The organism is Actinocorallia longicatena, assembly GCF_039534125.1.
GTDB lineage: Bacteria > Actinomycetota > Actinomycetes > Streptosporangiales > Streptosporangiaceae > Actinocorallia > Actinocorallia longicatena.
In genome coordinates, this window is record NZ_BAAAUV010000008.1 from 274,774 (window position 1) to 330,145 (window position 55,372).

The window sequence follows — 55,372 nt, forward strand, 5'->3', positions numbered from 1 at the left end:
GCTCGAGACCGTCGCGCGGCCGATGTGGTTGTCCGGGATGAGGAACGAGTCCGTGACGGCGCTCAGCACGCCGATCTGGTGCCGGACCCGGGTGAGGTCGGGGCGCGTGGGCGGCTCGATCTCGCAGATCACTTCGAAGGCCATGCGATCAATCTAGACGCCCCGAGGGCATCCACTTGGTCCGCATTTGAGGCGCTTCTGCCTACTGTGGCCAGCGAAGGGGGAGGACACCATGGACATCTCACAGATTCTCAACCTCGCCAAGGACCCGCAGATCCAGCAGATGCTGAAATCGGTGATGGGCGGCCTGAGCGGCGGCCAGGGAGGGCAGGGCGGGCAGGGCGGAGGCATCCAGGACCTGCTCGGGAAGCTCACCGGGGGAGGCCTCCAGAGCCAGGTCGACTCCTGGGTCGGCAAGGGGGAGAACCAGCCCGTCACCGCCCAGCAGGTCGAGTCCGCGCTGGGCACCGACACCCTGAACAAGGTGGCGCAGGACTCCGGCATGTCGCCCCAGCAGGCGGCCAGCGACCTGGCCCAGACGCTGCCCACCGTGGTCGACAAGGCCACCCCGTCCGGTTCCGCGGACGATCTCGGGAAGGTCCTCGCGGGCCTCTTCCGCTGACGGCCGTGTCCGTGGCCCGGCCCGCTCGGCGGGCCGGGCCACGCGCGTACACGGTCGCCGCCCGTGCACGGTCGCCGCCCGTTCCCGGCCCGCACGGCGGTGACCGGATCGGTCCGGTGCCGGGCCTGAACGTGCCTGGTGGGAAGGGGCACGCGGGCCGAGGATCGAGGGCATGAGAGCACACCTCGTCATCGACATGCAGGAGTCGTTCCGCCGGCTGCCGTCCTGGCCGCGGACCTCGGAACCGAGGATCGTCGAGAAGGTGAACGAGCTCGTCGCCGGGGCCCGGCGACGCGGCGATCTGGTCGTGTGGGTGCTGCACGCCGACGAGGAGCCCGGCCCGTTCGATCCGCGGAGCGGCTTCGTCCGCCTCCTGGACGGCCTGGACCCCCACGACGGCGAGCCCGTCCTCACCAAGACCGCGCACAACGCCTTCACCACGACCGGCCTCCACCGGCTGCTCACCTCCCGGGGCGTCCGGGAGGTGACCGTCTCGGGGATCAGGACCGAGCAGTGCTGCGAGACGACCGCCAGGCTCGCCTCCGACCTCGGCTTCGACGTCCTGTTCGTCAGCGAGGCGACCGCGACCCATCCGCTGCCCGGCCTCACGACCGCGCAGATCATCGAGCGGACCGAGGCCGTCCTGGCCGGGCGGTTCGCCGACATCGTCACCATCAAGGGGGCGCTATCCTGACCGGATCGTGAGGATCGTCTTCCTGCTGATCCCGGGCTTGGAGCTGCTGGACCTGGCCGGTCCCGCGCAGGTGTTCGGGACCGCCGCCGCGTTCGGCCACGACTACACGCTGGACTACGTCGGCGAGCGGGAGGACGTCCCCTCGGCCCAGGGCGTCACGCTGCGGGCCGTCACCCGATGGCCGGACCTGACGCCCCGCGACCTGATCGTGGTCCCGGGCTGGAACACCGTCCAGGGCGCCGGGCGCCACCCCCTGCTCGCCGCCACCGCGCGCCGGCTCGCCGCCCACCACGCCGCGGGCGGCACCGTCGCGAGCGTCTGCGCGGGCGCGGACGCCCTCGGCGCCTCCGGCCTCCTGGACGGCCGCCGCTTCACCACCCACCACGAGCTCCAGGATCTGCTGGCGGCCCGCTACCCCCGCGCCACCATCGTCAGGGACGTGCTCTACGTGACCGACGACCGCGTGATCACCTCGGCGGGCATCGCCAGCGGCATCGACCTGGCCCTGCACCTGGTGGCCGCCGACCACGGCCCGGCGGAGGCCGCCAAGGTCGCCCGTGACCTCGTCGTCTACGCCCGCCGCAACGGCGACGCCGCCCAGGCGGGCGCGATGCTCCGGCACCGGTCCCATCTCAGCGACGCCGTCCACCGGGTCCAGGACCGCATCGACGCGGACTTCGCCGCACCGCTGCCGCTGGCCGGGCTCGCCGCGGCGGCCGGTATCAGCGAACGCACCCTCACCCGCAGGTTCACCGCCGCGACCGGCCTCACCCCGCTGCGTTACCAGCAGCTCCTGCGCCTCGAACGCGCCGAGCACCTGATCTCCCAGGGGGAGACCTCCGAGGCGGCGGCGCGGTCCGTCGGATTCCAGGACGCCCGGATGCTCCGCCGGCTGCGCGGCCGCTGAGAACGCCGCCAGGCCCGGACCATGGAGTGGTCCGGGCCTGGCGGGGAGAACCGTGCACACGGGGCCTGGAGGGGGCCCCTTTGAGGATGGGGCTAGAAGCTCTCGACGGCGCGGCGTGCCTCGGGGTCGAGAACACCCCAGTTGATGAGTTCCTCGGTCAGTTCGGCCGGGGACTTGTCGTAGATCACGGCCAGCGAACGGAGGTCCTCCTGACGGATCGACAGGACCTTTCCGTTGTAGTCGCCCCGCTGGGACTGGATCGTCGCGGCGTAGCGGGCGAGGGGCCCGGCCTTGTCCTTCGGAAGCTGAGCGAGCCGCTCCAGGTCGATGACGAGCTTCGGCGTCGGGCCCAGGGGGCTCGGCGCGGCGCCGCCGGGGAGCAACTCGTTGACGGGCACACCGTAGAACTCGGCGAGCTCGTTCAGCTTCTGAACGGTGACGGCGCGGTCGCCCCGCTCGTACGAACCAACGACGACGGCCTTCCAACGGCCACGTGACTTCTCCTCCACACCGTGTAGGGACAGTCCCTGCTGGGTGCGGATGGCGCGAAGTCTCGCGCCCAGAGCCTTTGCGTATTCAGACGGCATCTTTGCGGCCCCCAGGCTCACTCTCGTCGGACGTTGTCGCTCAGGAGTCCGCACGGCTTGGGAAGCCGACCGACCACCCTGAGTATGGTTACGGACAGTGACGGTAAAACGGAGACGGCCAAAGGTCAAGCTGTTCGGAAAAATCAGGTCGAATCTGTCACCGATGCCTGACCCAGTGCGAGGGTCCCGAGGCCCGCCCCACAGGGCGTCCGCGCGTTATCCACAGATCTTCGCCGTGGCGTCATGTGACCCCTCTCACCTGCTGTTATGGAAGGAGCACTCGGGACAGGACACAAGATGGGGCTGCTACCGTAAAGGGGACACCACGTCCTTTAAGTCCCGTCCTGTGAGGCGGGGAAGGAGGTTGGCGCAGTGACCGCTGCCCAAAACCACGACGAGCCCTACAAGGCCGTCCTCGAGGCCCCTGAGATCAGGCGGGCCCTGACGCGCATCGCGCACGAGATCCTGGAGCGGACCAAGGGCGGCTCCGACGTCGTCCTGCTGGGCATCCAGACCCGCGGCGTGACCCTGGCGAAGCTCCTGAAGGCCCGCCTCGAAGAGGTCGAGGGCCTGAAGGTCCCCACCGGCTCCCTCGACGTCACGATGTACCGCGACGACCTGAGGATGAAGCCCGCCCGCGCGATCGGCAAGACCGATCTCCCGGCCGGCGGCATCGACGACAGGACCGTGGTCCTCGTCGACGACGTGCTCTTCTCCGGCCGCACGATCCGCGCCGCGCTCGACGCGCTCAACGACCTCGGCCGCCCGCGCTCGGTGCAGCTCGCCGTCCTGGTCGACCGGGGCCACCGCGAGCTGCCGATCCGCGCCGACTACGTAGGAAAGAACCTCCCCACCTCGCAGAAGGAGACCGTCAAGGTGCTCCTGGCCGACGTGGACGGACGTGACGCGGTCCTCCTCGGGCCGAAGGGGGAAAAGAAGTAATGAAGCGCCATCTGATCTCCGCCGCCGACCTGAACCGCGAGGACGCCCTGCTCGTCCTCGACACGGCGGAGGAGCTGGCCCAGGTCGCGGGCCGCAGCGTCAAGAAGCTCCCGACCCTGCGCGGCCGCACCGTGGTCAACCTCTTCTTCGAGGACTCCACCCGCACCCGCATCTCCTTCGAGGCCGCCGCGAAGCGGCTCAGCGCCGACGTGATCAACTTCAGCGCGAAGGGCTCCAGCGTCTCCAAGGGCGAGTCCCTCAAGGACACCGCGCTGACCCTCGAGGCGATGGGCGCCGACGCGGTCGTCATCCGCCACCCCGCCTCCGGCGCTCCCTACCGGCTCGCCGACTGGATCAACGGCAACGTCGTCAACGCCGGCGACGGCACCCACGAGCACCCCACCCAGGCCCTTCTCGACGCCTTCACCATGCGCCGTCACCTCGGCGACCTCGAGGGCCGCAAGATCACTCTGGTCGGCGACGTCCTCCACAGCCGGGTGGCACGATCCAACGTGCTCCTGCTGTCCACGCTGGGCGCCGAGGTCACCCTGGTGGCCCCGCCTACCCTGCTCCCGGTGTCGGTCGGCACCTGGCCCTGCCAGGTCTCCTACGACCTCGACGCGACCCTCCCCAAGAGCGACGCGATCATGATGCTCCGGGTCCAGCGCGAGCGCATGAACGCCGCCTACTTCCCCACCGTCCGCGAGTACTCCCGCCGGTACGGCCTGTCCACCGAGCGGTTCGCCCAGCTCCCCGAGCACGCGATCGTGATGCACCCCGGCCCGATGAACCGCGGTGTCGAGATCGCCGCGGAGGTCGCCGACAGCCCGCGCAGCACGATCGTCGAGCAGGTCGGCAACGGCGTGTCCGTCCGCATGGCCGTGCTGTACCTGCTGCTCGGCGGTTCCGAGCCCGCCATCGGCACCGACCTTCCGGCGTAGAGAGCACTGAGGAGAGATCACGTGAGCACCTACATCATCAGGAACGCCTCGATCCTCGGCGGCGCGACCGCCGACATCCTCGTGCGCGACGGTGAGATCGCCGAGATCGGCCAGGACCTCTCGGCCGCCGCCGCCGAGATCATCGACGCCACCGGCCTCGTGGCCCTGCCCGGCCTGGTCGACCTGCACACCCATCTGCGCGAGCCCGGCCGCGAGGACAACGAGACCGTCCTGTCCGGCACCCGGGCCGCCGCCAGGGGCGGCTACACCGCCGTCCACGCGATGGCCAACACCACCCCGGTCGCCGACACCGCGGGCGTCGTCGAGCAGGTCTGGCGGCTCGGCCGCGAGCACGGCTACTGCGACGTCCAGCCGATCGGCGCCGTCACCGAGGGCATCGAGGGAAAGAAGCTCGCCGAGCTCGGCGCGATGGCCGACTCCGCCGCGCGCGTCCGGGTCTTCTCCGACGACGGCCACTGCGTCGACGACGCGGTGATCATGCGCCGGGCCCTGGAGTACGTGAAGGCCTTCGACGGCGTCGTCGCCCAGCACGCCCAGGAACCGCGTCTCACCGAGGGCGCCCAGATGAACGAGGGCGAGGTCAGCGACCGCCTCGGCATGCGCGGCTGGCCCGCGGTGGCCGAGGAGGCGATCATCGCGCGCGACTGCCTGCTGGCCGCGCACGTCGGCTCCCGCCTGCACGTCTGCCACGTCTCGACCGCGGGCTCTGTCGAGATCGTCCGGCAGGCCAAGTCCAAGGGCTGGAACGTCACCGCCGAGGTCACCCCGCACCACCTGTTCCTCACCGACTCCTGCGCCGAGCACAGCCCGACCGGCGCCTACGACCCGATCTACAAGGTCAACCCGCCGCTGCGCACCCAGGCCGACGTCGACGCCTGCCGTGCGGGCCTGGCCGACGGCACCATCGACGTCGTCGCCACCGACCACGCGCCGCACGCCCTCGAGGACAAAGAGACCGAGTGGGCCGACGCCGCCATGGGCATGGTCGGCCTGGAGACGGCCCTGAGCGTCGTCCAGGCCGCGATGGTCGACACCGGCCTGCTCACCTGGGCCGAGGTCGCCGACCGCATGTCGGTCAAGCCCGCCGAGATCGGCCGCCTGGCCGGCCACGGCCGCCCCCTCGAGGCCGGCTCCCCGGCCAACATCACCCTCTACGACCCCGACTTCAGGGCGAAGGTCGACGCGACGACCTTCGCCTCCAAGAGCCGCAACACCCCCTACGCCGGTCTCGAACTGCCCGGACGGGTCGTCGCCACGTTCCTGCGCGGCCGCCCCACGGTGCTGGAAGGAAAGCTCGTATGACTGATGCCATGCTCGTCCTGGAAGACGGACGGGTGTTCCACGGCGTCGCGTTCGGCGCGGAGGGCGAGACCTTCGGCGAGGTCGTCTTCAACACCGGCATGACCGGCTACCAGGAGACCCTCACCGACCCGTCGTACCACCGGCAGATCGTCGCCATGACCGCCCCTCACATCGGCAACACCGGAGTGAACGACCTCGACCCCGAGTCGTTCCGGATCCAGGTCGCCGGATACGTCGTCCGCCAGCCCGCCCGGGTCGCCTCCAACTGGCGCGCCCAGCGCTCCCTCGACGCCGAGCTGAAGGCGCACGGCGTCGTCGGCATCGCGATGCCCGGCACCCGGGCCCTCACCCGGCACCTGCGCGACCGCGGCGCCATGCGCGCCGGGGTCTCCTCGGTCGAGACCGATCCGCAGGCCCTGCTCCAGCGGGTCCTGGCCAGCCCCGGCATGGCGGGGGCCGACCTCGCCGCCGAGGTCGCCACCAAGGAGGCCTACGTCGTGCCGTCGCGGACGGGGGAGACCCGCTTCCGGGTCGCCGCCGTCGACCTCGGCATCAAGGCGATGACCCCGTTCCGGATGGCCGAGCGCGGCTGCGAGGTGACCGTGCTGCCGGCCACCGCCACCGCGGAGGACATCCTCGCCCTCGACCCCGACGGCGTGTTCTTCTCCAACGGGCCCGGCGACCCCTCCACCGCGGACGCCCAGGTGCACGCGCTGCGGGGCGTGCTCGCCGCCGGCAGGCCGTTCTTCGGCATCTGCTTCGGCAACCAGATCTTCGGGCGCGCGCTCGGCCTCGGCACCTACAAGCTGAGGTTCGGGCACCGCGGCGTCAACCAGCCGGTCCAGGACCGCCGCACCGGCCGTGTCGAGATCTCCGCCCACAACCACGGGTTCGCCGTCGACGCCCCGCTGGACGGCCCGTTCGAGACCCCCTTCGGACGCGCCGAGGTCTCCCACGTGAACCTCAACGACGGCTGCGTCGAGGGACTGCGCCTGCTCGACCGCCCCGGCTTCAGCGTCCAGTACCACCCCGAGGCCGCCGCGGGCCCGCACGACTCCACCCTCCTGTTCGACCAGTTCTGCGCCATGATGCAGGCCGCCCAGGCCGCGTCCGCCGCCGAACCCGGGACCTCCGCTCCGAACGCCGCCGAGCAGGGCGCGCCCGCCACCCCCGAGGAAGGTGCCTGATGCCGCGCCGTGAAGACCTGAAGTCGGTTCTGATCATCGGGTCGGGGCCGATCGTCATCGGCCAGGCCTGCGAGTTCGACTACTCGGGCACCCAGGCCTGCCGGGTGCTCAAGGCCGAGGGCCTGCGGGTCATCCTGGTCAACTCCAACCCCGCGACGATCATGACGGACCCGGAGTTCGCCGATGCCACGTACGTCGAGCCGATCAACGCCGAGACTGTCGAGAAGATCATCGCCAAGGAGCGTCCCGACGCGCTCCTGCCGACCCTGGGCGGGCAGACCGCGCTGAACTGCGCCGTCGCCCTGCACGAGGCCGGGGTGCTGGAGAAGTACAACGTCGAGCTGATCGGCGCCGACTTCGACGCCATCCAGCGCGGCGAGAACCGCGAGATCTTCAAGGGGATCGTCGAGTCGCTGGGCGCCGAGTGCGCCAGGTCGGTCATCTGCCACACGATGGACGAGGTCCTGGCCGGCGCCGCCGAGCTCGGCTACCCGGTCGTGGTCCGGCCCTCCTTCACGATGGGCGGCCTGGGCTCCGGTTTCGCCTACGACGAGGCCGACCTGCACCGGATCGCGGGCGCGGGCCTGGCGGCGTCCCCGACCAGCGAGGTGCTCCTCGAGGAGTCGATCACCGGCTGGAAGGAGTACGAGCTGGAGCTGATGCGCGACCGCAACGACAACGTGGTCGTCATCTGCTCGATCGAGAACCTCGACCCGATGGGCGTGCACACCGGCGACTCCATCACCGTCGCCCCGGCGATGACGCTCACCGACCGCGAGTACCAGCACATGCGGGACGTCGCGATCGCCGTCATCCGCAAGGTCGGCGTCGACACCGGCGGCTGCAACATCCAGTTCGCGATCCACCCGTCGACCGGGCGCATGATCGTGATCGAGATGAACCCGCGCGTCTCGCGTTCGTCCGCGCTGGCCTCGAAGGCGACCGGCTTCCCGATCGCCAAGATCGCCGCCCGGCTGGCGGTCGGCTACACCCTGGACGAGATCCCGAACGACATCACCAAGGTCACCCCGGCCTCGTTCGAGCCGACCCTCGACTACGTGGTCGTCAAGGTGCCCCGGTTCGCGTTCGAGAAGTTCCCCGGCGCCGACCCCACGCTGACGACGCACATGAAGTCCGTGGGCGAGGCGATGGCGATCGGCCGGTCCTTCCCCGAGGCCCTGCAGAAGGCGCTGCGCTCCCTGGAGCAGAAGGGCGCGTCCTTCTCCTGGTCGGACGTCCCGCCGCCGCTGGAGGAGCTGCTGGAGTCCATCGCCACCCCGCACGACGGCCGCCTGCACGAGGTGCAGCAGGCCCTGCTGGCGGGCGCGACGATCGGGCAGGTCTACCAGGCCACCGGCATCGACCCGTGGTTCCTCGACCAGATCGTCGCGATCAACGAGGTCGCCGCCGACATCCGCCTGTCGGACGACGCGCTGACCGCCGCGAAGCTCGAGAACGCCAAGCGCCACGGCTTCTCCGACGTCCAGATCGGCCAGCTCCGCAGCCTCAGCGAGGAAGTGGTCCGCGAACTGCGCCACGCCCTCGGGGTGCGGCCGGTCTACCTGACCGTCGACACCTGCGCGGCCGAGTTCGCCGCCCAGACCCCGTACCTGTACTCCTCCTACGACGAGGAGAGCGAGGTCCCGATCGGCACCCGGCCCAAGGTGATCATCCTGGGCTCGGGGCCGAACCGGATCGGCCAGGGCGTCGAGTTCGACTACTCCTGCGTCCACGCCTCGTTCACGCTGTCCGAGGCGGGCTACGAGACCGTCATGGTCAACTGCAACCCCGAGACGGTCTCGACCGACTACGACACCTCCGACCGGCTCTACTTCGAGCCGCTCACCCTGGAGGACGTCCTGGAGGTCGTGCACGCCGAGCAGCAGACGGGCGTCGTGGCGGGCGTCATCGTCCAGCTCGGCGGCCAGACCCCGCTGGGCTTGGCGCAGAAGCTCAAGGACGCGGGCGTGCCGATCGTGGGCACCTCGCCGGAGAGCATCCACCTCGCGGAGGACCGCGGTGCGTTCGGCCGGGTCCTGGCCGCGGGGAACCTGCCCGCGCCCAAGCACGGCACCGCCACCTCCGCCGAGGAGGCCGTCGCGATCGCCAACGAGATCGGCTACCCGGTCCTCGTGCGGCCCTCGTACGTGCTCGGCGGCCGCGGCATGGAGATCGTCTACGACGACGCCACGCTGACCGGCTACATGGCCACCGCCACCGAGGTCTCCGCGGACCGGCCGGTTCTGGTCGACCGCTTCCTCGACGAGGCCATCGAGATCGACGTCGACGCCCTCTACGACGGCGCCGACCTCTACCTCGGCGGCGTCATGGAGCACATCGAGGAGGCCGGGATCCACTCCGGCGACTCCGCCTGCGCGCTTCCGCCGATCACGCTGGGCCGCGAGAACATCGAGCGGATCCGCGAGTCCACGCTGAAGCTCGCCCAGGGCATCGGCGTGCGCGGCCTCATGAACGTCCAGTACGCGCTGTCGGCGGGCGTCCTGTACGTGCTGGAGGCCAACCCGCGCGCCTCGCGCACCGTCCCGTTCGTGTCCAAGGCGACGGCCGTGCCGCTCGCCAAGGCCGCCGCCCGGGTCATGATGGGCGCCACCGTCGCCCAGCTGCGCGCCGAGGGCATCCTGCCCCCGACCGGCGACGGCGGCACCCTGCCGCTCGACGCGCCGATCGCGGTCAAGGAGGCGGTGCTGCCGTTCAACCGGTTCCGCAACGCCGAGGGCCAGGGCGTCGACACCATCCTCGGGCCCGAGATGCGCTCCACCGGCGAGGTCATGGGCATCGACGAGGTCTTCGGCACGGCGTACGCCAAGTCGCAGGCCGCGGCCTACGGTTCGCTCCCGACCAAGGGCCGGGTGTTCGTTTCCGTGGCCAACCGGGACAAGCGCACCATGATCTTCCCGGTCAAGCGGCTCGCGGATCTGGGTTTTGAGATTCTTGCCACCGAGGGCACCGCGGAGGTGCTGCGCCGCAACGGCGTCCATGCCAAGATCGTGCGCAAGCACAGCGAGGGCACCGGGCCCGGCGGCGAACCGACGGTCGTCCGGCGCGTCCTCGACGGCGAAGTGGACCTCATCGTCAATACTCCGTTCGGCAGCCCCGGTCAGTCCGGGCCCCGGGTGGACGGCTACGAGATCCGCACCGCGGCCGTCGTGCGCGGCATCCCGTGCGTGACGACCGTGCAGGGCCTCGCCGCCGCCGTGCAGGGCATCGAGGCCGTGACCCGCGGAGACGTGGGAGTGCGCTCCCTCCAGGAGCACGCGTCGCGGCTGCGGAACGCCTGGGCCGAGTAAGCCGGGATCAGCAAGCAGAGGAAAGAGAGGCCGCCATCTCCGCCGAGGGACCAGTGCAGTCGCCGGGCACCGTGCTCACGGTCCGGCAGGTGGCGGCCTACCACGCGATGACGCTCGTCGCCCCCGCGGTGGCCGAGCGCTTCCGGCCGGGCCAGTTCCTGGCCATCGCGGTGGGCGGTGAGCACACCTCGCTCCTCGCCCGCCGCTGCTTCCCGATCTACGAGGTGAAGTCGGACTACGGCGGCACCGTCGAGCTCGTCTTCGAGGCGACCGACCCGGGCACGAACTGGCTGGCCTCACGGCGCTCGCGCGACGCGGTCGACGTCATCGGCCCGCTCGGCCGCCCCTTCCCGCTCCCGCGCGACCCGGCGAGCTGCCTGCTGGTCGGCGGCGCGCAGGGCGCCAGCGGCCTGTTCTCCCTCGCCGACGCGCTGCGCAGGCGCGACTGCCAGACCCACTTCGTGCTCGCGGCGCCGCACGGCGCCCAGATCTTCGGCGCCCGGTCCGCCCAGCGCATCGGCGACAGCGCCACGGTGATCACCCGTGACGGCTCCCTGGGCACCGCGGGCAGCGTCCCCGACCTGCTCCCGCGCATCATCGACGAGTCGCGCGCCGACGTGATCTACGCCGCGGGGCCGACCGCCCTGATGAGCGCGGTCTCCTCCGTCGCCGCCGCCCACGGGATCCCCTGCCAGGTCAGCGTCGCCGAGCTGCTGGCCTCCACCTCGGCCTGCGGGATCGGCACCTGCCAGTCCTGCGTCCTGCCGGTCATCGGCGACGACGGCATCACCCGCATGGCCCGCGCCTGCACCGAGGGGCCGGTCCTGCGCGGCGAGCGCGTCCGCTGGTCCGACCTCGGCACGATCCCGCTGGACGCCATGGGCGGGCCCCGGGCCCCCTCCTCGGCCATCACGGCCCCCTGAAACCCGATCCTGGAGGAGTGTCGTGGAGCTGAGGACGAAGATCGGGGCACTGGAGCTGCCCAACCCCGTCGTGAGCGCCGCGGGCTGCGGCGGCAGCGGGCGCGAACTGGCGCAGTTCACCGACCTGGCCCGTCTCGGGGCGTTCGTGACGTCGTCGGTGATGCTCCAGGCGCGCGCGGGCCGGCCGACGCCCCGGGTGGCCGAGACGCCGTCCGGGCTGCTGACGGCCATGGGCCTGCCCGGCCCGGGGATCGAGGGGTTCCTCGGCCGCGACCTGCCGTGGCTGGCCGAGAAGGAGGCCCGGGTCGTCGTGTCGGTCGGCGGCAACAGCGTGAGCGAGTTCGGCGAGGTCGCCAAGCGCCTCGTGGACTCCCCGCTGGCCGCGACCGTCGCGGGCGTGGAGATCAACGTGGCGTGCCCGAACGTCGAGGACCGGGGGAGGATGTTCGCCGCGTCCCCTTCGGCCGCCTCCGAGGTCGTCAGGGCCGTACGGGGGGCGGTGCCGCGCGACGTGCCCGTCCTCGCCAAGCTCTCGCCCGACGTGACCGACATCGCGACGATCGCGCTGGCGTGCGCCGACGCGGGCGTCACCGGGCTGTCCCTGATCAACACCATGGCGGGCCTGGCGATCGATCCCGGCACGCTGCGGCCCGTCCTGACCGGGATCTCCGGCGGGCTCTCCGGCCCCGCGCTCCGCCCCGTCGCGCTGCGCTGCGTCTACCAGGTCCACTCCGCGCTGCCCGGGCTGCCGATCATCGGCGGCGGGGGAGTGGCCACCGGCCGCGACGCCCTGGAGTTCCTCGCGGCGGGCGCCAGCGCCGTCTCGGTGGGCACGACGCTGCTGCACGACCCCTCGGCCCCCGCCAGGATCCTCAAGGAGCTGGAGGAGGCGCTGACGGCCCGCGGTCTCGGCCGGGTCGCCGACGCCGTCGGCCTCGCGCACAAGCCCGCCGGCTACGTCCCGCCGCAGGTCGTGCGGAGCGAGCCCGAAGAACGCATCCCCGAACCGAGCGACCAGCAGGAGAGTGCCCCGTGACCGCCGCCGCCCCCATCGCCGTCGCGCTGGACGCGCCGAACCTGGAGACCGCCGCCCGATGGGCCTCGCTGGTCACCCCGCACGTCAGCACCCTCAAGGTCGGCCTCGAGCTCTACCTGAAGTACGGGCCCGACGCGGTGGCCAGCATCCGCGGCGCGTCGAGGATCCAGGTGTTCCTCGATCTCAAGCTGCACGACATCCCCAACACCGTCGCGGGCGCCGCCCGTTCGGTGGCGCGCCTCAAGCCGGCCTACCTGACCGTCCACGCCCAGGGGGGCGCGGACATGATCAAAGCAGCCGTCGAGGCCGTCCCGCAGACGAAGATCACGGCTGTGACGGTCCTCACATCGCTGGGCGAGGGGGATCTGGCCGCCACCGGCCTCGCGGGGCCCGCCTCGGACGCCGTCCGGCGGCTCGCCGCCCTCGCGGTGGGGGCCGGGGCGCGGGCCCTCGTGTGCTCCCCGCAGGAGGTCGCCGCGGTCCGCGCGGAGATCGGGACCGAAATCGACCTGATCACCCCGGGAGTGCGACCGAAAGGCGCGAAAGCGGACGACCAGACACGAATTTCCACCCCCGAAGAGGCCCTCGCGGCGGGTGCCGATCTGCTCGTGATCGGACGCCCGATCACCGGCGCGGCCGACCCCGGAGCCGCCGCCGCGGCGATCGCGGCGGGCCTGCGGCACCGCGCCTGAGAACCCCCAGGCAGCAGGGGTCGCGGGCCGTTTTGGTCGACACGTCGTAGTGATGCGATTACAGGAAGTGAATTTCGTAAATTTCTGGCGGGATAAAGCACCTATCACGTTGCTTTATAGGGGGGAAAGTCGCTAGTTTCCGGGGCGTCCGATCCCGTCGAGTGGAATCACGAGGTGACCCGGCGTGGCTCTTCCGCCCCTAACCCCCGAACAGCGTGCCGCGGCCCTGGAAAAGGCTGCCCAGGCCCGCCGTGAGCGCGCGGAGGTCAAGAACAAGCTCAAGCACGGTGGGACCTCTCTCTCCGAGGTCCTCAAAGCGGGCCAGAGCGATGACATCGTCGGAAAGATGAAGGTCTCGGCTCTTCTGGAATCGCTTCCGGGCGTGGGCAAGGTTCGCGCCAAGCAGATCATGGAGCGCCTCGGCATCGCCGAGTCCCGCAGAGTGCGGGGCCTGGGTGCCAACCAGCGCGCTTCCCTGGAACGCGAGTTCGGCGGCAAGTAACAGCCGTCATCTGCGAGGCCGGTAAGACCCTTCGGCCGCCCCTCCGGGTGAAGACGCGGAGGGGCGGCCGAACGTGATCAGCCGTTCGGGTGTGGTAGATATCGAGGCGATGGACACCAACGCTTTCCCCGCACGTCGCCTCACGGTCCTCTCGGGCCCCTCGGGGGTCGGTAAGAGCACCGTTGTCGCGGAACTCCGTAAGTCGCACCCCGAGGTGTGGCTGTCGGTTTCGGCGACCACTCGCAAACCCCGCCCGGGTGAGACGCACGGAGTCGAGTACTTCTTCGTCGAACGGGACGAGTTCCGGCGCATGGTCGCCGACGGCGAACTGCTGGAATGGGCCGAGTTCGCGGGCAATCTCTACGGAACCCCGCGTGGAGCCGTCCAGGAGAGGCTGGAATCGGGGGTGCCCACCCTGCTGGAGATCGACCTCCAGGGTGCCGAGCAGGTCCGCGCGACCGCTCCCGACGCCTTCCTGGTCTTCCTCGCCCCTCCCACGTGGGAGGAGCTGGTCAAGCGCCTCACCGGCCGTGGCACCGAGTCGGCCGAGGTGATCGCCCGGCGGCTCAAGGAGGGCGAGCGGGAGATGGCCACCCGCGACACCCCGGGGCTGTTCGACGTCGAGCTGGTCAACGAGTCCGTCGAGAGCGTGTGCAAGCAGCTCGTCGACCTCATGGGCGCACAGGCCGGGGCCGCCCCGGAGCGGTGACGCTTGACAACTGATAGTCTTCCATGCTGACCTGCGAGACGCTTTCCGGCGGCTCGCTCCATGATCACCGAAAGGCTACGGCGTGGCAGCCAACAGCGAAGGCATCACCAACCCGTCGATCGACGATCTGCTCGAGGTCGTCGACACCAAGTACGGCCTGGTGAGCATCGCGGCCAAGCGGGCCCGGCAGATCAACGCCTACTACGCGCAGCTCGGCGAGGGCCTGCTGGAGTACGTGGGACCGCTGGTCGAGACCCAGGTCCAGGAGAAGCCGCTCTCCATCGCCCTGCGCGAGGTGCGCGAGGGGCTCCTGCACACCGAGCCCATCGAGGCCTGACGGACTTGTCCGGCCCGAACTCCGTCGCCGACAAGCCGCGGGTGGTCCTCGGCGTCGGTGCCGGGATCGCCTCTTACAAGGTGTGCGAGCTGCTCCGGCGGCTCACCGAGTCCGGGCACGCGGTCCGGGTGGTTCCGACCAGGGACGCGCTGCGTTTCGTGGGCGAGCCGACCTGGGCGGCGCTGTCCGGGCAGCCCGTCTCCACCGAGGTGTGGAACTCCGTCAGCGAGGTCCCGCACGTCCGGATCGGGCAGGACGCCGACCTCGTCTTCGTCGCCCCCGCCACCGCGGACCTGCTCGCCAGGGCCGCGCACGGGCTCGCCGACGACCTGCTGACCAACACGCTCCTGACCGCCCGGTGTCCCGTGGTGTTCGCGCCCGCGATGCACACCGAGATGTGGGAGCACCCCGCGACCCAGGCCAACGTGGCCACCCTGCGCGCTCGCGGCTGCGTCGTGATCGAGCCCGCCTCCGGCCGGCTGACCGGCGCCGACACCGGCAAGGGCAGGCTGCCCGATCCGGGTGAGCTGTTCGAGGTCGCGGTGCGGATCCTGGCGGGCACGACGTCGGACCTCGCGGGCCGCCACGTCGTGGTGTCCGCGGGCGGCACGCGCGAGCCGATCGACCCGGTGCGCTTCATCGGCAACCGGTCGTCGGGGCTCCAGGGGTACGCCCTGGCGAAGGTCGCCGCCGCGCGCGGCGCCAAGGTCACGCTGGTGGCCGCGAACACCGCCCTGCCCGACCCGGCGGGGGTCTCGGTCGTGCGGGTCGGCTCGGCGCTGGAGATGCGCGAGGCCGTCCACGCCGCCGCGCCCGCCGCGGACGTCGTCGTGATGGCCGCGGCCGTCGCCGACTTCCGGCCGGTGTCGGCCGCGGGCCAGAAGATCAAAAAGACCGAAGAATCGGATACTTTGCCTATCGAATTGGTGAAGAATCCGGATATCCTGGCCGAACTGGTCGTCCAGCGGGCCTCGGGACAGGTCATCGTCGGCTTCGCCGCCGAGACCGACAACGTCCTGGAGCACGGACGGGCCAAGCTGGCACGCAAGGGTTGTGACCTGCTGGTCGTCAACCAGGTGGGGGAGAACCTCACCTTCGGGGCCCCCGACAACGCCGGGGTGATTCTCTCCGCTACCGGTTCCGAACGGGAGATTCCGCTCGGGACCAAGGAGGAGCTCGCCGCCGCGGTGTGGGACGAGGTCGCCACGCTGCTCGCCTGACCTGGCCTCCGTAAACATGGTCAGTGCCACTAGACTGCGTTCGCCGTCCGGTCTCACCGCCGGCGGCCCACGCCGAAACCGCCTGCGAGTCAGCAGCCGCTGCAAGGAGTTCACGTAGTGTCGCGACGCCTCTTCACGTCTGAATCGGTCACCGAGGGCCACCCGGACAAGATCGCCGACCAGATTTCCGACGCGATCCTCGACGCCATGCTCAAGGACGACCCGAAGAGCCGGGTCGCCGTCGAGACCATGATCACCACTGGCCAGGTGCACGTGGCCGGCGAGGTCACCACCGAGACCTACGTGGACATCCCCGGTGTCATCCGGGAGAAGATCCTCGAGATCGGCTACGACTCGTCCGCCAAGGGCTTCGACGGCCACTCCTGCGGCGTGTCGGTGTCCATCGGCGCCCAGTCGCCCGACATCGCGCAGGGCGTCGACGACGCCTACGAGAGCCGCGAGGAGCAGGGACAGGACGAGCTCGACCGCCAGGGCGCGGGCGACCAGGGCCTCATGTTCGGCTACGCCACGAACGAGACCCCCAACCTGATGCCGCTGCCGATCACCATCGCGCACCGGCTCTCGGAGCGCCTGTCGCAGGTCCGCAAGGACGGCACCGTTCCCTACCTGCGCCCCGACGGCAAGACCCAGGTCACCATCGAGTACGACGGCGCCAAGGCCGTCCGCCTTGACACCGTGGTCGTCTCCTCGCAGCACGCTCCTGACATCTCGCTCAAGGAGCTGCTGACCCCGGACATCAAGGAGCACGTCGTCGACGTGGTCCTGGCCGAGTTCAAGGACGACCTCGACATCGAGGGCTACCGCCTGCTGGTCAACCCGACCGGCCGCTTCGAGATCGGCGGCCCGATGGGCGACGCCGGCCTCACCGGCCGCAAGATCATCGTCGACACCTACGGCGGCATGGCCCGTCACGGCGGCGGCGCCTTCTCCGGCAAGGACCCGTCCAAGGTCGACCGCTCCGCCGCCTACGCGATGCGCTGGGTCGCCAAGAACATCGTCGCGGCCGGGCTCGCCGACCGCGCCGAGGTCCAGGTCGCCTACGCCATCGGCAAGGCGCAGCCCGTCGGTGTGTTCGTCGAGACCTTCGGCACCGAGAAGGTCGACATCGCCAGGATCCAGGAAGCGGTCCTGACGGTCTTCGACCTCCGCCCCGCCGCGATCGTCCGCGACCTCGACCTGCTCCGCCCGATCTACTCCCAGACCGCTGCCTACGGCCACTTCGGCCGCGAGGTCCCGGACTTCTCCTGGGAGCGCACCGACCGCGCCGGCGCCCTGCGCACCGCCGCCGGTCTGTAGATCTCCCGGTTTCAGCTGTCCCGGTCCACGCGGACGGCCCGCGTCCCGCCCCGGTCTCAGGGGCGGGACGCGGGCCGTCCGCGTTCCCGGGGTTCTCGCTCAGAGGTCCAGGAGCCCGGCGAGCTCGCCGAGATGGGCGAGCGGGGGATCGCCCGGGAGCCCCTTGAGGGTGGCCACGCGCATTCCGGCGGCCCGTCCCGCCTCGGCGCCGGTCTCGGAGTCCTCGACGACCAGGCAGCGCGCGGGGTCCACGCCGAGCGACGCGGCGGCCTGGAGGTAGCCGGACGGGTCGGGCTTGCCCGCCGGCACGTCGTGCAGCGTCACCAGGACGGGCGGCGCGATGCCGGAGGCGGCCAGCCGCACCTCGGCCAGGGGGCGTCCGGCGCTGGTGACCACGGCCCAGGGAAGCCCGCGGGCGGCCAGCACCGACAGGACGTCATGGGCGCCCTTGGCGGCGGTCACGCCGTCCAGGGTGTGGGTCTCCCGGTCCTCGTGCTCGGCGACCAGGGCGGCGAACTCGGCCGCCGAGATCCTCGGCAGGAAGCGGCGGATGGTGAGGGGAGCGGGACGCCCGACCTGGAAGGCGGCGACCTCCTGCTCGTCGAGGGAGAAGCGGCGGGCCCAGAGCCGCCAGAGGTGCTCGTTGACGGCATCGGAGTCGACCAGGGTGCCGTCCATGTCGAAAAGTACGGCGGCGACGTTCTTCACGGTGCCCTCCTCTTATTATGTTCGTCTACCGAGCATATTCGAGGGGTGGATGATCGGGCAATGACCACGATGCGCACCGCCCTCCGGCTGCGGGGGCTGCTGGAGGTGCTGCGGCACGTCCACGCGGCCCCGGCCGTCACCCGGGCCGGGCTGGCCCGGGAACTCGGGCTCAGCCGCAGCTCGGCGACGGAGATCGTCGGCCGGCTGCGGGCGCTCGCGCTGGTCGAGGAGACCGAGGCCGCCCCGACGGGGGAGCGCGGACGCCCCACGACGGTGCTCGGGCCGCATCCCGAGGGGCCCGTGGTCGCGGCCTTCGAGATCACCCAGGGCACCTGGAAGAGCGCCGTGGCCGGGCTCGGCGGGGAGCAGGAACGCGTCACCGAGCGTCCGCACGGGCGGGTGGACGCCCTGGACCTCGTCGCGGAGCGGCTCGGGGAGCTGGCGGCCGAGCTGGGGCCGCGGCTGCGGGCGGCCGGGGTCGCGGTACCGGGCACGCTGAGCGGAGGAAGGGTCGTGCAGGCCGTCCACCTGGGCTGGGACGTCGTCGACGTGGCCGCCGAGCTGGGCGCGTCCGTGCCGGTCGTGGTCAGGAACGACGCGACCCTCGCCGGGGTCGCCGAGGCGCGCAGGGGAGCGGCGCGGGACCGGGCGGCCGCCCTGCACCTGACGGCCGTCGACGTCGGCATCGGCGGCGTCCTCATCGACGGCGGCAGCCCCGTGGCGGGCGGGACGGGCGCCGGCGGCGAGTTCGGCCATCTGCCGTTCGGCGATCCGGCCGCGGCCTGCCCGTGCGGCGCGTCCGGCTGCTGGGAGCTGGAGGTCAACGCGGCGGCCCTGGCCGGGCGGGGTCCCGCCGCGGTGGCCCGGTCGCTGGGCCGGGGCATCGGCGGCCTGGTCAACGCCCTGGATCCGACGGCCGTCACCCTGTCGGGGCTGGCCGCCGACCTGCTGGGGTCGGACCGGGAGACCGTGGAGGAGGCCTACGCCGCGGCCCTGATGTCCTACCGGAGGGCCGCTCCGCCGCCGCTGCTGGCGGCCCGCTTCCCCTACGACGGCCCGCTGCGGGGGGCGGCGGAGCTCGCCTACGACACCGTCCTGTCCGAGGCGGGCCTGACCTCCTGGCAGGCCGCCAGGGGCGGCTGACCGGTGTGGACAACGCTGGAGGGGCCTGCGGCGGATGATAGGTGTGAGGGATGAACGAGGACGGGCTGATTCCGGGGCTGGAAGGGCTGGCCGCGCCGGAGAAGGCGAAGCCCGCGCCGAAGAAGGCGGCCAAGGGGGTTCAGGAGCCCGCCGCGGAGCTGCCGGTCGCCCGGATCGCCGTCGAGGTGCCGCTGCCGCACCTGGACCGCACCTTCGACTACCTCGTGCCGGACAAGCTCGCGGACAAGGCCGTCCCCGGCTGCCGGGTGCGGGTCCGCTTCTCCGGCAAGCTCATGGACGGCTTCCTGCTGGAGCGCCTCGCCGAGACCGAGCACGAGGGCCGGATGGCGTTCCTGGAACGCGTCATCTCGCCCGAGCCCGTCCTCACCCCCGAGATCGCCGCCCTGGCCCGGGAGCTCGCCGACCGCTACGCCGGGACCCTCGCCGACGTCCTGCGCCTGGCCGTCCCGCCCCGGCACGCCCGCGCCGAGTCCGGGGCGCGGCCGCCCACCCCGCCGCTCCCGGCCGCCGCCCCGCCCCCCGGGCCCTGGACGGACTACCCGGCGGGGCCGTCCTTCCTGACCGCCCTGGCCGAGGGCAAGCAGCCGCGGGCCGTCTGGACCGCCCTGCCCGGTCACGACTGGCCCGCCACCCTGGCCCGCGCCGCCCACGCCACCCTCACGTCGGGCCGCGGCACCCTGATCATCGTCGCGGACGGCCGTGACGCCGCCCGGGTCGACGCCGCCCTCACCGCGGAGTTCGCGCCCCCCGCTGACGCCCCGGAGGACACCGGGCCGGTCGCGGCGCATGTGACGCTGACGGCCGAGCTGGGGCCCGAGGAGCGGTACCGGCGATGGCTGCGGGTGGTGCGCGGGCAGGCCCTGGTCGCCGTCGGGACCAGGGCGGCGATGTTCGCCCCGGTCCGCGACCTCGGCCTGGTCGTGCTGTGGGACGACGGCGACGACGTCCACGCCGACCCGCACGCGCCCTATCCGCACGCCCGCGAGGTGCTGGCGCTGCGCGCCCACCGGGCCGGGGCGGGAGCCCTGATCGGCGGGCTCAGCCGCACCAGCGACGCCACCCAGCTCGTCGCCGGCGGCTGGGCGCACGGGCTGACGGCCGCACGAGACCGGGTGCGCCAGGCCATGCCGCGCGTGCAGCTCGCCGGGGAGGACTGGGAGCAGGGCAGGGACCAGGCGGCGCGGGCCGCCCGGCTGTCGACGCTGGCGTTCTCGACCGCTCGCGAGGCGCTCAAGGAGGGTCCGGTGCTGGTCCAGGTGCCGCGGCGCGGCTACCTGCCCGCCCTGGCCTGCCAGCGCTGCCGCGAGCTCGCGCGGTGCACGGTCTGCGCCGGGCCGCTGGCGATGGCCTCCTCGCACGCCGCGCCGTTCTGCAAGTGGTGCGGGCACATCGCGGGGGACTGGCAGTGCCCGGAGTGCCGGGGCCGCCAGATCAGGGCGGTCGTCGTCGGTGCGGGCCGAACGGCCGAGGAGCTCGGCCGGGCCTTCCCCGGGGTGACCGTGCGGACCTCGGGCCGGGACGGGATCCTCGCCTCGGTCGGGACCAGGCCCGAGCTGGTCGTGTCCACCCCGGGGGCCGAGCCCGTCGCCGAGCAGGGGTACGCGGCGGCGCTGCTGCTCGACGGGTGGGCGCTGCTCGGCCGCGCCGACCTGCGCGCCAACGAGGAGGCGCTGCGCAAGTGGCTGAACGCCGCGGGGCTGGTCCGGCCGCAGGGGCAGGTCGTCCTGGTCGCCGACGGAAGCCGCCCGGTGGTCCAGGCCGTCGTCCGCTGGGACCCGGTCACCTTCGCCGAACGCGAGCTGGCCGAGCGCGCCGAGCTGTCCTTCCCCCCGGCCGTCCGGATGGCCTCCCTCACCGGTACCCCGGCCGCGATCAGGGATCTGCTGGCCGCCGCGGAGCTGCCGCCGGAGGCCGAGGTCCTCGGCCCGGTCCCGATCGGCTCCGACGGCGCCGCCGAACGGGCGCTGGTCAGGGTCCCGCGCACCCACGGGGCCCCGCTGTCGCGCGCGCTCAAGCAGGCCCAGGGCATCCGGAGCGCGAAGAAGGCCCCCGATCCCGTCCGCGTCCAGGTCGACCCGCTCGAGCTCATCTGATTCCCGGGGCCCGTTGTGCACAGAGGTCCGCGCGATCAAGGGGCGGGGTGCTCTAGGGTTCTCGGGTGGCTGAGAAGTGGGTCGAGACGACCGTTCGCGAGTTCACCGCCTGGGCGCCGGGGCAGGCGGGTGAGGCGGATCTGCACGGTGCGCGGATCCTGCTGGAGCTCGCCGACCTCAACGAGACGGGTGAGCTGACCCCCGAGCTGCTGCGCGAGGTGCTGCTCGAGGACTTCCCCGACGAGGTGATGGCCTCCGCCGACGACGCCCCCGCGATCCTGGCGATCGCCGGTGAGCTGGTGCGGTTCTTCGAGGAGTCGGAGCAGCTCGACTCCGCGCGCGCCGCGGAGCTGCGCGAGACCCTCGGCGGGATCGCCGAGGAGTTCACCGCCGCGCTCGCCGCCGAGGGCGAGAACGCCGAGGACGCCGCCGAGTTCCTGGGCCGGATGATGTCCGCCGAGGGCGTCGACCTCGAGGACGAGGAGGCCGTCGCGCAATGGATGCGCGAGTTCGACGAGCTGTCCGACGAGGAGAAGCTCGAGCGGACCATGCAGCACTTCGCGGCCGAGAACGTGGTGCCGCCCGTCCGCCTTCTGCCCGCGGACGAGCTGGCCGCCGCCGCCCGCGCCTCGGGTCTGTTCACCGACGTCCTGGGCCTGGCCGACTGGGTCGGCGCCCGCGACCTCGAGGAGGACGAGCTGGCGGAGGCCGACGCCGCGGCGGCCGTCGCCGCGCTGGGCATCCCCGCGCCGCGGGCGGGCGGGGCCTTCCAGCCCGAGCTCGAACGCCTGTGGGGCGCCGCCGTCGAGACCGGCCTGATCGACGTCCAGGACGGCAGGACCGCGCCCGGCGGCCGTCCCGAGAGCGACGAGGACGTGCTCGCGCTGTTCGTGGGCCTGCTCGACGCGGTCGTCACCCAGGCGCACGAGGAGGGTGACGCGCTGAGCCCCGGCGAGGTCGTCCAGGGTGAGCTTCCCGGCGTGCTGCTGCACATGTACGAGCACGGCGGCGAGACCGGCATCGGCGAGCTGGTCGTCGGGCTGATCGAGCACATCCAGGAGGGCTACGACATCGTCGAGGCCGACGTCATGGCGCAGGCCGTCCCGGTGGCGCTCCGGCTCGAGCTCGACGACCTCGCCCGCTGGGGCGTCCTGACCGTCGAGGAGGACACGGCCGCGCTGACCCCCCTCGGCGTCTTCGCCGTCCGGGAGCTGCTCCAGGCCGACGGCTACACCGCGCCGCTGATCGGAGACCTCGCCGAGACCACCGCCGAGGAGCTCGTCACGGGCCTGGCCTGGCACCGTGAGGACACCGCCGAGGAGGAGATCTCCCTCTGGCTGGCCCGCCGTGAGCCGGAGGAGGCCGCCACGGGCCTGCTGAACGTCATGCTGGAGGGCAGGGCCGCGGCCCGCAACCTCGCCGCCGTGGTGCTGCAGAGCGTCCCGCAGGAGGCCGAGCCGGTCATCAGGGCCGCCCTCGACGCCCCCCAGACCCGGCCCTACGCGGTCGTGTGGCTGTCCGGTCACGGCGACGACAAGATCGAGCCGTCGCCCGCCGACATGCAGTGGATGTTCGTCGACACCGTCGCCGGGATGATCGAGGCCGTGGGCCCGCACGAGGCGGTCCACCTGGCCCTCGACGAGACCGAGGACGCCGCCGATCTCCACGGCCTGATCGAGGACATCTGGCGGATCGAGCACCCCGACACCGCCGACGTCCTCGAGGCCATCGGCGATCACCACCACGACAAGCCCCTGGCCAAGCTGGCCCGCAAGACCGCCTTCAAGGTGCGCTCCCGGTAGGCCGGTCCCGGCGGGCACCTACACTGGAAGTGATCCGCAGAACCTTGAAGATGGGGAGTCTTCGTGGCTGTTAAGCCGATTCGCCTGTTCGGCGATCCTGTGCTGCGTACCGCGGCGGAGCCGGTGGCCGACTTCGACAAGGAACTGCGGCTGCTGGTCAAGGACCTCACCGACACCATGATCGACGCTCCGGGGGCGGGGCTCGCGGCCCCGCAGCTCGGGGTGGGCCTGCGCGTGTTCACCTACTACGTGGACGACCGGCTCGGCCATCTGGTCAACCCGTCGCTGGACCTGAGCGAGGAGCACCAGGACGGCGACGAGGGCTGCCTGTCGCTGCCGGGCCTGGCCTTCCCGACCAGGCGCGCCTACGGCGTGGTCGCCAAGGGCTTCAACATGCACGGCGAGCCGATCACCGTGGAGGGCACGGAGCTGCTGGCGCGGTGCGTCCAGCACGAGACCGACCACCTCGACGGCATCCTGTTCATCGACCGGATGGACCCCGCCCAGCGCAAGCTGGCGATGAAGGCGATCCGCGAGGCCGAGTGGTTCGGCGACCCGGCGCCGGTCGTCAGGGACTCGCCGCACCGGACCTTCGGGCGGGCCCTCTGATGCGGCTGGTCTTCGCGGGGACTCCCGAGGTCGCGGTCCCGCCGCTGCGGGCCCTGATCGCATCGGGACACGAGGTCGCCGCGGTCGTCACCCGGCCCGACGCCCCGGCGGGACGGGGCCGCAGGCTGGTCGCCAGCCCCGTCGCCGAGGTCGCCGAGGAGCACGGGATCGAGGTGCTCAAGCCGGTCAAGGCCGCCGATCCGGAGTTCCTCGCCCGGCTGGCCGAGATCGGGCCCGACTGCTGCCCGGTCGTCGCCTACGGCGCCATCCTCCGCAAGGCCGCCCTCGACATCCCGCGCCTGGGCTGGGTCAACCTGCACTTCTCGCTGCTGCCCGCCTGGCGCGGCGCCGCTCCCGTCCAGCGCGCCGTCCTGGCGGGCGACGAGATCACCGGCGCGATGACCTTCCTCATCGAGGAGGGCCTCGACACCGGGCCGGTCTTCGGCCATCTGACCGAGCCGATCCGCCCCGACGACACCAGCGGCGCCCTGCTGGAGCGCCTGTCGCACTTCGGCGCCCGCCTGCTGGTCGACACCATGAACGGCCTGGAGGTCGGCGGGCTGACCGCCGTCCCGCAGTCCGAGGACGGGGTCTCCCACGCCGCGAAGCTCACCCCGGACGACGCCCGCGTCGACTGGACGGCGCCCGCGATGCGGGTCGACCGGCTCTGCCGCGCCTGCACCCCGGCCCCCGGCCCCTGGACGACCTTCCGCGGAGACCGGGTCAAGCTGGCACCGGTGCGCCTCGCGGCCGGCGGAGGGCCGCTGGCCCCCGGTGAGCTGAAGCCGTCCAAGACCGAGGTCCTGGTCGGGACCGCGACCCATCCGGTGGCGCTGACCGAGGTCCAGCCGCCCGGCAAGAAGCGGATGCCGGCCATCGACTGGTTCCGCGGCCTGCGGCTCGATCCCGGGGACCGCTTCCTTTGATCCCGCGGAGGGTCGTGATCCCGCAGCGGGCCGCCGGGTCCTGTTCTGCCGACCGCGCGCGGGGGCGCGCCCTGAGGAGTGAAGTGTGTGATGGGTGAGAACCGGCGGAGGGCCAGTACGCATCGGAGCCGCGGCCAGCAGGACAACCGGCGGCCCGGCCGGCAGGCGCAGCGCAGGACGCCCGCCGACGCGGTCCGGAGGGTCGCCTTCGACGTGCTGCGCGCGGTGGAGTCCCGCGACGCCTACGCCAACCTGCTGCTGCCGCGGATGCTGCGGGAGCGGGAGATGTCCGGCCGCGACGCGGCCCTGGCCACCGAGCTGACCTACGGCACCCTGCGGGGGCTCGGCACCTACGACGCGATCCTCAACCTGTGCAGCGACCGGCCCGTCGACAGGATCGACCCGCCGCTGCGCGATCTGCTGCGCCTCGGCACCCACCAGCTCCTGCGCACCCGCATCCCCTCGCACGCCGCGGTCTCCACGAGCGTCGACCTCGTCCGGTCGGTCGCGGGTCCCGGGCAGGCGAAGTTCGCCAACGCCGTGCTGCGGAAGGTCGCCACCCGCGATCTGCCGGAGTGGCTGGTGATCGTCGCACCGGAGAACGACGAGCTGGGCAGGCTCGCCGTCACCCACAGCCACCCGAAGTGGATCGTGGCGGCGCTGCGGGACGCGGTGGGCGCCGAGGAGATCGAGGACCTGCTCGCGGCCGACAACGAGCGTCCCGGGGTGACCCTGGTCGCCCGGCCGGGGCGCACGACCGTCGAGGACCTGATCGGGCTCGGAGCGGGCCCCGCGGCCTATTCGCCGTTCGCCGCCTACCTGCCCGAGGGCGACCCCGGTGAGCTGAGCCTCGTCCGGCAGGGCCACGCGGGCGTCCAGGACGAGGGCAGCCAGCTCGTCGCCCTGGCCCTGGCGGAGGCGCCGCTGGAGGGCAGGGACGAGCGCTGGCTCGATCTGTGCGCGGGTCCCGGCGGCAAGGCGGGGGTGCTCGGCGCGATCGCCGACGAGCGCGGCCCCCGGCTGCTGGCCTGCGACGCCCAGCCGCACCGGGCCGAGCTGATCACCCGTGCGGTGAGCGCGCACGCGGGCGTCGGCGTCGTCGACGGCACCCGCCCCGCCTGGCGGCCCGGCGCGTTCGACCGCGTTCTGGTCGACGTCCCGTGCAGCGGGCTCGGCGCGCTGCGCCGCCGCCCCGAGTCGCGGTGGCGCCGCACCCCCGAGACCGTCGCGGGCCTCGGCCCGCTCCAGCGCGACCTGCTGACCACCGCCCTGGACTCGGTGCGCCCCGGCGGCGTCGTCGCCTACGTCACCTGCTCACCGCACCTGGCCGAGACCGGCGCGGTCGTCGACGACGTGCTGTCCCGGCGCGACGACGTCCAGCGCCTCGACGCCGTCGACGTCCTCACCGGCATCGCCCCGACCCTGACGGGCCTCGGCACCGGCCCCTACGCGCAGTTCTGGCCGCACCGCCACGGCACCGACGCCATGTTCCTGGCGCTGCTCCGCCGCCTGTAGCGCCATCGGTGGGTTCCGGCCATCACTTCAGGGCAGGATGTCGTCACGGGACGTGATGTCCGTGACGGCTTCGGGGGTGGTCGGTGCAGGGGCTGGCGCAGCTGTTGACGCTGGTGGGGAGCGCGGTCGTCTACGCACCGCTGCTGCTGGTCGTCTACTGGTGCGTGAGCCCGGTGCTGGGGGCCAGGCTGGCGGTGCTGCTCACCCTCAGCGGGGCGCTGAACGAGCTGGTGAAGCTGCTGCTGCACCAGCCCAGGCCGTACTGGACCGACACCTCACTGGCCACCTCGGAGCCGATCGCCTCGTTCGGGATGCCCTCGGGGCACGCCCAGAACTCGGTGATCGTGTGGGGGACCCTGGCCAGGGCGGCCGGGCGGCGGGCCGCCTGGGCGGCGGCCGTGGCCCTGATGCTCGGGATCGGCTGGGCGCGCACGGAGCTGCACGTCCACTCCCCGGCGCAGGTGCTGGCCGGCTGGGGGGCGGGGCTGATGCTGCTGGCCGGGTGCTGGGCCCTGGAGGAACCGGTGACGGGCTGGTGGCGGGAGCGCCCGCTGGGCGTCCAGCTCGGCCTGTCGCTGCTGCTCCCGCTGCTCCTGCTCGCCGGGATCCGGGGGGCGGCCGGATCGCTCCAGGACTGGACGATGCCCGCGCAGTGGGCCGAGGCCGTCAGGCTCGCCGGCGGCCGGACGCCGAGGTTCACCGCCGAGCCGGGGGCGTCGGTCACCGGGCTGCTGGCCGGGATCCTCGCGGGCCTGTCCGTGCTGGCGGCCAGGGGCGGCTTCACGGTCGCGGGGTCGGCCTGGCAGCGGGTGGCCCGGGTCCCGATCGGCCTGCTGGGCTTCCTGGTCGTCTCCGGCGCCGGCTACTTCCTCGGCGAGGGGATCGTCATGAAGTTCGTGCTGTTCGCCCTGGCCGGGGCCTGGGCGACCGGGGGCGCGCCGGAGGCCTTCATCCGCATGGGCCTCGCCTACCGGGGTAGCAGGAACCCCGAGCGCCAACCCGTCTGATCACCCGGCCGGGTGAGGGCCCGCGGGCCCGGCGACCCTAGGGTCCGTTGCAAAGCCACCTGCCCTACTACGCGGGCGCCGACTTCGAAACAGACCCTAAACTCGGAGCATCATGGGCATTCAGATCTCTCCCAGCATCCTGTCCGCCGACTTCGCCCGGCTCGCCGACGAGATCGGCAGGATCTCCGACGCGGCCGACTGGGTCCACGTCGACGTGATGGACAACCACTTCGTCCCGAACCTCACCCTCGGCCTGCCGATCGTGGAGGCGCTGCTCAAGCACAGCGCGATCCCGGTCGACTGCCATCTGATGATCGAGGACCCCGACCGCTGGGCACCGGCCTACGCCGAGGCGGGCGCCAAGAGCGTCACGATCCACGCCGAGGCCGCCCGGGCACCGGTCCGCACGTTGCGGCAGATCCGCTCCGCCGGGGCCCGCGCCTCGCTGGCGCTCAACCCGGCGACCTCGATCGAGCAGTACGAGGACCTGTTCCCCGAGGTCGACATGATCCTTCTGATGACGGTCGAGCCGGGCTTCGGCGGCCAGAAGTTCCTCGACATGGTGCTGCCGAAGGTCCGCAGGACCCGCGAGCTGATCAAGGGCCGCGATCTGGACATCTGGCTTCAGGTCGACGGCGGCGTCTCGGCCGAGACGATCGAGCGCTGCGCCGAGGCGGGCGCCGACGTGTTCGTGGCGGGCAACGCCGTCTACGGGGCCGAGGACCCCGCCGAGGCGGTGCGTTCGCTGCGCGCCCTCGCGGAGAAGGCCACCCACTCTGACCAGCCTTTCGGCTTCGGCAACCGGTGAGCCGAAGACCGTAACACAACCAAGCGCTCGCTTGGCCAAATGTGGCCGTGGTGTTGGTCACGTGGTCCTGGGAATGCCTGACATGGCAGACTGGTTGCAGGATCAGAGACCCTCAAACACCCAGAGGGTCTCGTTTGAGCAAAGCGTGCTCCGGGGTCGGTGTAATTCCGAACCGGCGGTCAAAGTCCGCGACCCGGCCGAAGCCATCGGCCGGTTGAGCCGGTGGAATTCCGGTACCGACGGTGAAAGTCCGGATGGGAGGCAGCGCGCGAGCCGAACCCTGTCCGCACGCCTGCGGCCGGGGGCGGTTTGAATACCCCCGGAGCTCCCCTTATCAGAAGGAGGACAGGGGAGTGTTCACCGGCATCGTCGAGGAACTCGGCGAAATCGTCAGCAAGACCGACGGCCCGGAATCGGCCGTCCTGGAGATCCGTGGCCCGCTGGTCACCTCCGACGCCGTGCACGGCGCGTCCATCGCGGTCAACGGCGTGTGCCTGACCGTGGTCGACCTCAAGGAAGACACCTTCACCGCCGACGTCATGCAGGAGTCGCTGGATCGTTCCTCCCTCGGAGCGCTCGTGGCGGGTTCCCGCGTCAACCTCGAACGTCCCGTCCGCCTCCAGGACCGCCTCGGCGGCCATCTGGTCCAGGGCCACGTGGACGGCGTCGGCGAGATCATCAGCCGCACCCCTTCGGAGAAGTGGGAGATCGTCAGGATCTCCCTTCCGTCCGCGATCACGCGCTACGTGGTCGAGAAGGGCTCGATCACGGTCGACGGCATCAGCCTGACCGTCGTCGAGGCCGCCGAGGACTCCTTCACCGTCAGCTTGATCCCCACCACCCTCGAACTGACGACGCTGGGTCGCAAGGGTCCTGGAGACCCCGTGAACCTCGAAGTCGACGTCGTCGCCAAGTACGTGGAACGCATGATCGGAGCACGGAAGTGACCATCTTCAACACCATCGAAGAGGCCCTTACCGACATTGCCAACGGCAAGGCCGTTGTCGTCGTCGATGACGAGAACCGCGAGAACGAGGGCGATCTCGTCTTCGCGGCCGAGCACGCCACCCCCGAGCTGCTGGCCTTCACGGTCCGCTACACCTCCGGCTACATCTGCGCCCCGCTCACCGAGGCCGACGCCGACCGGCTGAACCTCCCGCCGATGCACCACACCAACCAGGACGTGCGCGGCACGGCCTACACGGTGACGGTCGACGCCTCCGAGGGCGTCTCCACCGGCATCTCGGCGGCCGACCGGGCGCACACGATCCGGCTGCTGGCCGACCCCTCGACGGTCCCGTCCGACCTGCGCCGTCCCGGCCATGTCGTTCCGCTGCGCGCCCGGGACCAGGGGGTCCTGGTGCGCCGCGGGCACACCGAGGCGACCATCGACCTGGCCAGGATGGCGGGGCTGCGCCCGGCCGGCGTCCTGTGCGAGATCGTCAACGACGACGGCACGATGGCCCGGCTGCCCCAGCTGGAGATCTTCGCCAAGGAGCACGACCTCAAGCTGATCTCCATCGAGCAGCTCGTGGAGTACCGCAAGCGGACCGAGTCCCTGGTCTCCCGCGACGCCGAGACCACCATCCCGAACCGGTACGGCTCGTGGCGGGCCGTCGGCTACACCTCCAGGATCGACGGCGGCGAGCACATCGCCATGGTCCTCGGCGACCTCGCCGACGGCCACGACGTCCTCACCCGCGTCCACTCCGAGTGCCTGACGGGCGACGTCCTGCACTCCGAGCGCTGCGACTGCGGCACCCAGCTCGACGCCGCCATGGAGGAGATCTCCAGGGCCGGCCGCGGCGTCGTGGTCTACCTGCGCGGACAGGAGGGCCGGGGCATCGGCCTGATCGCCAAGCTCAAGGCCTACGCCCTCCAGGACGGGGGCGCCGACACCGTCGACGCCAACCTCGAGCTCGGCCACCCGGTCGACGCCCGCGACTACGCCAACGCCGCGAACATCCTCACCGATCTCGGCGTGCGGTCGGTCCGGATCCTCACCAACAACCCGCAGAAGGTCGCGGCGCTGTCGCAGTTCGGCCTGGAGGTCGAAGGCCGCGTCGCCCTCCCGGCACACGTCACCGAGCACAACCGCCGGTACCTGACGGTCAAGCGCGACCGTCTCGGACACGAGATCGAGGGGCTGTAATGAGCGGCGAGGGACGTCCCGAGGACACCACGGTCGAGGCCGCGGGCCTGACCATCGGCATCGTCGCCACCCGCTGGCACGGCCGGATCACCGACCAGCTCCTGGAGCGCGCCGAGGCCGCGGCCAAGGCCTGCGGGATCGACGCCCCCACCGTGGTGCGCGTCGCCGGGGCGCTGGAACTGCCCGTCGTCGCCCAGCAACTCGCCCGTACCCACGACGCCGTGGTCGCGCTCGGCTGCGTCATCAGGGGTGAGACGGCCCACTTCGACTACGTCTGCGACTCGGTCACCGACGGCCTCACCAGGGTCGCCCTCGACGAGTCCACGCCGGTGGGCAACGGCGTCCTGACCACGGACAACATCGCCCAGGCGATCGCCAGGACGGGCCTGCCCGACTCCAGCGAGGACAAGGGATGGGAGTCGGTGGTGGCCGCGCTGGACACCGCGCTGACCCTCAAGCGCCTCAAGGGCCTGTAACGCCCCGTGGTAGTGTCCTGCCTGTTATCGCGCCTTAACGCGCGGACCGGTACTTGCTCGAACCGAGACATGTTCGAAAGGGATGGGAGGCGACTGTGGCCGCGTCACGCGAGGCTATGACCCTGCGAGGTAACGCGCATCACGGTCACATCCGGCACGGCGCGGAGCATCGCTCCTGACGGTCGTCTCCCGGTCACCCTTCCATCCCTTTTCGAAAGGCATCTCCATGCTCTCTCTCGTCCTGCCCAAAGGCTCCCTCGAGAAGGCCACGTTCGAGCTGTTCGGCGCCGCGGATCTGAGCGTCCGGCGGGCCAGTGAACGCGACTACCGCGCCTCGATCGACGACCCGCGCATCGACAAGGTCCGCGTCCTGCGCCCGCAGGAGATCCCGACCTACCTCGAGCAGGGCCTGTTCGACCTCGGCATCACCGGCCGCGACTGGATCTCCGAGACCGACGCCGACGTGGTCTCGCTCGGCGAGCTCAAGTACTCCAAGGCGACCTCGAACCCGGTCAAGGTCATCATGGCGGTCCCGAACGACGCTCCCTGGCAGAAGGTCTCCGACCTGCCGGACGGCGTCCGGATCTCCACCGAGTTCCCCGCGCTGACCGACCGCTTCCTGGCCAAGCACGGCGTCAAGGCCAAGGTCTTCCCGTCCTACGGCGCCACCGAGGCCAAGGTCCCGGACATCGTCGACGTGATCGTCGACCTCACCGAGACCGGCTCGTCGCTGCGCAAGAACGGCCTGCGCATCCTCGACACGCTGCTGACCAGCTACACCGAGCTCGTCGCCAACCGCGCCGCCTACGAGGTGCCCGAGAAGCGGGCCGCGATGGAGGACATCGCGCTGCTGCTCCAGGGCGTCATCCGGGCCCGCGGCAACGTGCTGCTGAAGCTCAACGTGGCGGCCGGCCAGCTCCAGGACGTCCTGAACGTGGTGCCGTCGATGGCGTCGCCGACCGTCACGCCGCTGGCCGGGGGCGAGATGTTCGCCGTCGAGTCCGTGGTCGCGAAGGTCGGCATCAACCGGCTGATCCCGAACGTCAAGGCCGCGGGCGGCCGGGACATCCTCGAGATCCCCATCTCGAAGATCATCGACTAGCTTGTCCTCCACCGTCTGGCGCCCCCGCAGAGCCCGCGCCGTCGCCTACGTGATGGCGACCGCGGTCATGGTCCTCATGATCGGACTGGCCGTCCTGGTGCAGGGCACGTTCAAGCTGCCCGACCGGATCGGCCTCGTCGTCTTCGGCGGGCTGGTCGCGGGGCTGCTGGTCGTGATCGCGCGGGCGAAGGCCGTGGCCGGCCCGGAGGGCCTGACGGTCGTCAACCCGCTGCGGACCCACCGGTTCGAGTGGGCGCAGATCGTCGGGGTGACCTTCCCGCCGGGTGCGCCCTGGCCGTACCTCGACCTCGCCGACGGGCGGAACGTGGGTGTGATGGGCATTCAGGGCTCGGAGGGCGCATCGGCCAGGGAAGCCGTCGAGGAGCTGAAAGTCCTGCTCGAGCGGTACGGAGAGGGTCAAGAGCCCACGCAAGATCGTTGAACCTGTGTGAGAGAGCTCGTCCGGTGGGCAGGGAGCCCGGCGGACGAGCTCTTCTCATGACAGGGGTATCCGATGGTCCTAGCGGCCGACGATCTCAGGCTGGACGTCAACGGCCTGGACTATCTGATCCTCGCGATCTACTTCGCGACCGTCCTGGGCATCGGCTTCGCCGCGCGCGCGACCGTCAGGTCCAGCGTCGACTTCTTCCTCTCCGGACGGTCGCTGCCCGCCTGGATCACCGGCCTGGCCTTCCTGTCGGCCAACCTCGGCGCCACCGAGATCCTCGGGATGGCGGCCAACGGCGCCCAGTACGGCCTGATGACGACGCACTACTACTGGATCGGCGCCGTCCCGGCCATGGTGTTCCTCGGCATCGTGATGATGCCGTTCTACTACCGCTCCGGCGTGCACAGCGTCCCCGACTTCCTGCGGCGCCGCTTCAATCCGCAGACCCAGCTGCTCAACGCGATCTCCTTCGCCCTGGCGCAGGTGCTGATCGCGGGCATCAACCTGTACGCCCTGGCGCTGGTGATGCGGGCGCTGCTGGGCTGGCCGCTGCCCGTCTCGGTGGTCGACGCGGCGATCTTCGTCCTCGTCTACATCACGCTCGGCGGCCTGTCCTCGGCGATCTACAACGAGGTGCTCCAGTTCTTCGTGATCGTCGCGGGCCTGCTGCCGCTGGTGCTGCTCGGCCTCAAGAAGGTCGGCGGGTTCTCCGGCCTGGCCGACAAGATCCGTGAATCGAACCTGGGCGAGGCGGGTCTGCACACCTGGAAGGACACCGGGTTCGGCGACAGCAACCCGATGGACGCCAACTGGCTCGGGCTGCTGCTCGGTCTCGGTTTCGTGCTGTCGTTCGGGTACTGGACCACCAACTTCGCCGAGGTCCAGCGCGGGCTGTCGGCGAAGAACACCACGGCGGCGCGGATGACCCCGATCGTCGCGGCGTATCCGAAGATCATCATCCCGTTCGTGACGGTCGTGCCCGGCATGATCGCGCTGGTCGTCTTCCCGGCGCTGAGCGAGCCGGGCGCCGACTACAACAACGCGATCCCGATGCTGATGGGCGATCTGCTCCCCAACGGCGTCCTGGGCGTCGCGCTGACCGGCCTGGTCGCCTCCTTCATGGCGGGCATGGCGGCCAACGTGTCGGGGTTCAACACCGTCTTCACCTACGACATCTGGCGCCCGTACCTGAAGCCGGGCCGCGACGACGCCTACTACCTCAAGACCGGGCGGGTCATCACGGTGGTCGGCGTGGTCGGCGGCGTCTTCACCGCCTTCATCGCCTCGCAGTACAACAACATCATGGCGTACATGCAGCAGCTGTTCTCCTTCTTCAACGCGCCGCTGTTCGCCACCTTCATCGTCGGCCTGCTGTGGCGGAAGATGACCCCGTGGGCCGGGTTCTGGGGCCTGCTCATGGGCACGGCCAGCGCCGTCACCTCCTACGCGCTGTACGAGCTCGGCCCGCTGAAGGACGTCTACGGCTCGGAGCTGAACGCCAGCTTCTGGAACGCGGGCATCGCCTTCGTCGTGGACGTCGTGGTCTCGATCGTGGTCAGCAAGATGACGCGGCGGACCGTCAAGCCGGACAGCGAGCTCAGGGGCCTGGTGCGCGGCATCCCCTCCGACCACCCCGACGACTCCCACGAGGGCGACGACCGCTGGTACCGCTCGCCGGTCAAGCTCGGCCTCGGCGCGCTCGTCCTGTCCCTCGCCTGCTACATCCCGTTCTGGTAGGAGAATCCGATGAAGAGGCTGCTGGCCAACCTGCTCGACGTCCGTACCGTCATCGGCGGGCTGTTCACCGTCTACGGCGTGATCCTCACGGTGACCGGCCTGCTCGACGAGGCGGAGACCGAGGCCAAGGCGCAGGGCGTCGACATCAACCTGTGGGTCGGCCTCGGCATGCTCGCGGTCGGGATCGGCTTCCTCGGCTGGACCCTCGCCCACCCGCTCGAGCAGGTCACCGAGGTCAAGGAGGACCTCGACTAGGGTCTGTTTCAAAGCCACCTGCCCTATTACGCGACGCCCAGGCACGCGCCTCGCGGGCTTGTCGTCGGTCGCCGGCCCCACACCAGGCCGACTCCCTCCTCCGCACCCCCGAGGCACGCACCTGGACGCCGCTCGCCACGGGCGCCGACTTCGAAACAGACCCTAGGGGCTGGATCTAGATGACCGTCACGGGATGGCGGATGATCGCGGCGAACTGGTAGCCGAGGGTGTTGTGGGGCTGGCCCTTGGACTGGGTGACGCCCGACTCGTCGGTCGCGCGGGCCATCAGCTCGGTCGGGCCGCGGCGCTCGGGCCGCCAGGGGAGCTCCCACTGGGCCCAGGTGTGCGGGCGGCGGTCGCCGACGATCCGCGCCTCGGTCCAGGTGGAGCCGCCGTCGGTGGAGACCTCGACCCGGCGGATCGCGCCGTTGCCCGACCAGGACCGCCCGGTCAGCAGGTGGTCGCAGCCGACGGTGACGCGGGCACCGTGGGGGAGCTCGAAGGCGCTCTTGACCGGCATCGTGGTGAGCGGAGCGCTGCCCTCGGCGGGATGGCCGAGCCCGAACAGCCGGTACAGGTCGGTGCTCCAGGGGGAGTGCAGCTCGCCCGTGGAGACCTCGATGTCGCCGATCCACTTGATGGAGGCGATGCCGACCCAGTCCGGCACGACCAGCCGCATCGGGTAGCCGTGCTCGGGGGTGAGGGGCTCGCCGTTCATCTCGTGGGCGAGCAGCACGTCCTTGACGGCCTTCGCGACGGGCAGCGGGCGGCGGACCCGGCCGAGGTCGCGGCCGTGCTTGAGGTAGGGGTCGTCGAGGCCGCGCGCCATGACGTCGAGGGCGTCCGCGGTGATGCCGGCGGCCTCGAGCACGTGGGACAGCCGGACGCCGCGCCAGCGGGCGACGCCGACGGCGCCGAGCCCCCACGCGGTGCCCTCGACCCGCTGGTTCTGCTGGGAGGTGTAGTAGCTGCGGCCGTTGCCCGCGCACTCGATGAACGCGGTGAGGTCCTCCTGCGGGAACGACAGGAGGTCGTCGTAGGACATCGCCACGGGGCCGTCGCGCAGCCCGTCGCCGTGCAGCCAGAGGGTCCAGGTGGAGACGTCGATCCGGGGGACGTTGGTGTGGGTCCGCACGAAGAACTGCTTGGTGGGGGTGTGGTGCCCCGCTCCGCGCAGCGCCTCCCACCGCGTCTCGAGGTCACCGTCCTCATGCGGCAGCCGCCCGCGCCTCGGCCACGCGTAGGCGGCCTCGTCGGTGAGCTCATCGGACATGTGGTCCCCTCCCGCCTGGAACCAGGATGCGGCGATTTTCCTACAAAGTCAATCGAGATAAAGGATAATCTCCCTCTTGTGATCACTTCGACGGTACGCGTTATCGTCTGATGATGGGGAAGATCGCGGGAATCCTGTTGGCCGCGGGTGCGAGCGTCCGGTTCGGCGAGCCCAAGGCCCTGGTCAGCCTGGACGGCGAGCGCCTGGTCGACCGCGGTGTCCGGGTGCTGCGCGAGGCGGGCTGCGCGCCCGTCCTGGTCGTCACCGGTGCCGCGCCGGTCGAGACGCTGGGCGCGCTCATCGTGCCGAACGCGCACTGGCGCGACGGGATGGGCTCCTCGCTGCGGGCGGGGCTCGAGGCCCTGCCGCCGGACTGCCCCGCCGTGGTCGTGACGCTCGTCGACCAGCCGGGGATCGGGCCCGAGGCGGTGCGCCTGCTCATCGCCGAGCACCGCGCCGGGGCGTCGGCGGTCGCGGCGAGTTTCGGCGGCCGCGGAGCCGAGCCGCTGCTCGTGGCGCGCGAGCACTTCGCCGCGCTGACGGCCTCCGCGGTGGGGGAGGCGGGGCCGCGCTCCTATCTGCACGCCCACCCCGTGACGCTCGTCCCGTGCGACGACGTCGCCTCGCCCGACGACCTCGACAGCCCCGGTGACCTGGAGTCCCTGTTCTGATTTCCGCGCGGGCCGCGGGTATGGGAGATTGGGCGCCATGCGCGCCGGATTCCCCCTGTTGTCCAGTGTTCTCGCGGCCGTGGTCGCCGTCGCAGCCGGGGTGTGGCCCGCGCTGAGGGTGACCGCGTTCGACGGCCTCAGCGGCGCGAAGATGGAGAAGGAGACGGCGAGCCCGTTCGCCGGGAAGACCTGGCCGAAGGCCGCCCCCGGCTCGTTCACCCCCGCCCCCGCCGCGACGGACGGGCTGGCCACGGTGGTGACGCGGATCCAGACCCAGGAGAAGGTCGTCTTCCTGACCATCGACGACGGCTACGAGTACGACGCCGACTTCGTGAAGATGGTGCGCGACCAGGGCGTGCCCATCATGACGTTCCTGACCACGGTCTACGTGCCACAGCACGGACCGTACTTCTGGTCGCTGCAGCACGCGGGCTCGGCGATGGAGAACCACACGGTCAACCACAAGGACCTGAAGTCCCTCGGCCCCGAGGGGCAGAAGACCGAGATCTGCGGCGCGTCCGACACGATCGAGAAGGTCTACGGGCGCCGCCCCACGACCTTCCGGCCGCCGTTCGGCTCCTACAACGACATCACCCGCAGGGTCGTCGGCGAGTGCGGGATGAAGTCCGTCATCCTGTGGTCGGCGGAGTTCTGCAACGGGGCCACGGTCTGCTCACCGAACCGCAAGGAGAACGAGTTCGTGCGCGGCGACGGCGGCACCGGGTTCAAGCCCGGCGACATCATCCTCATGCACTACCGCAAGGGCCTCGCCCAGCAGTTCGGGATGCTGCTCGACTGGATCAAGCAGGCCGGGTACAGGCCCGCCGCGCTCCAGGAGTACCTGCCGGTCCGGCTCGGCGGCAACGCCCCCGACGCCCAGCCCGCGAAACCTTAACCGAGAATCCCGCCCCGATCACGATACGTAACCGCTACCGTCGAAGGAGCCGGTGGGGCAGAGGTCTCTCGCTCCCCAAACCTCCCTATATGCCCCACCGGTCCAGACGCTCCACGGTCCAGAGGCCGCACTGGTCTAGATGCCGTACTGGTCTAGATGCCGCGCATCCGCAGGACCTGGAGGGCGAGGTTGAGGTTGAGCTGAAGGTGCGGGTCCTCGGTGAACGGGCCGAGCATGCGTTCCAGCTTGCCGATGCGGTACCGCAGCGTGTTGTAGTGGAAGTGCAGCCGGCGCGCGGTCTCGGCGACGTTCAGGTTGGTCTCGAGCAGGACCTGGAGGGTGCGGCGCAGGTCGGCGGCCTCGGGGTCGACGTCGGTGGCCAGGTCGCCGAGGGTCTCGCGGACGAAGGCGTGCAGTTCCTCGGTGTTCTCGACCAGGCTCAGCAGCCGGTAGACGCCGAGGGAGTCGAACGGGGCGATCTCGCCGGGGCCGTGGAGCTGGCGGCCGACCCGGACGGCCTTGCCCGCCTGGTCGTAGGCGTCGGGCAGGGCCGAGGGGTCCTCGGCGGGGCGGCTGATGCCGGTCGTGAAGACCAGGCCCTCGACCGTCTTGACCTCGCGGACCATGCCGCCGACGAGGTCGTGGACCTCGCCGCCGGGCGGCAGGCCGAGGACGGCGACGACCTCGTGGGCGAAGGAGGCCACGGCCGCGGTGCGGTCGCGGCGGCGGACGGCGGCCGTCCAGGCGGCGGCGAGCCTCTCCTGCGCTGACTTGGCGCCGTCGTCGTCGTCCTCGTCGAGGTCGAGTGAGGCGACCAGGACGACCACCGGACGGTCGAGGTCCCAGCCGAACCCGGCGCAGTGGGCGACCACGCGGTCGTCGTCTCCGGCGCGCCCGGCCAGCACGTCGCGCAGGAAGTCGGCCCGGTACTTGGACTCGACGGCCGCGACGGCCTGCTGCTTGGTGAGCACGAGCGCGGCCACGGTCGCCGCCCGCTCCAGGATGCCGACCTCGGTCTCGCTGAGCGTGCCGCCCGGGCAGTAGGCGGCGATGACGCCCTGGTCGAGCCCGCCCGCGGCGATCGGCACGACGACCCTGTCGCCGTGCAGCCCGTGGTCGTTGTGGGCCTCCAGCCAGTCCTGGAGCTCGTCGAGGTCCCTGCGGGTGCCCGCCGCGGACAGCAGCCGCTCGTCGTCGTCGAGGGCCAGCACCGCGCCCTCCAGCAGGACGGCCAGCTCGTCGCAGACCTCCTGGAGCCCGCCGCCGGCCAGGACGATCTGCACCAGCGCCCGGTGCACCTCCTCGGTGCGGGCGAGGATGGCGGCCTGCCGGTTGAGGATGTCGGTCAGGACCTGGTTGAGGATGTCGTCGAAGCCGACGTCCTCGGGGAGCTGGATCAGGGGGAAGCCGAGCCGGTCGGCCTGGGCGAGCATCTCGGCGGGGAGTTCGTCAAGATATGCCCCCGGCTTGACGGCGAGCGCCGCGACGCCCCGCTCGTTGAGTCCCGCGACGAGGTGCCCGAGGGCGGCGGGCCTGTTGCGCAGCGGGTAGCCCGTGGTGAGCAGGAGCTCGTTGGGTTTCACCCAGGCCAGGACGTCGGGGACCTCCATGACGTTGAGGCGCTGGACGATGCGGCCGAGGCCGGCCTCGCCCGCCATGAGTTTGGCCTCGGCGAGAGTGGACACTCCCAGGACCTCGCTGACAGGGAGGCCGTAGGTGAGGGTTCCGGTGCTGGCCAGGCGCAGGCGTGGCGGGACGTTGTGCGTCTCGCCGGCGCGGCGCGTCCAGAGGTCCGTTCGGGATTCCATGACGCGAATAACCCTCACAAGAAAGACGAAGAAAGACAAGTCCTCTTGGCAACTTCTTCCATACGGCGATCTTGGTGTGACGGGTTAACGTCCAGCCAACGCCAACCCAACGGAGGGGCTTTCCGGTGACCATTCCGCAGCTTGTCATGGCTGAGTCCAGCCCCGAGCCGACCCGCGCGCCGGTTCCCGGAGCTGCGAGCCTGGCGGTACGGGAGGCGGTGGAGCGGCCGAGAAGAGCCGCCAAGGTCATCGCGGTGTTCCCCAGCTCCGTGTACCTCCAGCTCAAGAGCGGTAACGAGCCGCGCGTGGTGGCCCTGGTCGGGTCCGAGTCCGTGGCCCGCCCGGCGAACGCGATCGTCGTGCCGTCCAACGGCAGGTGGGGCCCGTTCGCCGGGGTCCGCGAAGGCGACGACGGCTGGGTGGGCGACGGCCACGCCGAGGCGGGGACCCTGCGCGTGCGCGTGAAGCGCTGGTGGGACCCGAGCCCCGTGCTGGGCCCCGTGTCGACCTCGCGGCTGAGGCAGGGCGCGATGCAGCTCGAGTCCGGCCTGGACGTCTCCTCGTGCGGGCTGGCCGGGCACCCGGGGCCGCGCCTGCTGGCCGAGCGCTGCGCCGCGGGCGACCTCGCGCACGCCGTCCTCGCGGCGGAGAAGATCGTGGGCCTCGGGCCGGGCCTGACCCCGAGCGGCGACGACGTCATCGCGGGCCTGCTGCTGTCGCTGCGCCTGCTCGGCGGCTCCCTCGACGGCGGCTCGCGCGCCATCTGGCTGGCCGACTGGCTCGGCGCGGCGGTCACCGCCGACGCCCAGACCCGCACCACGTCGCTGTCGGCGTCGCTGCTGCACTGCGCGGCGCGCGGGCAGGCCGCGGGCGAGGCGGCCGCGGTGCTGAGAGGTCTCGCGGGCCAGGAGTCCCTGGTCCCGGCCGTGCGCCGGCTGATGAGCACGGGCCGCAACTCCGGCCCCGACGTCGCCTGGGGCCTGCTGGCCGGATGCAAGGCGACGCTCTCCCTCTGCGAGGCCGCGGCCTCCCGCCGAGTCACTGCATGACCGAGGCTGTTCAGGTTCGGGGCTCAGGGGCCTTCCTCGAGGCCCTCGCCGTGGTGCGGCGGGGGCGTGACGTGGCGCTGCCGGGGGAGGAGCTGACGCTCACCCAGGAGATCGCGCTCAAGGACGAGGCGGCCCGGCACGGCGCCCTCGTGCTCGGGCCGGGTTCGCATCCCGGACGGCTGGGATCGGGCCGCTGCGGCGTCGTCGGGGTCTCCCCGGTCGCCACCGACCGGATCCTCGTCCTCCTGGCGGCGTCGGGGGAGGGCGGGCGGCTGCTGTCGGTCGGCAGCAGGGATCTTTCGGCCGCGGTGTGCGGCCGCTCAACGCTCCAGGCTTTGGCAGCTCTTGACGCAGACCCCGCCATCGCGCTGATCGTCATCGCCGCCGAACCGCCCACTCCTGAGGTGTCCGCTCTGCTCCGGGAGGCGGCGCGCCGTTTGGCAACACCTGTGGTCTCGGCCGCCCCCGGCGAGGAGGAGTCGGCGCTCGCCCGCCTGGAGGCCTGACCGTTGGGCGATTTCCGCCATGCCCCTATCGCAGATCGCGGACGAGGACGCGCCGGAGGTTGCCGCCGAGGATCTTCGCGACGGCCTCTCCGGAGTGGCCCCGCTCGCGGAGCCTCCCGGCCAGGAGCGGGAAGCCGCGCGGGCCGGAGAGGCCGGGCAGTTCCGCGTTCACGTCGAACCCGGCGCCGTCGAAGGGCTCCTCACAGCAGGGCGGGGTCACGTCGGCGAGGACTTCGCGGATGAAGTCGGGGCCGAGGCCGACCTGGTCGGCGCCCGCCACGGCGGCGACGTGCTCGATGTGCTCGGCGAGCCGGTCGAGGGTGTAGCCGGACGGGTCGTCGGCGAGGAAGCCGGGCAGGAAGTTCACGCACACGATCCCGCCGGTGGCCGCGATGCCGCGGATCTGCTCGTCGGTGAGGTTGCGGTGATGGTCGCGGAGCGCCCGGGCGCTGGAGTGGGTGGCGATGACCGGCCTGGTCGCCAGCTCCAGGACGTGCTCCACCCCGCTCGCACCCAGGTGGGAGACGTCGAAGACGATGCCGAGGCGTTCCATCTCGGCCAGCGCCTCGACCCCGGCGGCGGTCAGCCGGCTGCCGGTGGCGTCCTCGCCGCTGCCGTCGGCCAGCGGCGTCCTGCCCCAGTGGGCGATGGAGGCGACGCGGACCCCGAGCCGGTGCACGGTGGCCAGCAGCTCGACGTTCGCGTCGAGGCCGGGTGCGCTCTCCAGAGCCAGGACCAGTGCGATCCGGTCCTGGGCGAGGGCGGCCTCGATCTGAGCGCCGTCCAGGCAGAGGCTGACCTCGCCGGGGTTGCCCTCGGCGATCCGGTGCGCGCACTCGATCATCCGCAGGGTCTCGCGGAGCGCGCCCTCGGGCCGGAAGACGTCGTCGATGAAGACGGGGAGGATCTGCAGCCGCACCCCGCCCGCGCGGAGCTGGGGCAGCCACCGCTCGGCGAAGAAGGACGCCCAGCGGCGCGGGGGCCGGGCGGCGACCGCCATGAGCAGGTCGTTGTGGGCGTCGGCCACCAGGGCCCCGGCGTCAGGCGCGTCCGGCATCGGTGCTCCCCTCGATCACTTTCATTCTCGCAAGGTGAGACGGCTCACCCTCGACAGGGCCCGGGTGGGCGTGGTCCCATGGGCCCGACGGATTTTCGTACACTGTAAGGGGGCTGGATGAGCACCGCGGTGATCCACTGCAAGGACGGCGACCACACGCTCGACCTGATGGACCGCGAGGTCGTGGCCGAACGGCTGCTCAGCACGTCGCGCAAGCACTCCTTCGACCCCGACGTCGACGTCGCGTGGGACACCCCGGTCGAACCCGATCGCTTCTTCATGCCGCCCGAGTGCGTGTCGCTGTTCGAGACACCGCTGTGGGACGGGCTGACCCGGGCGCAGCGGATCGAGCTGTCCCGGCGGGAGCTGGCCAGCACGATGTCCTACGGCATCTACGCCGAGCTCATGCTGATGCAGGCCCTGGTGCTGCACGCCTGGCGGCGCGAGGTCGACAGCAAGGACGTCGCCTACGCCCTCACCGAGATCGCCGACGAGTGCCGTCACTCGATGATGTTCGCGCGGCTGATCCGCACCCTGGGCCTGCGCGCCACCCGGCCGCCTCAGTGGATGTACCAGGCGGGCAAGGTCATCGGCGGGATCTACCAGCCCGTCCAGAAGTTCTCGATGGTGCTGGTCGTCGAGGAGACCACCGACACCCTCCAGCGGGCGATCATGGCCGACTCCGACCTCCAGCCGCTCGTCCGGCAGGTCTGCAAAATCCATGTCATCGAGGAGTCACGCCACATCAAGTACGCGCGGGAGGAACTGAAGCGCCAGGTCGCGAACCTGTCGCCGGCCCGGCGCCGCGCCTACGCGCTGATGATCAGCCCGGGGGCGTACGAGATCTCGCGGGCGCTCATCCATCCGTCCTGCTACAGCGGGATCGGGCTCGATCCGAAGGAGGCCGCGCGGGCCGCGGCGGCCAGCCCGCACCGGCGCGAGACCGTCGCCTGGATGTTCCGCCGGACGATGGGTTTCTTCGAGGAGGTGGGTCTCCTGGACGGCCCGGCTAGGAAAGTGTGGCAGCACTACGGGATCTTGCAGCCCTGACGTTCCGGGACAATGGTCACCATGACTCTGTCGGGGACCCAGTACACGATCGCCTCGGGACCGTACGAGGCGGTGATCACCGAGCAGGGCGCGGGCCTGCGCTCCCTCACCTGGGACGGGCTGCCGCTCATCCTTCCCCACGATCCCGACGAGGTGACCCCCGCCGGGTTCGGGCAGCTCCTGGCGCCGTGGCCGAACCGCGTCGACCACGGCACCTACACCTTCGAGGGCGTCGCGCAGCGGCTGGAGATCAACGAGCCGAGCCGTGAGACGGCCATCCACGGGCTGGTCCGCTGGGAGTCATGGAACCTCGCCGAACGGACGGATTCCTCGGTGACGCTCACCCACCGGCTGCTGGGCCGGCCGGGTTACCCCTTCCGCCTCGACCTCACCGCGGTGTACACCCTGGCCGCCGACGGCCTGAACGTGCGGCTGTCGGCGACCAACTCCGGCACCCGCAACGCCCCCTACGGCCAGAGCGCCCACCCCTACCTGACCGTGGGCCTGCCGCTGGACGAGTGCGTGGTGACCTTCGGCGGCGTCCGCTACCAGCCGGTCAACGAGCGGCTGATCCCCTCGGGCCTGCCGGTGCCCGTCGCGGGGACCCCGCTCGACCTGTCGGCGGGCGGCGTGTTCGGCGACCGGCGCATCGACACCGCCTACACCGACCTGCCCTTCAGCGACGGCAGGACCTGGGTCGGCCTGTCCGGTGGCGGACGGACCGTGGGGCTGTGGGCCGACGAGTCCCACCCGTGGCTCCAGCTCTACACCGCCGACGACCTCGGCGGCGGCGACCGCAGGGCGGGCATCGCGGCCGAGCCGATGACGTGCCCGCCGAACGCCTTCAACTCAGGTGTCGATCTGATCACTCTCAAGCCGGGGGACACTTTTGGCGGATCTTGGGGGATCATCTCCTTGTGAACCTCAGCGTGACGAAGACCGACGACCTGACGGAGCGGTTCCGCGCCGCCACCGCCGCCCACGCCCGCCGTCACCCGGGACGGGTCGAAGGCCGTCAACCCGTGCACACCGTGTTCGTCCCGGCGGACCGGTTCTCCCGGACGACCGCGCCCGACCTGGGCGCCGAGGCTCTCCGCCTGCTGAACAAGCACACGCCGGGAGACGGCTCGTTCGGCGCCACCTTCATGCTCGACCCGTCCCTGGCCGGGGTGATCCGCGCCAGGGTCGCGGCGAAACTCGCCAAGGATCCGGTCGAGGACCTGCGCATCGACTTCTCCGACGCCTACGGCGCCCGTCCCGACGATGAGGAGGACGCCGACATCGCGCAGGTCGTCGAGGCCGTCGCGGGCGCCTACCAGTCGCAGCAGCTGCCCCACTTCTGGGGGATCCGGGTCAAGTCGCTGGCGTCGGCCGCGCGGTCGCTGCGCACCATCGACGGCTTCCTGACCTCGCTCCGCGACCGGCTGGGACGGCTGCCGGGCGGGTTCGTCATCGGCGTCCCCGACGTCCTCGGGCCCGACCAGGTGATGGTGTTCGCCGACTACCTCGACCGGCTGGAGTCCTCGCTGGGCCTGCCGTCGAAGACCCTGCACTGCGAGCTCCAGCTCGACCATCCGTCGGCGCTGCCGGTGGCCGCCGACATCCTCAAGGCCGCGGCGGGACGCGTCCAGACCCTGCACTTCGGCGCGACCTCCTACGCCCTCGCGCTCGACCTCCCGCCGGAGCAGCAGCGGCTGGACCACCCGGCCTGCGACCACGCCCGCCACCTCCTCCAGGTAGCGACGGCCGACACCCCCGTGCGGCTGTCGGACGGCCCGCCGAACCTCTCCCCGCGCGACGACGGCGCCGACGAGGTCACCTCCACCTGGCAGACCCACTCCAAGCAGGTCCGCCACTCCCTCAACCACGGCTACTACCAGGGCTGGGACCTCCACCCGGCCCACCTGCCGGCCCGCTACGCCACCCTCTACGACTTCCACCTGACCGGAGCCGAAGAGGCCATCGGCAAGATCCGCGCCTGGCAGGCCTCCGGCACCCCGCCCACCACCACCATCCAGTCCCTCACGGCCCGCCTCAAGCGAGGCATCGCCTGCGGCGCCCTGGACCCCTCCGCGCTCTAGTTCTTCACTTCTTCACCCGGCCCGAGAACTCTTTCGGGGGCCGCGGGTGAAGACGGGGAGACCGTGCCGATTCGCCTCGCACGGATGAACCCCGGAGAACGGAGCCGCATGACTGCAGGGAGCGGGAGCGCGCCGCCCGACGACGCGTCCTTGATCGAGCAGTCCCGGCATGAGCCCGAGGCCTTCGCCGGCCTCTACGACCGTCATGCCGCGCCGATCCACCGGTACGTGGCGCGGCGGCTCGGTGACCAGGCCGCCGACGACCTGGTCGCCGAGACCTTCCTCGCCGCGTTCCGGCAGCGGTCGCGCTACGACCTCGCCCGGCCGGACGCCCGTCCGTGGCTGTACGGGATCGCGGCGAACCTGATCGGCAAGCACCGGAGATCGGAGGTCCGGATGCTGCGGGCGCTGGCCCGCACCGGCGTCGACCCGGTCGTGGAGTCCCACACCGAGCGCAGCGACGCGAAGGTGAGCGCGGGCGCGGTGTCCCGGGCGCTGGCGGAGGCCCTCGGGGGCCTCTCCGCCGGTGACCGGGAGGTGCTGCTGCTCGTGGCCTGGGCGGACCTGACCTACGAGCAGGCCGCCGAGGCGCTGGGCATCCCGATCGGGACGGTCAGGTCCCGGCTGAGCAGGGCTCGAAGAAAAGTACGCGAGGCGCTGGGCGGATGCGATCCGACGATCCCCCAAGAGGAGTTCTCCCGATGAACGACATCGATCAGGTGCGCGCCTTCCGCGCCGAGGTTCCGCTCGCCGACCGGGGCGGCCTCGCTCCCGGCCGGGCGCTGCTGCTGGCGGAGGCCGCCCGGCCCGCGCCCCGTCTCCGTCCGGCCTGGCGGCTGGGCCTGGCCGCGACGGCCGCCGCCGCCGTTCTCGCCGCCGGAATCGTGGTGCTCGGCGACGCGGGTACGGACGGGATGAGGCCGGTGAGCGTCGGCCGGTTCCTGGAGTCCGCCGCCGCGGCGGCCGAGAAGGAGCCCGACGTGCGCCCGGGACCGCACCAGTGGCTCTACACCAAGGTCTACCAGCCGCAGGGCGAGCACCTCCCGGAGTGGACGCACCACACGGAGTCCTGGCAGCGGTTCGACGGGCTGAAGACCGCCACCCGCGACCCCGGCCCGGACGACTCGGGCAAGCTGCGGATCCGGGACGAGAAGTGGGTGAAGCACAACACCGACAGCGAGGAGCGCACGCCCACCCAGTGGTACGACTACTTCCGCACCCTCCCCAGGGACCCGGCCGCGCTGCTGGCCTTCATGACGAAGCGCGCCGACTCCTACATGGCCGAGTGGAAGCAGACCTTCCCGTCGGCGGACGAGCGCGACCAGTGGGTGTTCCGGCGGCTCAGCGGCTTCCTCGACGACGGCGCCACCCTGCCGAAGTCGATGCGCGCCACCATCTACCGCGCCGTCGCGAAGATCCCGGGCGTCACCGTCAAGGAGGGCACGGCCGACTCCCTCGGCCGCCCCGGCATCTCGGTGATCCGCACCTCCGCCTCCCCGGGCCGCCACGCCGAGGAGTTCATCCTCGCCAAGGGCACCTACTCCTACCTCGGCTGGCGCGTCGTCGCCACCGCCGACCACACCCTCCCCGCGCCCGCCGTCAAGGCGGGCCACGCGTCCCCGTCACCGTCCCCGGGCGGCACCGCCCCCGACCTCACCATCAAGGCGGGAACCGTCCTGGCCGACCAGTCCCTCGAAGCCTCGGGCCTCGTCCCCGCCCCCGGCGACCGCCCCTGACCCGCTCCTGAAGGGCCGGACGCCGTCCGGCCCTTCAGGACGGCCCGGCGAAGGCCTCCCCGAGCACCGCACCCTCCCGCGAGATCAACGCGGCTATTTTGGCGGGATGCGGCTGCTGACGTTGAACGTGCTGATGCGGGGAGAGCGGCGGGCCCGGTTGCGGGTGCTGGGCGGGCTGCTGGACGCCTACGACGTGGTGTGCCTCCAGGAGCTGGTGTTCCGGGCCGATATCGGGCTGGTGGGCGGGGGGTTCGCGCATCGGGTGGCCGAGGGGAGGGGGCTGGTCCGGGGCGGGCTGGTCGTGCTGTCGCGGTGGCCGGTGGGCGGGGGCGGGTTCCGGGGGTACGCGGTGGGGCGGCCGGTGCGGGGGGAGTGGCTGATGCGCAAGGGCGTCCAGCGGGTGGAGGTGCGGGCGCCCTTCGGGGACGTGACCGTGGTGAACACCCATCTGACGGCCAACCGGGACGGGGACTGGTCGGCGGGGAACCGGTACTCGGGGGTGCAGCGGGGGGAGCTGGCGCGGCTGGGGGAGGTCGTCGCCGGGATCGGCGGACGGGTGGTCGTCGCCGGGGACTTCAACGTGCCGCGGGAGTCGTCCGAGCTCGCCGCGTTCGCGGCGGCGGCCGGGGTCACCGACCTTTTGGAGGGGCGGACCGAACCGACCTTCCGGCCGACGGCGAAATGGCCGTCGCCGCCCGCCCTCGACCAGGTCTACACGCGCGGGCTGAAGGGACGGGCCCGGCTCGTCATGCGCGACGAGGTGCGCCTGGCGCGCGGCCGCACCGCCTACCTCTCCGACCACTTCGGGATCGCCGCCGAACTCCAACCCCCATAGTCTCCGATGCCCGGACGCCGCCGGAATCGGCCGTTACGGTACGGGCATGGCGATCGGTGCTGGGGAACTGGTGGCGGGGCGGTACGAGGTGGTGTCGCTCCTCGGCCGGGGCGGCATGGGCGTGGTGTGGCTCGCCGTCGACCAGCGGCTGCACCGCGAGGTGGCGCTCAAGCAGCTCACCCTGCCCGACGGGCTCGTGGAGCCGCTGCGCGGGCGCCTGTTCGCCCGGATGGAACGCGAGGCGCTGGCCGCGGCGAGGCTCAAGCATCCGGGCATCGTCACCGTCCACGACCAGGTCGCCGACGACGAGGGGCTGCCCTGGATCGTCATGGAACTCGTCGACGGCCGGTCGCTGGAGGACCTCCTCGCCGAGCGGGGACGCCTGCCGCCCGCCGAGGTGGCCGGGATCGGCGTCCAGATGCTGGCGGCGCTGCGCGTCGCCCACACCGCGGGCGTCGTGCACCGCGACGTGAAACCCGCGAACGTCCTCCTCGAGGGCGACCGGGTCGTCCTCACCGACTTCGGCATCGCCGCGGTCGACGGCGAGGCCAAGCTCACCCACACCGGATCGCTGCTGGGCACGCCGAGCTACATGTCGCCCGAGCAGGTCGCCGCCGCGCCGGTCACCGCGGCGACGGACCTGTGGTCCCTCGGCGCGACCCTCTACACGGCCGTCGAGGGCAGGGCGCCGTTCGAGGCCGCCGCCCCCAGCGCCCTGTTCCTGGCCATCAACCGCGGCGTCCCCGCCCCCGGCGAGCACGCGGGTCCGCTCGCGCCCCTCCTCGGCGGGCTGCTGCGCAAGGACCCCGCCGCCCGGATGACGGCGGAGGAGGCCGACACGCTCCTGCGCGCCGTCGCCGGCGGAGCCGAGGTCCCGCGCACCCGCAGCGAGGCCGCGGCCCCCGCCGAACCCGTCCGCGGCCCCTCCCGCCGGACCTTCATCGCCGCCGCGGCGGCCACCGGCCTGGCCGCGGCCGCCGTGCCCGTCCTCGTCTACGCGCTCGGCGACGACGATCCGAAGACCCCGAAGCGCCCCTCCGCGGTCCCCGCGACGAGCACGCCCCCGCTCCCGGTCACGGCACGGCTGCGCGCCACCCTGACCGGCCACAGGAAGGACGTCTACTCGGTGGCGTTCAGCCCGGACGGGAAGACCCTCGCGACCGGCGCCACCGACAAGACGGTCAAGCTCTGGGACGTCGCGAGCGGGGCCCTCATCACCACCCTGACCGGCCACCGGGACTCGGTGTTCGCCGTCGCGTACAGCCCCGACGGCACCCTCCTGGCCTCCGGCGGATCCGACCGCACCGTCCGCCTGTGGAACACCGCCGACCACACCCTCAGGACCACCCTGACCGACCACGACAACTCGGTCTTCGCGGTCGCGTTCAGCCCCGACGGCGCCACCCTCGCCTCCGGCAGCGCCGACAAGACCGTCAAGCTCTGGGACGTCGCGGGGAACACCGTCACGACCCTCGCCCGCCACAAGGACGACGTCTACGCGGTCGCGTTCAGCCCCGACGGCGCCACCCTCGCCTCCGGCAGCACCGACAAGACCGCCAAGCTGTGGAACATCCCCGCCCGCTCCCTGATCACGACCCTCGACGACTTCGAGAACTGGGTCCTGTCCGTGGCGTTCAGCCCCGACGGCACCACCCTGGCCACCGGCAGCGGAGAGAACACCGTGAAGCTGTGGAACGCCGCCACCCACGCCCTCACCGCCACCCTGTCCGGCCACGAGGACGACGTCTACGCCCTCGCCTACAACCGCGACGGCACCCTCCTGGCGACGGCCAGCACCGACCGCCGCGCCAAGCTCTGGAACACCGCGGACCGCACCCTCATCACCACGCTCACCGCCCACAAGGAGGACGTCTACACCGTCGCCTTCGCCCCCGACGGCACGACCCTCGCGACGGGGAGCGCCGACGACACCGCGATCCTCTGGACGACGTCCTGAGCCCGCCGGGAAGGGCCGTCGTGAGAGTTCCGTTGCGGGAAAGAGGCGGAATCGGCGCCGTCCGCTGCCTACCGTGAGTGCCACGGGGTTCCGCGACAGGACGGATGCTTGCTCATGGCGAGGCGACGCATCGGGGCCGTTTTGCTCACCATCACACTGCTGACCGGGTGCGAGGACGCCGGGGGCGACCCGGCGGACGCCGACCCCACGGCACGACCCGACACGAGGAAGGACCGGACGGTCCAGGGCCAGGGCCCGAAGAACAAGAACGATCCGGGCACCCGGAGGAAACCGGAGCCGGAGAAGAAGAACTACCCCTGGAGCCTGCCCGGCGGCGACAACGGCCTTGAGGCAGCCGTCGGCCCCATCTACCAGGACATCATCGACGGCAAGTGCGACGCCGCCGAGGAGATCCTCGAGGGAAACCTCTCCCTCGGCGAGGATGCGATCTCCCCCATCGACCTGAACGAAGCGACGATCCTGCGCGCGGGTATCGCGATGTGCCGGGGCGACGAGACGGCGGCGCTGCGCCTGTTCAAGGCCTACCGCTTCCCCGGCTATCCGGAGTCCGGCTGGTACTCCTGCCAGATCTACGCCGTCGCCGGGAGCGTCCTGCTCCACCGGGCCCCCTCGACGATCGCTCGCTGCCCCGCCGACCATCCCGGCGGCGACGGCCCGGGGAAGCCCACCGACGACCAGTCCCCTTCCGAGACCGCCGATCCCGGCGACACCGATCCGGACACCGGCGATCCGAACACCAGCGATCCGGACACCGGCGACCAGGGCGGCGATGACCAGGGCGGCGGAGATCCGGTGCTGCAGGGAGACGGCGGCGGAGGACGCGTTCGGTGACCGGGCCCGCGCCCCAGGAGGATCCCGCCGAGGCGGCACCGGGCGGCGGCTCGATGGTCCGGTGGATCATCGGGCTCGTCGCCAACATCACGGTCATCACCGCGCTGCTGGTGTACTTCGGCTGGCAGCGCGACTACGTGATGGCCGGGCGGATCGGCATCGACGAGGACGTCCTGGGCCAGTCCACGCGCGACTACCTGCTCAGGAGCGTCGGCCCGGCCCTGACCCTGCTGCTGACCGTCGCGGCGTGCGGCCTGGCGTGGCTCCAGTTCGACCGGCTGCTCGCGGCCCGGCTGCGTTCCCCCGACCCCGCCGACCGCCCGGCGCGCGTCCTGCTGATCGCCCTCAGCGCGGCCTGGATCGCCATGCCCGCCGCCGCCTGGCTGCTCGGCCAGGCGGCCGCCGGGCTCGACCTCACGGCGCTGCGGGAGCTGATGTTCGTGCTGTGGCCGTTCAGCATCGGCGGCGGGCTCCTGCTCACCTACTACGGCTCCCACTTGCGCGGCACCATTCCCGAGGGCAGGGATCCGCTGTTCCAGGCGATGGTCCTCATCGTCGTCCTGGTCACCCTGTTCTGGGGCACCTCCAACTACGCGACGCTGCGCGGGTACGCCCTGGCCGAGAGCCTCGCCGACGGCGTCCACCGGCTCAGCGCCGTGACGGTCTACAGCCAGAAGCGCCTCTTCCTTTCCGCGCCCGGTGTCACCGAGACCCCGCTGACCGGCAAGAACGCCGCCTACAGCTACCGCTACGCCGGGCTCCGCCTGCTCGCCCGCAGCGGAGGCCGCTCCTTCCTCGTCGCCGACTCCTGGAGCCCGGGAAACGGCCCGGTCATGGTCCTGTCGGAGAAGGACCCGCTGCGCATGGAGTTCTCGAAGAAGCCCTGACCCGCCCGCTCCCGGCATGCGTCGATGAGGTCAGGGGCGGGCCAGTCGCGCCCACACCCACTTCCCGGCCGGAGGGGACGGCCGGTAGCCGCAGTCCGCCGACAGCGCCCGGACGATCGGCAGCCCCCAGCCGCCGCCTTCGTTCCACGCCTCGGCGGTGGTCGCGTCGAGTTCGCCGAGGGTCAGTTCCCGGACGGCACGGGCCCGGGGCAGGGCCGGGCTCGGATCCCAGAGCTGGACGAGCAGACCTGCGCGATCGCGCACCCCGGGCAGGACGGTCCGTTCCGCCTGATCAGTTTGGAGGAGCGGGACGTGGTCTATGCAGGGGCGGCGAGAGGCGGCAGGCCTATGGGAGAACCTTCCGAGGCTCGTGAGCTCGCCATAGATTTCGACCGGATCGCTGAGAAGTCCCTGACCGCCGCGGATACCAGGGCGCTGATCGAACGACAGTTGGAGGTCTTCGAATGAGCATTGTCTGGCGGAAGAGTTCGCACAGCAGCGGCGTGAACGACGAGGCATGCGTGGAGCTGGCAGAGTCTCGGGCGACCGTGGCGGTGCGGGATTCGAAGAATCCGCGGCTCGGGCATTTCACGTTGAGCGGGCGGCAGTTCGCCGGGCTCGTCGGCGGCGTCAAGCGCGGCTGAGGAACGACGGCGGGGGAGTGATGGTCACGGAGTATCGGCGGCGGATGCGTGAGCGGCTGCTGTCGGCTCCGGTCGTCCCCGCTCCGCCGCCCTGGGAGCCGGTGCTCGACAGCAGGACGCCGATCGGCGGGCTGCTGGGCATCGGCTTCGCCGTTCATCCCAGGGACGGCCGTGACCTCGTCATGGTCGTCTCCGCGGACGGTCACGGGCTCTTCGACGCGTCCACCGGCGAGAAGATCGCCCGGGATCGCGATCCCGATCCCGAGACCAGCACACCCGACGCCTCATCGGACCTGACCTGCCCCGGCCTGGGCCCGGTCGCGGGCACCCGGGTGCACATCGCCGGGCTCTTCGGCGGCGGCCTCCATCACACGACGCCTGATGGCTGGGCTCTGGACGTCGTCACTCCCGAGTGGCCTGACGACCGCGTCCTGCTCTCCTTCGGTGGCGACATCCACACCGACATGCCGGGAGACGGCTGGTGGCACGTCCTCCACGTCTCCTGCTCGACGTTCCGCGCCGCCGGGTTCTCCCCGTCAGGCCGCACTCTCGCGGTCGCCACCAGCAGCGATCTCACCCTCTGGACGCGGCCGTCTCTCACCGTTCCGCGAGAGTGACCGCCTCAACTCCGCAACGGCCCGTCCTCGCGGAAGAACCGCTCGACGTCACCGCGCCCGCGGAGCACGTGCACCTCCGCCCGCCCCGCGTGCCGGGCGACGGCCGCCATGACCACGGGCAGGCCGCTCCGGCGGTAGGAGAGCACCCACCGCCAGAAGGCGAGGTTCTCGCGCGAACGCCGCAGAGCGCGCCACGCGCACAGCCAGAGCGGGAAGTCGAGCACGATGACCGTGTCGGCCTCCGCGAGCCGGATCTCCAGGACGTCGTACGGGCCGAGGTCGCCGTCGAGGATCCAGCGCGGCTCCCCGGCCAGGCCGCGCTGCACCTCCGCCCACCGGTCCTTCGCCATCGGCGCGAGCCCGTCCGTCCAGAACCGTGCGTCCAGCTCGACGACCGGCAGCCCCAGCGCCCGCCCCAGCCGCTCCGCGAACACCGACTTCCCGGCGCCGCCCCGCCCGAGCACCACGACCCGCTCCACGCCGTCTCCGCTAGCAGGAGACGCTGACCGTGGGGCCGTCGGTGATGTGGCTGGAGATCCAGCCGTTCCACGTCGAGAGGCTGCCGTAGTACTTCCCGGTCCCGCTGCACGGCGCCCAGTAGGCCACCGAGCCGCCGCCGTCGTAGAAATAAGTCGAGTTGTCGAGGACCTGGTCCGGTCCCGTGCGGGAGCGGAAGAGCGTCACGAAGTACGTCGAGTTCCCGCAGCCGGAGACCGTCGCCCCCACGACGACCTGGTTCCCGCTCTTGAACGGCGCGCTCACCGAGATGGAGCACGCCGCCGCTGCCGGAGAGGCGGGAAGGATCACGGCGGCCGTTCCGATGAGGACGCTCGCCGCGGACACCGCGGCACACTTACGAAGGGTCATTCCCGGAGTCTAGGCAGCACCAGTCCGAAATGTCCTGGCCGGAATCGTCCGCCGGAACGCGGCGAGGCCCGCGTCCCTGAGGGGAGGCGGGCCTCGGCGGAGTGCGGGGAGGCTAGTTCACGCCGACCAGGTCGACGACGAAGATGAGGGTCTCGTTCGGCTTGATGGCGCCGCCGGCGCCGCGGTCGCCGTAGCCCAGGTGCGGCGGGATGACCAGCCTGCGGCGGCCGCCGACCTTCATGCCCTGCACGCCCATGTCCCAGCCCTTGATGACGCGGCCGGTGCCGAGCGGGAAGTCCAGGGTGCTGCCGCGGTTCCAGGAGGCGTCGAACTCCTCGCCCGTGGAGAAGGCGACGCCGACGTAGTGGACGCTCACGGTCGAGCCCTTGGTGGCCTCGGCTCCGTCGCCGACGCTCAGGTCGGTGATCTCGAGGTTGCTGGGCGGGGTGCCCTCGGGGAAGTCGATCTCGGGGCGTTCAAGCGCCATCGGTGAGGCTCCAAGTCAGAGTGGTTAAGGACAACGAGCAAGGCTACTAGCACTAGGCGTCGCGCTTCTCGAAGAGGACGTAGGCGATCACGAGAAGGATCACGACGTAGAGGCAGAAGACGCCGAAGCCCGTCCAGGGGGCGAGGGAGGTGGTCTGCGGATGGGTGTTCATGATCGCGCTGCCCGCGTTGGACGGCATGAACTTCGCGACGGTCCTGCCCCAGGAGCCCGGCAGGAAGTTCGCGAAGATCGGCAGCACGAAGACGATGCCCAGCGCCAGGCTGACCGCGCCCGCGGTGTGCCGCAGGATCGCGCCGAGCGCGTAGGCGAACAGGCCGACGAGCGCCAGGTACAGGCCGCCGCCGATGACCGCGCGCAGCACCCCGGGATCGCCGATCGAGCCGTTGAGATGCTTCGAGGAGAAGATGAGCTGGCTGAGGAAGTAGGAGACGAACGTCGAGACCAGGCCGATGACCATGGCCACCAGCACCAGGACGAGCGCCTTGGCGACGAAGTACCTGCCGCGCTTGGGAACCGCCGTCAGCGAGGTGCGGATCATGCCCGTGGCGAACTCCGGTGTGATCACCAGCACTCCGAAGACGGCCATGACCAGGATGCCGAACACGCTCGCGCCGAGCATCCCGAAGGCCGTCGGATCGAAGGCGATCCGGTCCTCGGCGTCGAGGCTGTCGTAGGACGTCGCGAACAGGGCCGCGAACGCCGCGCTCAGCCCGATCGAGACGGCCAGCGTGCCGAGGCCCGTCCAGTAGGTCGACCTGACGGTCCGGATCTTGGTCCATTCGGAGCCGAGGACGTTCCCGAACCCCGGCTTCCTGACGGCCCCCGCGGCCGGAACGGTCGCGGTGCTCACAGCCCGCCTCCCATCGGAACACCGGCGTGGTATTCGACACTGTCGCCGGTCAGGTGCATGAACGCCTCTTCGAGCGAGGCCTGGACGGGGGAGAGTTCGTGCAGGCGGACCCCCGCCTCACCGGCGGTGTCGCCGATCGTCCGGGCGTCGCCGCCCTTCACCAGGAACGCCCCGTCCGGCTGGACCTCGACCGACATCCCCCGGTTGACGAGCCGCGGCCCGAGGACGTCCGGCTGCGGGGTCCTGACGATCACGTACTGGTCGGAGTTGGCGTCGATGAACTCCTGGACGCCCGTGTCCGACAGGATCCGGCCGCGCCCGATGACCACCAGATGCTCGGCCGACAGCGCCATCTCCGACATCAGGTGGCTGGAGACGAAGACCGTCCGGCCCTCGGCGGCGAGCCCCTTCATGAGGTTGCGGATCCAGAGGATGCCCTCGGGGTCGAGGCCGTTGACCGGCTCGTCGAACATCAGCACGCCCGGATCGCCGAGCAGCGCGCCCGCGATGCCGAGCCGCTGCCCCATGCCGAGAGAGAACCCCTTCGACGCCTTCTTGGCGACCTCGCCGAGCCCGACCAGCCCGAGCACCTCGTCGACCCGGCGCCTGGGGATCGCGTTGGACTGCGCCAGGCACAGCAGGTGGTTGTAGGCGCTGCGCCCGCCGTGGACGGCCTTGGCGTCGATCAGCGCGCCGACCTCGCGGAGCGGCGCCGACAGGTCCCGGTAGTCCCTCCCGTTGACCTTGACGCTCCCCGCCGTGGGCCGGTCGAGACCCAGGATCATCCGCATCGTGGTGGACTTGCCCGCACCGTTCGGGCCGAGGAAGCCGGTGACGATGCCGGGCCGCACCTGGAAGTCGACATGATCGACCGCCAGCTTCGCCCCATAGCGTTTCGTTAGACCCTGCGCCGTAATCACGCACCCCGGTCTACCAGCGGAAACGTGATGCGCCTCGCCATCATGGCGGAGCCATCGGCGGGAATTTACCGCGACGTGAGCCGGTTTCTACCGTTGTGAAGATCGAGATCTTTTCTGATGTCGTATGCCCGTGGTGCTACCTCGGACAGGCCCGTTTCCGCCAGGCGGTGGCGGCCTTTCCCGGCGAGGTGGAGATCGTCTGGCGGCCGTTCCAGCTCGACCCGTCCACGCCGGTCCCGTCGCCGGGGCCGGCCGACGTC

The 55,372-nt window shown here is 71.6% G+C and carries 60 protein-coding genes and 1 riboswitch (2 of these 61 running past the window's edge); of the genes, 48 read left to right on the forward strand and 12 right to left on the reverse strand.

What is annotated here, in order from left to right:
* A protein-coding gene (locus ABD785_RS19195; protein ID WP_344829936.1) for a methylenetetrahydrofolate reductase crosses the window boundary here: on the reverse strand, positions 1–144 show its 5' end (the start). 657 nt of this gene lie to the left of the window's left edge; 144 of the gene's 801 nt are visible here — the first part of the coding sequence; it begins with the start codon at positions 142–144; its stop codon lies beyond the left edge, outside the window.
* An 88-nt stretch (positions 145–232) separates the two neighbouring features.
* On the opposite strand from ABD785_RS19195, the gene ABD785_RS19200 reads away from it, so the two are divergent.
* The 3 genes from ABD785_RS19200 to ABD785_RS19210 all read left to right on the forward strand — a co-directional run bounded on the left by ABD785_RS19200 (position 233) and on the right by ABD785_RS19210 (position 2,223).
* Positions 233–622, forward strand: a complete 390-nt coding sequence (locus ABD785_RS19200) for a YidB family protein (RefSeq protein ID WP_344829938.1) — start codon at positions 233–235, stop codon at positions 620–622.
* A gap of 172 nt (positions 623–794) precedes the next feature.
* Entirely contained in the window at positions 795–1,316 is a 522-nt protein-coding gene (locus ABD785_RS19205) for a cysteine hydrolase family protein (protein ID WP_344829940.1), read from the forward strand.
* A 4-nt stretch (positions 1,317–1,320) separates the two neighbouring features.
* Complete coding sequence (locus ABD785_RS19210) at positions 1,321–2,223, forward strand: GlxA family transcriptional regulator (RefSeq protein WP_344830143.1); 903 nt, start codon at positions 1,321–1,323, stop codon at positions 2,221–2,223.
* Between the two features lie 92 nt (positions 2,224–2,315).
* Here the strand turns inward: ABD785_RS19210 and bldD are convergent, their stop codons facing one another.
* Positions 2,316–2,810 carry a transcriptional regulator BldD gene (gene bldD / locus ABD785_RS19215; RefSeq protein ID WP_106398443.1) on the reverse strand — a complete coding sequence of 165 codons (495 nt, stop codon included), beginning with the start codon at positions 2,808–2,810 and terminating at the stop codon, positions 2,316–2,318.
* A 372-nt stretch (positions 2,811–3,182) separates the two neighbouring features.
* Here bldD and pyrR point away from each other — a divergent pair, with 372 nt between their 5' ends.
* The 13 genes from pyrR (at position 3,183) to metK (ending at position 17,247) form a co-directional block, all read left to right on the forward strand.
* Positions 3,183–3,752 (forward strand): bifunctional pyr operon transcriptional regulator/uracil phosphoribosyltransferase PyrR, encoded by a 570-nt coding sequence (pyrR, locus tag ABD785_RS19220; protein ID WP_344829942.1) that lies wholly within the window; start codon positions 3,183–3,185, stop codon positions 3,750–3,752.
* Complete coding sequence (locus ABD785_RS19225) at positions 3,752–4,693, forward strand: aspartate carbamoyltransferase catalytic subunit (RefSeq protein WP_344829944.1); 942 nt, start codon at positions 3,752–3,754, stop codon at positions 4,691–4,693. Before pyrR ends, ABD785_RS19225 begins: the two co-directional genes overlap by 1 nt.
* Before the next feature lie 21 nt (positions 4,694–4,714).
* Positions 4,715–6,016, forward strand: a complete 1,302-nt coding sequence (locus ABD785_RS19230; protein ID WP_344829946.1) for a dihydroorotase — start codon at positions 4,715–4,717, stop codon at positions 6,014–6,016.
* Positions 6,013–7,203, forward strand: coding sequence for a glutamine-hydrolyzing carbamoyl-phosphate synthase small subunit (gene carA, locus ABD785_RS19235; protein WP_344829948.1), 1,191 nt, complete (start codon positions 6,013–6,015; stop codon positions 7,201–7,203). Before ABD785_RS19230 ends, carA begins: the two co-directional genes overlap by 4 nt.
* Complete coding sequence (gene carB / locus ABD785_RS19240; protein ID WP_344829951.1) at positions 7,203–10,511, forward strand: carbamoyl-phosphate synthase large subunit; 3,309 nt, start codon at positions 7,203–7,205, stop codon at positions 10,509–10,511. The genes carA and carB overlap by 1 nt, the downstream gene beginning before the upstream one ends.
* 35 nt (positions 10,512–10,546) lie before the next feature.
* On the forward strand, positions 10,547–11,434 hold the full coding sequence (locus ABD785_RS19245) for an iron-sulfur cluster-binding protein (protein ID WP_344830146.1): 888 nt from the start codon (positions 10,547–10,549) through the stop codon (positions 11,432–11,434).
* Between the two features lie 22 nt (positions 11,435–11,456).
* Positions 11,457–12,470, forward strand: a complete 1,014-nt coding sequence (locus ABD785_RS19250; protein ID WP_344829953.1) for a dihydroorotate dehydrogenase — start codon at positions 11,457–11,459, stop codon at positions 12,468–12,470.
* A complete protein-coding gene (gene pyrF / locus ABD785_RS19255) occupies positions 12,467–13,162 on the forward strand; it encodes an orotidine-5'-phosphate decarboxylase (protein WP_344829956.1) in 696 nt (231 codons plus the stop codon). Before ABD785_RS19250 ends, pyrF begins: the two co-directional genes overlap by 4 nt.
* Positions 13,163–13,346: 184 nt before the next feature.
* Complete coding sequence (mihF, locus tag ABD785_RS19260) at positions 13,347–13,664, forward strand: integration host factor, actinobacterial type (RefSeq protein ID WP_344829958.1); 318 nt, start codon at positions 13,347–13,349, stop codon at positions 13,662–13,664.
* A gap of 109 nt (positions 13,665–13,773) precedes the next feature.
* The gene (gene gmk / locus ABD785_RS19265; RefSeq protein ID WP_344829960.1) at positions 13,774–14,373 is read left to right on the forward strand and encodes a guanylate kinase; all 600 of its coding nucleotides are present in this window, start codon (positions 13,774–13,776) and stop codon (positions 14,371–14,373) included.
* Positions 14,374–14,455: 82 nt separating this feature from the next.
* Complete coding sequence (gene rpoZ, locus ABD785_RS19270) at positions 14,456–14,710, forward strand: DNA-directed RNA polymerase subunit omega (RefSeq protein WP_344829962.1); 255 nt, start codon at positions 14,456–14,458, stop codon at positions 14,708–14,710.
* A 41-nt stretch (positions 14,711–14,751) separates the two neighbouring features.
* On the forward strand, positions 14,752–15,930 hold the full coding sequence (gene coaBC / locus ABD785_RS19275) for a bifunctional phosphopantothenoylcysteine decarboxylase/phosphopantothenate--cysteine ligase CoaBC (RefSeq protein ID WP_344830150.1): 1,179 nt from the start codon (positions 14,752–14,754) through the stop codon (positions 15,928–15,930).
* Between the two features lie 117 nt (positions 15,931–16,047).
* Positions 16,048–17,247: a methionine adenosyltransferase gene (gene metK, locus ABD785_RS19280; protein ID WP_344829964.1), complete on the forward strand. Its 1,200-nt coding sequence runs from the start codon at positions 16,048–16,050 to the stop codon at positions 17,245–17,247.
* Between the two features lie 99 nt (positions 17,248–17,346).
* Here the strand turns inward: metK and ABD785_RS19285 are convergent, their stop codons facing one another.
* On the reverse strand, positions 17,347–17,955 hold the full coding sequence (locus ABD785_RS19285; protein ID WP_344829967.1) for an HAD family hydrolase: 609 nt from the start codon (positions 17,953–17,955) through the stop codon (positions 17,347–17,349).
* A gap of 60 nt (positions 17,956–18,015) precedes the next feature.
* On the opposite strand from ABD785_RS19285, the gene ABD785_RS19290 reads away from it, so the two are divergent.
* From ABD785_RS19290 to ABD785_RS19360, 15 genes are all read left to right on the forward strand, one after another.
* Positions 18,016–19,098: an ROK family transcriptional regulator gene (locus ABD785_RS19290; protein ID WP_344829970.1), complete on the forward strand. Its 1,083-nt coding sequence runs from the start codon at positions 18,016–18,018 to the stop codon at positions 19,096–19,098.
* Positions 19,099–19,148: 50 nt separating this feature from the next.
* Positions 19,149–21,212: a primosomal protein N' gene (locus ABD785_RS19295; RefSeq protein WP_344829971.1), complete on the forward strand. Its 2,064-nt coding sequence runs from the start codon at positions 19,149–19,151 to the stop codon at positions 21,210–21,212.
* Between the two features lie 65 nt (positions 21,213–21,277).
* Positions 21,278–23,014, forward strand: a complete 1,737-nt coding sequence (locus tag ABD785_RS19300; protein ID WP_344829974.1) for a hypothetical protein — start codon at positions 21,278–21,280, stop codon at positions 23,012–23,014.
* 63 nt (positions 23,015–23,077) lie between these two features.
* Positions 23,078–23,623, forward strand: a complete 546-nt coding sequence (gene def, locus ABD785_RS19305) for a peptide deformylase (protein WP_344829976.1) — start codon at positions 23,078–23,080, stop codon at positions 23,621–23,623.
* Positions 23,623–24,549 carry a methionyl-tRNA formyltransferase gene (fmt, locus tag ABD785_RS19310; protein WP_344829978.1) on the forward strand — a complete coding sequence of 309 codons (927 nt, stop codon included), beginning with the start codon at positions 23,623–23,625 and terminating at the stop codon, positions 24,547–24,549. Before def ends, fmt begins: the two co-directional genes overlap by 1 nt.
* Positions 24,550–24,639: 90 nt before the next feature.
* Positions 24,640–26,064, forward strand: coding sequence for an RsmB/NOP family class I SAM-dependent RNA methyltransferase (locus tag ABD785_RS19315; RefSeq protein WP_344829981.1), 1,425 nt, complete (start codon positions 24,640–24,642; stop codon positions 26,062–26,064).
* An 83-nt stretch (positions 26,065–26,147) separates the two neighbouring features.
* A complete protein-coding gene (locus tag ABD785_RS19320; protein ID WP_344829983.1) occupies positions 26,148–27,071 on the forward strand; it encodes a phosphatase PAP2 family protein in 924 nt (307 codons plus the stop codon).
* A gap of 112 nt (positions 27,072–27,183) precedes the next feature.
* On the forward strand, positions 27,184–27,879 hold the full coding sequence (gene rpe / locus ABD785_RS19325; RefSeq protein WP_344829986.1) for a ribulose-phosphate 3-epimerase: 696 nt from the start codon (positions 27,184–27,186) through the stop codon (positions 27,877–27,879).
* A gap of 141 nt (positions 27,880–28,020) precedes the next feature.
* Positions 28,021–28,151, forward strand: a riboswitch (FMN riboswitch).
* A gap of 81 nt (positions 28,152–28,232) precedes the next feature.
* A complete protein-coding gene (locus tag ABD785_RS19330) occupies positions 28,233–28,826 on the forward strand; it encodes a riboflavin synthase (RefSeq protein WP_344829989.1) in 594 nt (197 codons plus the stop codon).
* The gene (locus ABD785_RS19335) at positions 28,823–30,031 is read left to right on the forward strand and encodes a bifunctional 3,4-dihydroxy-2-butanone-4-phosphate synthase/GTP cyclohydrolase II (protein WP_344829992.1); all 1,209 of its coding nucleotides are present in this window, start codon (positions 28,823–28,825) and stop codon (positions 30,029–30,031) included. Before ABD785_RS19330 ends, ABD785_RS19335 begins: the two co-directional genes overlap by 4 nt.
* The gene (gene ribH, locus ABD785_RS19340; protein WP_344829994.1) at positions 30,031–30,507 is read left to right on the forward strand and encodes a 6,7-dimethyl-8-ribityllumazine synthase; all 477 of its coding nucleotides are present in this window, start codon (positions 30,031–30,033) and stop codon (positions 30,505–30,507) included. Before ABD785_RS19335 ends, ribH begins: the two co-directional genes overlap by 1 nt.
* 226 nt (positions 30,508–30,733) lie before the next feature.
* Positions 30,734–31,609 carry an ATP phosphoribosyltransferase gene (hisG, locus tag ABD785_RS19345; protein WP_344829997.1) on the forward strand — a complete coding sequence of 292 codons (876 nt, stop codon included), beginning with the start codon at positions 30,734–30,736 and terminating at the stop codon, positions 31,607–31,609.
* 1 nt (position 31,610) lies between these two features.
* Positions 31,611–32,051: a PH domain-containing protein gene (locus ABD785_RS19350; RefSeq protein ID WP_344830000.1), complete on the forward strand. Its 441-nt coding sequence runs from the start codon at positions 31,611–31,613 to the stop codon at positions 32,049–32,051.
* Between the two features lie 72 nt (positions 32,052–32,123).
* Positions 32,124–33,794, forward strand: a complete 1,671-nt coding sequence (locus ABD785_RS19355) for a sodium:solute symporter family protein (RefSeq protein ID WP_344830003.1) — start codon at positions 32,124–32,126, stop codon at positions 33,792–33,794.
* Positions 33,795–33,803: 9 nt separating this feature from the next.
* Positions 33,804–34,049, forward strand: coding sequence for a hypothetical protein (locus ABD785_RS19360; protein ID WP_344830006.1), 246 nt, complete (start codon positions 33,804–33,806; stop codon positions 34,047–34,049).
* 175 nt (positions 34,050–34,224) lie between these two features.
* Here ABD785_RS19360 and ABD785_RS19365 read toward each other — a convergent pair whose 3' ends face one another.
* Positions 34,225–35,322, reverse strand: coding sequence for a sulfite oxidase (locus ABD785_RS19365; protein WP_344830009.1), 1,098 nt, complete (start codon positions 35,320–35,322; stop codon positions 34,225–34,227).
* A gap of 113 nt (positions 35,323–35,435) precedes the next feature.
* On the opposite strand from ABD785_RS19365, the gene ABD785_RS19370 reads away from it, so the two are divergent.
* Both ABD785_RS19370 and ABD785_RS19375 read left to right on the forward strand, forming a co-directional pair.
* Positions 35,436–35,993 (forward strand): nucleotidyltransferase family protein, encoded by a 558-nt coding sequence (locus ABD785_RS19370; protein ID WP_425547796.1) that lies wholly within the window; start codon positions 35,436–35,438, stop codon positions 35,991–35,993.
* A 37-nt stretch (positions 35,994–36,030) separates the two neighbouring features.
* Positions 36,031–36,888 (forward strand): polysaccharide deacetylase family protein, encoded by an 858-nt coding sequence (locus ABD785_RS19375; RefSeq protein WP_344830014.1) that lies wholly within the window; start codon positions 36,031–36,033, stop codon positions 36,886–36,888.
* Between the two features lie 152 nt (positions 36,889–37,040).
* Here the strand turns inward: ABD785_RS19375 and ABD785_RS19380 are convergent, their stop codons facing one another.
* Positions 37,041–38,696 (reverse strand): PucR family transcriptional regulator, encoded by a 1,656-nt coding sequence (locus ABD785_RS19380; RefSeq protein ID WP_344830016.1) that lies wholly within the window; start codon positions 38,694–38,696, stop codon positions 37,041–37,043.
* 146 nt (positions 38,697–38,842) lie between these two features.
* Between ABD785_RS19380 and ABD785_RS19385 the strand changes: the two genes are divergently transcribed.
* A complete protein-coding gene (locus ABD785_RS19385; RefSeq protein WP_344830018.1) occupies positions 38,843–39,745 on the forward strand; it encodes an oxamate carbamoyltransferase subunit AllH family protein in 903 nt (300 codons plus the stop codon).
* On the forward strand, positions 39,742–40,251 hold the full coding sequence (locus ABD785_RS19390) for an AllF/FdrA family protein (RefSeq protein WP_344830021.1): 510 nt from the start codon (positions 39,742–39,744) through the stop codon (positions 40,249–40,251). The genes ABD785_RS19385 and ABD785_RS19390 overlap by 4 nt, the downstream gene beginning before the upstream one ends.
* Before the next feature lie 25 nt (positions 40,252–40,276).
* Here ABD785_RS19390 and ABD785_RS19395 read toward each other — a convergent pair whose 3' ends face one another.
* Positions 40,277–41,308, reverse strand: a complete 1,032-nt coding sequence (locus ABD785_RS19395) for a dipeptidase (protein WP_344830024.1) — start codon at positions 41,306–41,308, stop codon at positions 40,277–40,279.
* 117 nt (positions 41,309–41,425) lie between these two features.
* Between ABD785_RS19395 and ABD785_RS19400 the strand changes: the two genes are divergently transcribed.
* From ABD785_RS19400 to ABD785_RS19440, 9 genes are all read left to right on the forward strand, one after another.
* The gene (locus ABD785_RS19400) at positions 41,426–42,358 is read left to right on the forward strand and encodes an AurF N-oxygenase family protein (RefSeq protein WP_344830027.1); all 933 of its coding nucleotides are present in this window, start codon (positions 41,426–41,428) and stop codon (positions 42,356–42,358) included.
* Between the two features lie 21 nt (positions 42,359–42,379).
* Complete coding sequence (locus ABD785_RS19405; RefSeq protein ID WP_344830029.1) at positions 42,380–43,279, forward strand: aldose 1-epimerase family protein; 900 nt, start codon at positions 42,380–42,382, stop codon at positions 43,277–43,279.
* Positions 43,276–44,439 carry a DUF6986 family protein gene (locus ABD785_RS19410; protein ID WP_344830031.1) on the forward strand — a complete coding sequence of 388 codons (1,164 nt, stop codon included), beginning with the start codon at positions 43,276–43,278 and terminating at the stop codon, positions 44,437–44,439. Before ABD785_RS19405 ends, ABD785_RS19410 begins: the two co-directional genes overlap by 4 nt.
* Positions 44,440–44,547: 108 nt before the next feature.
* Complete coding sequence (locus ABD785_RS19415; protein ID WP_344830033.1) at positions 44,548–45,144, forward strand: RNA polymerase sigma factor; 597 nt, start codon at positions 44,548–44,550, stop codon at positions 45,142–45,144.
* A complete protein-coding gene (locus tag ABD785_RS19420; RefSeq protein WP_344830035.1) occupies positions 45,141–46,175 on the forward strand; it encodes a CU044_5270 family protein in 1,035 nt (344 codons plus the stop codon). The genes ABD785_RS19415 and ABD785_RS19420 overlap by 4 nt, the downstream gene beginning before the upstream one ends.
* 106 nt (positions 46,176–46,281) lie before the next feature.
* Positions 46,282–47,010 (forward strand): endonuclease/exonuclease/phosphatase family protein, encoded by a 729-nt coding sequence (locus tag ABD785_RS19425; protein ID WP_344830037.1) that lies wholly within the window; start codon positions 46,282–46,284, stop codon positions 47,008–47,010.
* Positions 47,011–47,056: 46 nt separating this feature from the next.
* Positions 47,057–48,967 (forward strand): WD40 repeat domain-containing serine/threonine protein kinase, encoded by a 1,911-nt coding sequence (locus ABD785_RS19430; RefSeq protein WP_344830040.1) that lies wholly within the window; start codon positions 47,057–47,059, stop codon positions 48,965–48,967.
* A 114-nt stretch (positions 48,968–49,081) separates the two neighbouring features.
* Positions 49,082–49,819 (forward strand): hypothetical protein, encoded by a 738-nt coding sequence (locus ABD785_RS19435; RefSeq protein ID WP_344830042.1) that lies wholly within the window; start codon positions 49,082–49,084, stop codon positions 49,817–49,819.
* Positions 49,816–50,706 (forward strand): hypothetical protein, encoded by an 891-nt coding sequence (locus tag ABD785_RS19440; RefSeq protein ID WP_344830045.1) that lies wholly within the window; start codon positions 49,816–49,818, stop codon positions 50,704–50,706. Before ABD785_RS19435 ends, ABD785_RS19440 begins: the two co-directional genes overlap by 4 nt.
* A 30-nt stretch (positions 50,707–50,736) precedes the next feature.
* Here ABD785_RS19440 and ABD785_RS19445 read toward each other — a convergent pair whose 3' ends face one another.
* Complete coding sequence (locus tag ABD785_RS19445) at positions 50,737–50,970, reverse strand: ATP-binding protein (RefSeq protein WP_344830048.1); 234 nt, start codon at positions 50,968–50,970, stop codon at positions 50,737–50,739.
* A gap of 48 nt (positions 50,971–51,018) precedes the next feature.
* Here ABD785_RS19445 and ABD785_RS41355 point away from each other — a divergent pair, with 48 nt between their 5' ends.
* Genes ABD785_RS41355 through ABD785_RS19455 form a run of 3 tightly spaced genes read left to right on the forward strand, consistent with a single transcriptional unit; the run spans position 51,019 to position 51,967 of the window.
* On the forward strand, positions 51,019–51,174 hold the full coding sequence (locus ABD785_RS41355; RefSeq protein ID WP_425547790.1) for a hypothetical protein: 156 nt from the start codon (positions 51,019–51,021) through the stop codon (positions 51,172–51,174).
* Positions 51,171–51,350, forward strand: a complete 180-nt coding sequence (locus ABD785_RS19450; protein WP_344830050.1) for a DUF397 domain-containing protein — start codon at positions 51,171–51,173, stop codon at positions 51,348–51,350. The genes ABD785_RS41355 and ABD785_RS19450 overlap by 4 nt, the downstream gene beginning before the upstream one ends.
* Before the next feature lie 20 nt (positions 51,351–51,370).
* On the forward strand, positions 51,371–51,967 hold the full coding sequence (locus ABD785_RS19455; protein WP_344830053.1) for a hypothetical protein: 597 nt from the start codon (positions 51,371–51,373) through the stop codon (positions 51,965–51,967).
* A 5-nt stretch (positions 51,968–51,972) separates the two neighbouring features.
* Here ABD785_RS19455 and ABD785_RS19460 read toward each other — a convergent pair whose 3' ends face one another.
* From ABD785_RS19460 to ABD785_RS19480, 5 genes are all read right to left on the reverse strand, one after another.
* A complete protein-coding gene (locus tag ABD785_RS19460) occupies positions 51,973–52,446 on the reverse strand; it encodes a P-loop NTPase family protein (protein WP_344830055.1) in 474 nt (157 codons plus the stop codon).
* A 10-nt stretch (positions 52,447–52,456) separates the two neighbouring features.
* A complete protein-coding gene (locus ABD785_RS19465) occupies positions 52,457–52,834 on the reverse strand; it encodes a hypothetical protein (RefSeq protein ID WP_344830057.1) in 378 nt (125 codons plus the stop codon).
* Between the two features lie 112 nt (positions 52,835–52,946).
* Positions 52,947–53,321, reverse strand: a complete 375-nt coding sequence (locus tag ABD785_RS19470) for an FKBP-type peptidyl-prolyl cis-trans isomerase (protein ID WP_344830060.1) — start codon at positions 53,319–53,321, stop codon at positions 52,947–52,949.
* Positions 53,322–53,373: 52 nt separating this feature from the next.
* Positions 53,374–54,192 carry an ABC transporter permease subunit gene (locus ABD785_RS19475; RefSeq protein WP_344830063.1) on the reverse strand — a complete coding sequence of 273 codons (819 nt, stop codon included), beginning with the start codon at positions 54,190–54,192 and terminating at the stop codon, positions 53,374–53,376.
* On the reverse strand, positions 54,189–55,112 hold the full coding sequence (locus tag ABD785_RS19480; protein WP_344830065.1) for an ABC transporter ATP-binding protein: 924 nt from the start codon (positions 55,110–55,112) through the stop codon (positions 54,189–54,191). The genes ABD785_RS19475 and ABD785_RS19480 overlap by 4 nt, the downstream gene beginning before the upstream one ends.
* A gap of 95 nt (positions 55,113–55,207) precedes the next feature.
* Between ABD785_RS19480 and ABD785_RS19485 the strand changes: the two genes are divergently transcribed.
* A protein-coding gene (locus ABD785_RS19485; RefSeq protein WP_344830067.1) for a DsbA family oxidoreductase crosses the window boundary here: on the forward strand, positions 55,208–55,372 show its 5' portion. Its footprint extends 459 nt past the window's final position; the window shows 165 of its 624 coding nt (coding positions 1–165); it begins with the start codon at positions 55,208–55,210; its stop codon lies off the right edge, out of view.

Bases quoted from the DNA above. Each gene is read 5' to 3' on its own strand.
- ABD785_RS19200 (WP_344829938.1), top strand. From the start codon at position 233: ATGGACATCTCACAGATTCTCAACCTCGCCAAGGACCCGCAGATCCAG.
- ABD785_RS19205 (WP_344829940.1), top strand. From the start codon at position 795: ATGAGAGCACACCTCGTCATCGACATGCAGGAGTCGTTCCGCCGGCTG.
- bldD (WP_106398443.1), bottom strand. From the start codon at position 2,810: ATGCCGTCTGAATACGCAAAGGCTCTGGGCGCGAGACTTCGCGCCATC.
- ABD785_RS19225 (WP_344829944.1), top strand. From the start codon at position 3,752: ATGAAGCGCCATCTGATCTCCGCCGCCGACCTGAACCGCGAGGACGCC.
- carA (WP_344829948.1), top strand. From the start codon at position 6,013: ATGACTGATGCCATGCTCGTCCTGGAAGACGGACGGGTGTTCCACGGC.
- carB (WP_344829951.1), top strand. From the start codon at position 7,203: ATGCCGCGCCGTGAAGACCTGAAGTCGGTTCTGATCATCGGGTCGGGG.
- gmk (WP_344829960.1), top strand. From the start codon at position 13,774: ATGGACACCAACGCTTTCCCCGCACGTCGCCTCACGGTCCTCTCGGGC.
- ABD785_RS19290 (WP_344829970.1), top strand. From the start codon at position 18,016: ATGACCACGATGCGCACCGCCCTCCGGCTGCGGGGGCTGCTGGAGGTG.
- ABD785_RS19295 (WP_344829971.1), top strand. From the start codon at position 19,149: ATGAACGAGGACGGGCTGATTCCGGGGCTGGAAGGGCTGGCCGCGCCG.
- fmt (WP_344829978.1), top strand. From the start codon at position 23,623: ATGCGGCTGGTCTTCGCGGGGACTCCCGAGGTCGCGGTCCCGCCGCTG.
- ABD785_RS19315 (WP_344829981.1), top strand. From the start codon at position 24,640: ATGGGTGAGAACCGGCGGAGGGCCAGTACGCATCGGAGCCGCGGCCAG.
- rpe (WP_344829986.1), top strand. From the start codon at position 27,184: ATGGGCATTCAGATCTCTCCCAGCATCCTGTCCGCCGACTTCGCCCGG.
- ribH (WP_344829994.1), top strand. From the start codon at position 30,031: ATGAGCGGCGAGGGACGTCCCGAGGACACCACGGTCGAGGCCGCGGGC.
- hisG (WP_344829997.1), top strand. From the start codon at position 30,734: ATGCTCTCTCTCGTCCTGCCCAAAGGCTCCCTCGAGAAGGCCACGTTC.
- ABD785_RS19355 (WP_344830003.1), top strand. From the start codon at position 32,124: ATGGTCCTAGCGGCCGACGATCTCAGGCTGGACGTCAACGGCCTGGAC.
- ABD785_RS19360 (WP_344830006.1), top strand. From the start codon at position 33,804: ATGAAGAGGCTGCTGGCCAACCTGCTCGACGTCCGTACCGTCATCGGC.
- ABD785_RS19365 (WP_344830009.1), bottom strand. From the start codon at position 35,322: ATGTCCGATGAGCTCACCGACGAGGCCGCCTACGCGTGGCCGAGGCGC.
- ABD785_RS19370 (WP_425547796.1), top strand. From the start codon at position 35,436: ATGGGGAAGATCGCGGGAATCCTGTTGGCCGCGGGTGCGAGCGTCCGG.
- ABD785_RS19375 (WP_344830014.1), top strand. From the start codon at position 36,031: ATGCGCGCCGGATTCCCCCTGTTGTCCAGTGTTCTCGCGGCCGTGGTC.
- ABD785_RS19380 (WP_344830016.1), bottom strand. From the start codon at position 38,696: ATGGAATCCCGAACGGACCTCTGGACGCGCCGCGCCGGCGAGACGCAC.
- ABD785_RS19385 (WP_344830018.1), top strand. From the start codon at position 38,843: ATGGCTGAGTCCAGCCCCGAGCCGACCCGCGCGCCGGTTCCCGGAGCT.
- ABD785_RS19390 (WP_344830021.1), top strand. From the start codon at position 39,742: ATGACCGAGGCTGTTCAGGTTCGGGGCTCAGGGGCCTTCCTCGAGGCC.
- ABD785_RS19395 (WP_344830024.1), bottom strand. From the start codon at position 41,308: ATGCCGGACGCGCCTGACGCCGGGGCCCTGGTGGCCGACGCCCACAAC.
- ABD785_RS19400 (WP_344830027.1), top strand. From the start codon at position 41,426: ATGAGCACCGCGGTGATCCACTGCAAGGACGGCGACCACACGCTCGAC.
- ABD785_RS19405 (WP_344830029.1), top strand. From the start codon at position 42,380: ATGACTCTGTCGGGGACCCAGTACACGATCGCCTCGGGACCGTACGAG.
- ABD785_RS19415 (WP_344830033.1), top strand. From the start codon at position 44,548: ATGACTGCAGGGAGCGGGAGCGCGCCGCCCGACGACGCGTCCTTGATC.
- ABD785_RS19420 (WP_344830035.1), top strand. From the start codon at position 45,141: ATGAACGACATCGATCAGGTGCGCGCCTTCCGCGCCGAGGTTCCGCTC.
- ABD785_RS19425 (WP_344830037.1), top strand. From the start codon at position 46,282: ATGCGGCTGCTGACGTTGAACGTGCTGATGCGGGGAGAGCGGCGGGCC.
- ABD785_RS19430 (WP_344830040.1), top strand. From the start codon at position 47,057: ATGGCGATCGGTGCTGGGGAACTGGTGGCGGGGCGGTACGAGGTGGTG.
- ABD785_RS19435 (WP_344830042.1), top strand. From the start codon at position 49,082: ATGGCGAGGCGACGCATCGGGGCCGTTTTGCTCACCATCACACTGCTG.
- ABD785_RS19450 (WP_344830050.1), top strand. From the start codon at position 51,171: ATGAGCATTGTCTGGCGGAAGAGTTCGCACAGCAGCGGCGTGAACGAC.
- ABD785_RS19455 (WP_344830053.1), top strand. From the start codon at position 51,371: ATGGTCACGGAGTATCGGCGGCGGATGCGTGAGCGGCTGCTGTCGGCT.
- ABD785_RS19465 (WP_344830057.1), bottom strand. From the start codon at position 52,834: ATGACCCTTCGTAAGTGTGCCGCGGTGTCCGCGGCGAGCGTCCTCATC.
- ABD785_RS19470 (WP_344830060.1), bottom strand. From the start codon at position 53,321: ATGGCGCTTGAACGCCCCGAGATCGACTTCCCCGAGGGCACCCCGCCC.